The organism is Streptomyces sp. NPDC002784 (assembly GCF_053592135.1).
In genome coordinates this window covers 1-52,634 of the sequence record NZ_JBSFVD010000002.1, presented here as the reverse complement: position 1 = coordinate 52,634, position 52,634 = coordinate 1, and the positions used below count along the sequence as shown (strand labels likewise).

At 72.0% G+C, this 52,634-nt stretch carries 56 protein-coding genes and 2 tRNA genes (1 of these 58 running past the window's edge); 42 read left to right on the top strand and 16 right to left on the bottom strand.

Annotation, left to right across the window (positions count from 1 at the left end):
- The 3 genes from ACWD1Z_RS04840 to ACWD1Z_RS04830 form a co-directional block, all read left to right on the top strand.
- Nucleotides 1-922: the 3' portion of a thiolase family protein gene (locus ACWD1Z_RS04840; RefSeq protein ID WP_451115564.1), read on the top strand. 266 nt of this gene lie to the left of the window's left edge; only the last 922 of its 1,188 coding nucleotides appear in the window; its start codon lies off the left edge, out of view; the stop codon is at nucleotides 920-922.
- A gap of 110 nt (nucleotides 923-1,032) precedes the next feature.
- Nucleotides 1,033-1,806 (top strand): sulfite exporter TauE/SafE family protein, encoded by a 774-nt coding sequence (locus ACWD1Z_RS04835; RefSeq protein ID WP_451115562.1) that lies wholly within the window; start codon nucleotides 1,033-1,035, stop codon nucleotides 1,804-1,806.
- Nucleotides 1,807-1,860: 54 nt separating this feature from the next.
- Nucleotides 1,861-2,607: a cobalt-precorrin-6A reductase gene (locus tag ACWD1Z_RS04830; RefSeq protein WP_451115561.1), complete on the top strand. Its 747-nt coding sequence runs from the start codon at nucleotides 1,861-1,863 to the stop codon at nucleotides 2,605-2,607.
- Here the strand turns inward: ACWD1Z_RS04830 and ACWD1Z_RS04825 are convergent.
- The 4 genes from ACWD1Z_RS04825 to ACWD1Z_RS04810 all read right to left on the bottom strand — a co-directional run bounded on the left by ACWD1Z_RS04825 (nucleotide 2,594) and on the right by ACWD1Z_RS04810 (nucleotide 6,566).
- Nucleotides 2,594-3,001 (bottom strand): hypothetical protein, encoded by a 408-nt coding sequence (locus tag ACWD1Z_RS04825; RefSeq protein ID WP_451115559.1) that lies wholly within the window; start codon nucleotides 2,999-3,001, stop codon nucleotides 2,594-2,596. The genes ACWD1Z_RS04830 and ACWD1Z_RS04825 overlap by 14 nt on opposite strands.
- Before the next feature lie 43 nt (nucleotides 3,002-3,044).
- Nucleotides 3,045-5,123, bottom strand: coding sequence for an MDR family MFS transporter (locus ACWD1Z_RS04820; protein WP_451115558.1), 2,079 nt, complete (start codon nucleotides 5,121-5,123; stop codon nucleotides 3,045-3,047).
- A gap of 47 nt (nucleotides 5,124-5,170) precedes the next feature.
- Nucleotides 5,171-5,956, bottom strand: a complete 786-nt coding sequence (gene cobF / locus ACWD1Z_RS04815) for a precorrin-6A synthase (deacetylating) (RefSeq protein WP_451115556.1) — start codon at nucleotides 5,954-5,956, stop codon at nucleotides 5,171-5,173.
- A gap of 88 nt (nucleotides 5,957-6,044) precedes the next feature.
- Entirely contained in the window at nucleotides 6,045-6,566 is a 522-nt protein-coding gene (locus ACWD1Z_RS04810) for a DUF309 domain-containing protein (RefSeq protein ID WP_451115554.1), read from the bottom strand.
- 101 nt (nucleotides 6,567-6,667) lie between these two features.
- On the opposite strand from ACWD1Z_RS04810, the gene ACWD1Z_RS04805 reads away from it, so the two are divergent.
- Nucleotides 6,668-6,741 (top strand) — tRNA-Pro (locus tag ACWD1Z_RS04805).
- Nucleotides 6,742-6,819: 78 nt separating this feature from the next.
- Here the strand turns inward: ACWD1Z_RS04805 and ACWD1Z_RS04800 are convergent.
- The 3 genes from ACWD1Z_RS04800 to ACWD1Z_RS04790 form a co-directional block, all read right to left on the bottom strand.
- Nucleotides 6,820-6,984 carry a hypothetical protein gene (locus tag ACWD1Z_RS04800; RefSeq protein WP_451115552.1) on the bottom strand — a complete coding sequence of 55 codons (165 nt, stop codon included), beginning with the start codon at nucleotides 6,982-6,984 and terminating at the stop codon, nucleotides 6,820-6,822.
- The gene (locus ACWD1Z_RS04795; protein WP_451115550.1) at nucleotides 6,981-7,424 is read right to left on the bottom strand and encodes a DUF6003 family protein; all 444 of its coding nucleotides are present in this window, start codon (nucleotides 7,422-7,424) and stop codon (nucleotides 6,981-6,983) included. Before ACWD1Z_RS04795 ends, ACWD1Z_RS04800 begins: the two co-directional genes overlap by 4 nt.
- Before the next feature lie 80 nt (nucleotides 7,425-7,504).
- Nucleotides 7,505-7,888, bottom strand: coding sequence for a thiol-disulfide oxidoreductase DCC family protein (locus tag ACWD1Z_RS04790; RefSeq protein ID WP_451115548.1), 384 nt, complete (start codon nucleotides 7,886-7,888; stop codon nucleotides 7,505-7,507).
- 182 nt (nucleotides 7,889-8,070) lie between these two features.
- Here ACWD1Z_RS04790 and ACWD1Z_RS04785 point away from each other — a divergent pair, with 182 nt between their 5' ends.
- The 11 genes from ACWD1Z_RS04785 (at nucleotide 8,071) to ACWD1Z_RS04735 (ending at nucleotide 18,635) form a co-directional block, all read left to right on the top strand.
- Nucleotides 8,071-9,531: a serine/threonine-protein kinase gene (locus tag ACWD1Z_RS04785; RefSeq protein ID WP_451115547.1), complete on the top strand. Its 1,461-nt coding sequence runs from the start codon at nucleotides 8,071-8,073 to the stop codon at nucleotides 9,529-9,531.
- Nucleotides 9,532-9,649: 118 nt separating this feature from the next.
- The gene (locus ACWD1Z_RS04780) at nucleotides 9,650-10,561 is read left to right on the top strand and encodes a YihY/virulence factor BrkB family protein (protein WP_451115545.1); all 912 of its coding nucleotides are present in this window, start codon (nucleotides 9,650-9,652) and stop codon (nucleotides 10,559-10,561) included.
- A 79-nt stretch (nucleotides 10,562-10,640) separates the two neighbouring features.
- Nucleotides 10,641-11,282 (top strand): phosphoribosyltransferase, encoded by a 642-nt coding sequence (locus tag ACWD1Z_RS04775; protein ID WP_451115543.1) that lies wholly within the window; start codon nucleotides 10,641-10,643, stop codon nucleotides 11,280-11,282.
- 28 nt (nucleotides 11,283-11,310) lie between these two features.
- Nucleotides 11,311-11,985, top strand: coding sequence for an NUDIX domain-containing protein (locus ACWD1Z_RS04770; RefSeq protein ID WP_451115542.1), 675 nt, complete (start codon nucleotides 11,311-11,313; stop codon nucleotides 11,983-11,985).
- A gap of 78 nt (nucleotides 11,986-12,063) precedes the next feature.
- Nucleotides 12,064-13,050, top strand: a complete 987-nt coding sequence (locus ACWD1Z_RS04765; protein ID WP_451115540.1) for an aldo/keto reductase — start codon at nucleotides 12,064-12,066, stop codon at nucleotides 13,048-13,050.
- A 178-nt stretch (nucleotides 13,051-13,228) separates the two neighbouring features.
- The gene (locus ACWD1Z_RS04760) at nucleotides 13,229-14,248 is read left to right on the top strand and encodes a sugar ABC transporter substrate-binding protein (RefSeq protein WP_451115538.1); all 1,020 of its coding nucleotides are present in this window, start codon (nucleotides 13,229-13,231) and stop codon (nucleotides 14,246-14,248) included.
- Nucleotides 14,248-15,324 (top strand): ABC transporter permease, encoded by a 1,077-nt coding sequence (locus ACWD1Z_RS04755; protein WP_451116316.1) that lies wholly within the window; start codon nucleotides 14,248-14,250, stop codon nucleotides 15,322-15,324. The genes ACWD1Z_RS04760 and ACWD1Z_RS04755 overlap by 1 nt, the downstream gene beginning before the upstream one ends.
- Before the next feature lie 5 nt (nucleotides 15,325-15,329).
- Nucleotides 15,330-16,229: an ATP-binding cassette domain-containing protein gene (locus ACWD1Z_RS04750; protein ID WP_451115537.1), complete on the top strand. Its 900-nt coding sequence runs from the start codon at nucleotides 15,330-15,332 to the stop codon at nucleotides 16,227-16,229.
- A 2-nt stretch (nucleotides 16,230-16,231) separates the two neighbouring features.
- Nucleotides 16,232-17,131 (top strand): sugar phosphate isomerase/epimerase family protein, encoded by a 900-nt coding sequence (locus ACWD1Z_RS04745; RefSeq protein ID WP_451115536.1) that lies wholly within the window; start codon nucleotides 16,232-16,234, stop codon nucleotides 17,129-17,131.
- Nucleotides 17,124-18,143, top strand: coding sequence for a Gfo/Idh/MocA family protein (locus ACWD1Z_RS04740; protein ID WP_451115534.1), 1,020 nt, complete (start codon nucleotides 17,124-17,126; stop codon nucleotides 18,141-18,143). The genes ACWD1Z_RS04745 and ACWD1Z_RS04740 overlap by 8 nt, the downstream gene beginning before the upstream one ends.
- A gap of 78 nt (nucleotides 18,144-18,221) precedes the next feature.
- A complete protein-coding gene (locus ACWD1Z_RS04735) occupies nucleotides 18,222-18,635 on the top strand; it encodes a VOC family protein (RefSeq protein WP_451115532.1) in 414 nt (137 codons plus the stop codon).
- Nucleotides 18,636-18,691: 56 nt separating this feature from the next.
- On the opposite strand, the gene ACWD1Z_RS04730 is transcribed toward ACWD1Z_RS04735, so the two are convergent.
- The 3 genes from ACWD1Z_RS04730 to ACWD1Z_RS04720 are packed head-to-tail and all read right to left on the bottom strand — an operon-like array spanning nucleotide 18,692 to nucleotide 21,638.
- A complete protein-coding gene (locus ACWD1Z_RS04730) occupies nucleotides 18,692-19,696 on the bottom strand; it encodes a Gfo/Idh/MocA family protein (RefSeq protein ID WP_451115530.1) in 1,005 nt (334 codons plus the stop codon).
- 27 nt (nucleotides 19,697-19,723) lie between these two features.
- Entirely contained in the window at nucleotides 19,724-20,500 is a 777-nt protein-coding gene (locus ACWD1Z_RS04725; protein ID WP_451115529.1) for an SDR family oxidoreductase, read from the bottom strand.
- 16 nt (nucleotides 20,501-20,516) lie between these two features.
- A complete protein-coding gene (locus ACWD1Z_RS04720) occupies nucleotides 20,517-21,638 on the bottom strand; it encodes a phytanoyl-CoA dioxygenase family protein (protein WP_451115527.1) in 1,122 nt (373 codons plus the stop codon).
- 107 nt (nucleotides 21,639-21,745) lie between these two features.
- On the opposite strand from ACWD1Z_RS04720, the gene ACWD1Z_RS04715 reads away from it, so the two are divergent.
- Nucleotides 21,746-22,768: a LacI family DNA-binding transcriptional regulator gene (locus ACWD1Z_RS04715; RefSeq protein ID WP_451115525.1), complete on the top strand. Its 1,023-nt coding sequence runs from the start codon at nucleotides 21,746-21,748 to the stop codon at nucleotides 22,766-22,768.
- Nucleotides 22,769-22,803: 35 nt separating this feature from the next.
- Here ACWD1Z_RS04715 and ACWD1Z_RS04710 read toward each other — a convergent pair whose 3' ends face one another.
- Nucleotides 22,804-23,964, bottom strand: coding sequence for a Gfo/Idh/MocA family protein (locus ACWD1Z_RS04710; RefSeq protein ID WP_451115523.1), 1,161 nt, complete (start codon nucleotides 23,962-23,964; stop codon nucleotides 22,804-22,806).
- 111 nt (nucleotides 23,965-24,075) lie between these two features.
- Here ACWD1Z_RS04710 and ACWD1Z_RS04705 point away from each other — a divergent pair, with 111 nt between their 5' ends.
- Nucleotides 24,076-25,080, top strand: coding sequence for a LacI family DNA-binding transcriptional regulator (locus ACWD1Z_RS04705; protein WP_451115521.1), 1,005 nt, complete (start codon nucleotides 24,076-24,078; stop codon nucleotides 25,078-25,080).
- Here ACWD1Z_RS04705 and ACWD1Z_RS04700 read toward each other — a convergent pair.
- Nucleotides 25,070-25,414 (bottom strand): cupin domain-containing protein, encoded by a 345-nt coding sequence (locus tag ACWD1Z_RS04700; RefSeq protein WP_451115520.1) that lies wholly within the window; start codon nucleotides 25,412-25,414, stop codon nucleotides 25,070-25,072. The genes ACWD1Z_RS04705 and ACWD1Z_RS04700 overlap by 11 nt on opposite strands.
- Nucleotides 25,415-25,536: 122 nt before the next feature.
- Between ACWD1Z_RS04700 and ACWD1Z_RS04695 the strand changes: the two genes are divergently transcribed.
- The 7 genes from ACWD1Z_RS04695 (at nucleotide 25,537) to ACWD1Z_RS04665 (ending at nucleotide 32,340) form a co-directional block, all read left to right on the top strand.
- Nucleotides 25,537-26,616, top strand: coding sequence for a maleylacetate reductase (locus ACWD1Z_RS04695; protein ID WP_451115518.1), 1,080 nt, complete (start codon nucleotides 25,537-25,539; stop codon nucleotides 26,614-26,616).
- Between the two features lie 103 nt (nucleotides 26,617-26,719).
- Nucleotides 26,720-27,370, top strand: coding sequence for a GntR family transcriptional regulator (locus ACWD1Z_RS04690; RefSeq protein WP_451115516.1), 651 nt, complete (start codon nucleotides 26,720-26,722; stop codon nucleotides 27,368-27,370).
- 48 nt (nucleotides 27,371-27,418) lie between these two features.
- A complete protein-coding gene (locus ACWD1Z_RS04685) occupies nucleotides 27,419-28,168 on the top strand; it encodes a PIG-L deacetylase family protein (RefSeq protein WP_451115514.1) in 750 nt (249 codons plus the stop codon).
- Nucleotides 28,165-28,869, top strand: coding sequence for a 4-carboxy-4-hydroxy-2-oxoadipate aldolase/oxaloacetate decarboxylase (locus tag ACWD1Z_RS04680; protein WP_451115513.1), 705 nt, complete (start codon nucleotides 28,165-28,167; stop codon nucleotides 28,867-28,869). The genes ACWD1Z_RS04685 and ACWD1Z_RS04680 overlap by 4 nt, the downstream gene beginning before the upstream one ends.
- Nucleotides 28,870-28,892: 23 nt before the next feature.
- Entirely contained in the window at nucleotides 28,893-29,951 is a 1,059-nt protein-coding gene (locus tag ACWD1Z_RS04675; RefSeq protein ID WP_451116314.1) for a 4-oxalomesaconate tautomerase, read from the top strand.
- Complete coding sequence (locus tag ACWD1Z_RS04670; RefSeq protein WP_451115511.1) at nucleotides 29,948-30,898, top strand: catechol 2,3-dioxygenase; 951 nt, start codon at nucleotides 29,948-29,950, stop codon at nucleotides 30,896-30,898. The genes ACWD1Z_RS04675 and ACWD1Z_RS04670 overlap by 4 nt, the downstream gene beginning before the upstream one ends.
- 116 nt (nucleotides 30,899-31,014) lie before the next feature.
- Complete coding sequence (locus tag ACWD1Z_RS04665) at nucleotides 31,015-32,340, top strand: MFS transporter (RefSeq protein ID WP_451115509.1); 1,326 nt, start codon at nucleotides 31,015-31,017, stop codon at nucleotides 32,338-32,340.
- Nucleotides 32,341-32,398: 58 nt separating this feature from the next.
- On the opposite strand, the gene ACWD1Z_RS04660 is transcribed toward ACWD1Z_RS04665, so the two are convergent.
- The gene (locus tag ACWD1Z_RS04660; RefSeq protein ID WP_451115508.1) at nucleotides 32,399-32,803 is read right to left on the bottom strand and encodes a cupin domain-containing protein; all 405 of its coding nucleotides are present in this window, start codon (nucleotides 32,801-32,803) and stop codon (nucleotides 32,399-32,401) included.
- A gap of 233 nt (nucleotides 32,804-33,036) precedes the next feature.
- Here ACWD1Z_RS04660 and ACWD1Z_RS04655 point away from each other — a divergent pair, with 233 nt between their 5' ends.
- From ACWD1Z_RS04655 to ACWD1Z_RS04600, 12 genes are all read left to right on the top strand, one after another.
- Nucleotides 33,037-33,591 carry a carboxymuconolactone decarboxylase family protein gene (locus tag ACWD1Z_RS04655; protein ID WP_451115506.1) on the top strand — a complete coding sequence of 185 codons (555 nt, stop codon included), beginning with the start codon at nucleotides 33,037-33,039 and terminating at the stop codon, nucleotides 33,589-33,591.
- A complete protein-coding gene (locus ACWD1Z_RS04650) occupies nucleotides 33,588-35,081 on the top strand; it encodes a sugar ABC transporter ATP-binding protein (protein WP_451115504.1) in 1,494 nt (497 codons plus the stop codon). The genes ACWD1Z_RS04655 and ACWD1Z_RS04650 overlap by 4 nt, the downstream gene beginning before the upstream one ends.
- Nucleotides 35,078-36,094: an ABC transporter permease gene (locus tag ACWD1Z_RS04645; protein WP_451115502.1), complete on the top strand. Its 1,017-nt coding sequence runs from the start codon at nucleotides 35,078-35,080 to the stop codon at nucleotides 36,092-36,094. Before ACWD1Z_RS04650 ends, ACWD1Z_RS04645 begins: the two co-directional genes overlap by 4 nt.
- 30 nt (nucleotides 36,095-36,124) lie before the next feature.
- Nucleotides 36,125-37,087 carry a sugar ABC transporter substrate-binding protein gene (locus tag ACWD1Z_RS04640; protein WP_451115500.1) on the top strand — a complete coding sequence of 321 codons (963 nt, stop codon included), beginning with the start codon at nucleotides 36,125-36,127 and terminating at the stop codon, nucleotides 37,085-37,087.
- A gap of 95 nt (nucleotides 37,088-37,182) precedes the next feature.
- Nucleotides 37,183-38,094: a LysR family transcriptional regulator gene (locus ACWD1Z_RS04635; RefSeq protein ID WP_451115499.1), complete on the top strand. Its 912-nt coding sequence runs from the start codon at nucleotides 37,183-37,185 to the stop codon at nucleotides 38,092-38,094.
- A gap of 103 nt (nucleotides 38,095-38,197) precedes the next feature.
- Entirely contained in the window at nucleotides 38,198-39,100 is a 903-nt protein-coding gene (locus ACWD1Z_RS04630; protein WP_451115497.1) for a VOC family protein, read from the top strand.
- Nucleotides 39,101-39,122: 22 nt separating this feature from the next.
- Nucleotides 39,123-40,571, top strand: a complete 1,449-nt coding sequence (locus tag ACWD1Z_RS04625) for an NAD-dependent succinate-semialdehyde dehydrogenase (RefSeq protein WP_451115495.1) — start codon at nucleotides 39,123-39,125, stop codon at nucleotides 40,569-40,571.
- Complete coding sequence (locus tag ACWD1Z_RS04620; RefSeq protein ID WP_451115493.1) at nucleotides 40,568-41,338, top strand: fumarylacetoacetate hydrolase family protein; 771 nt, start codon at nucleotides 40,568-40,570, stop codon at nucleotides 41,336-41,338. The genes ACWD1Z_RS04625 and ACWD1Z_RS04620 overlap by 4 nt, the downstream gene beginning before the upstream one ends.
- Nucleotides 41,335-41,706 carry a VOC family protein gene (locus ACWD1Z_RS04615; protein ID WP_451115491.1) on the top strand — a complete coding sequence of 124 codons (372 nt, stop codon included), beginning with the start codon at nucleotides 41,335-41,337 and terminating at the stop codon, nucleotides 41,704-41,706. The genes ACWD1Z_RS04620 and ACWD1Z_RS04615 overlap by 4 nt, the downstream gene beginning before the upstream one ends.
- Nucleotides 41,707-41,732: 26 nt before the next feature.
- Complete coding sequence (locus tag ACWD1Z_RS04610; RefSeq protein WP_451115489.1) at nucleotides 41,733-42,512, top strand: alpha/beta fold hydrolase; 780 nt, start codon at nucleotides 41,733-41,735, stop codon at nucleotides 42,510-42,512.
- Nucleotides 42,509-42,970 carry a GlcG/HbpS family heme-binding protein gene (locus ACWD1Z_RS04605; RefSeq protein WP_451115488.1) on the top strand — a complete coding sequence of 154 codons (462 nt, stop codon included), beginning with the start codon at nucleotides 42,509-42,511 and terminating at the stop codon, nucleotides 42,968-42,970. Before ACWD1Z_RS04610 ends, ACWD1Z_RS04605 begins: the two co-directional genes overlap by 4 nt.
- Before the next feature lie 2 nt (nucleotides 42,971-42,972).
- Nucleotides 42,973-43,959: a methionine synthase II (cobalamin-independent)-like protein gene (locus ACWD1Z_RS04600; RefSeq protein WP_451115487.1), complete on the top strand. Its 987-nt coding sequence runs from the start codon at nucleotides 42,973-42,975 to the stop codon at nucleotides 43,957-43,959.
- On the opposite strand, the gene ACWD1Z_RS04595 is transcribed toward ACWD1Z_RS04600, so the two are convergent.
- Entirely contained in the window at nucleotides 43,956-44,243 is a 288-nt protein-coding gene (locus ACWD1Z_RS04595; protein ID WP_451115485.1) for a putative quinol monooxygenase, read from the bottom strand. The genes ACWD1Z_RS04600 and ACWD1Z_RS04595 overlap by 4 nt on opposite strands.
- A gap of 104 nt (nucleotides 44,244-44,347) precedes the next feature.
- On the opposite strand from ACWD1Z_RS04595, the gene ACWD1Z_RS04590 reads away from it, so the two are divergent.
- From ACWD1Z_RS04590 to ACWD1Z_RS04565, 6 genes are all read left to right on the top strand, one after another.
- The gene (locus ACWD1Z_RS04590; RefSeq protein WP_451115483.1) at nucleotides 44,348-45,784 is read left to right on the top strand and encodes an aldehyde dehydrogenase family protein; all 1,437 of its coding nucleotides are present in this window, start codon (nucleotides 44,348-44,350) and stop codon (nucleotides 45,782-45,784) included.
- 30 nt (nucleotides 45,785-45,814) lie between these two features.
- A complete protein-coding gene (gene lhgO, locus ACWD1Z_RS04585) occupies nucleotides 45,815-47,026 on the top strand; it encodes an L-2-hydroxyglutarate oxidase (protein WP_451115481.1) in 1,212 nt (403 codons plus the stop codon).
- Between the two features lie 129 nt (nucleotides 47,027-47,155).
- Nucleotides 47,156-48,016 (top strand): amidohydrolase family protein, encoded by an 861-nt coding sequence (locus ACWD1Z_RS04580; RefSeq protein WP_451115479.1) that lies wholly within the window; start codon nucleotides 47,156-47,158, stop codon nucleotides 48,014-48,016.
- Nucleotide 48,017: 1 nt separating this feature from the next.
- The gene (locus tag ACWD1Z_RS04575) at nucleotides 48,018-49,718 is read left to right on the top strand and encodes a thiamine pyrophosphate-dependent enzyme (protein WP_451115478.1); all 1,701 of its coding nucleotides are present in this window, start codon (nucleotides 48,018-48,020) and stop codon (nucleotides 49,716-49,718) included.
- Nucleotides 49,719-49,736: 18 nt separating this feature from the next.
- Nucleotides 49,737-50,780 carry an Ldh family oxidoreductase gene (locus ACWD1Z_RS04570; protein WP_451115476.1) on the top strand — a complete coding sequence of 348 codons (1,044 nt, stop codon included), beginning with the start codon at nucleotides 49,737-49,739 and terminating at the stop codon, nucleotides 50,778-50,780.
- A 67-nt stretch (nucleotides 50,781-50,847) separates the two neighbouring features.
- Nucleotides 50,848-50,921: transfer RNA gene (locus ACWD1Z_RS04565), tRNA-Pro, on the top strand.
- 99 nt (nucleotides 50,922-51,020) lie between these two features.
- On the opposite strand, the gene ACWD1Z_RS04560 is transcribed toward ACWD1Z_RS04565, so the two are convergent.
- Both ACWD1Z_RS04560 and ACWD1Z_RS04555 read right to left on the bottom strand, forming a co-directional pair.
- Nucleotides 51,021-52,238 (bottom strand): tyrosine-type recombinase/integrase, encoded by a 1,218-nt coding sequence (locus ACWD1Z_RS04560; protein ID WP_451115474.1) that lies wholly within the window; start codon nucleotides 52,236-52,238, stop codon nucleotides 51,021-51,023.
- The gene (locus tag ACWD1Z_RS04555) at nucleotides 52,228-52,437 is read right to left on the bottom strand and encodes a helix-turn-helix transcriptional regulator (RefSeq protein ID WP_451116312.1); all 210 of its coding nucleotides are present in this window, start codon (nucleotides 52,435-52,437) and stop codon (nucleotides 52,228-52,230) included. The genes ACWD1Z_RS04560 and ACWD1Z_RS04555 overlap by 11 nt, the downstream gene beginning before the upstream one ends.
- Nucleotides 52,438-52,634 lie beyond the last annotated feature (197 nt).

The window sequence follows — 52,634 nt, the reverse complement described above, 5'->3', positions numbered from 1 at the left end:
GTGCGCGTCCGGTCTGGAGGCCGTGACCACCGCCGCCCGCACCATCGCCGCGGGTGAGGCCGACATCGTGCTCGCGGGCGGATCCGAGTCGATGAGCCGCGCCCCCTTCGTCCTGGCCCGGCCCGACGAGGCCCTGCCGCACCGCATCGAGACCGTCGACACCCGGCTCGGCTGGCGGCTGGTCAACCCGGCGATGAAGGACCTGCACGGGCTGCTGTCCATGGGGGAGACCGCGGAGGAGGTCGCCTCGCGCCACGGCGTCTCGCGCGAGCGGCAGGACGAGTTCGCGCTGCGCAGCCACCGGCTGGCCGCCGAAGCCCGCAAGAACGGCTACTTCGACGACGAACTGCTGCCGGTCGAGCGGCCCGACGGGGTGGTCGTCGACACCGACGAGTGCGTGCGCGAGGACACCTCGGTGGAGAAGCTCGCGCGGCTCAAGCCCGTCTTCCGGGAGGGCGGCACGGTCACCGCGGGGAACGCCTCGCCGATGAACGACGGTGCCGCGGGGCTGCTCCTCGTCAGCGAGGAGGCCCTGAACGAACTCGGTCTCGAATCGCTCGGACGGTACGCGGGCGGCGCGTCCGCGGGTGTGCATCCGGATGTGATGGGGATCGGGCCGGTTCCGGCCACGCAGAAGGTGCTCGCGCGGGCGCGGTGGAGCGTGGCGGACCTCCAGGAGGCCGAGTTCAACGAGGCGTTCGCGGCGCAGGCGCTGGCCTGCGTCGACCGGCTCGGGATCGATCCGGAGCTGGTCAATCCCACGGGCGGCGCGATCGCACTCGGTCACCCCCTGGGCTGCTCGGGCGCCCGCATCCTGACCACCCTGCTGCACCGGATGCGCCGCACGGGCGCGGAGCGCGGCTTGGCCACGATGTGCGTGGGGGTGGGGCAGGGGAGCGCGGTGCTGGTCGAGCGCCACTAGGTCCTGCCGGCGCCTGCCCGCCTGCCGGGCGATGCCTGGCGCGATGCGTTCGCCGACCGGTGAGGCGCCTGCTGACGTGCTGGTTGAATGTGCATAGCATCGGTCTTCGCATGGACACGATGACGCTGTGGCACCTCACCGGCTGGGAGTTCGCCGCGCTCGCCTTCGCGGCGCTGCTCGTCGGCTTCTCCAAGACCGCCGTGAGCGGCGCCAACACGGTCAGCCTGGCGGTCTTCGCCGCGGTGCTGCCCGCCCGGGCCTCCACGGGCGTCCTGCTTCCGGTGCTGATCGCCGGGGACCTGCTCGCCGTGCTCACCTACCGGCGGCACGCGCACTGGCCCACGCTGTGGCGGCTGTTCCCCGCGGTCGCGGGCGGAGTGGTCGCGGGCACGGTGTTCCTGATGTGGGCCGACGACGGGATCGTCCGGACGTCGATCGGCGCGATCCTGCTGCTGATGGCCGCCGTGACGGTGTGGCGGCGCAGGTTCGCCGACACCGAGCGGGACCCGGACGCGGTGGTGACCCGCGGCGGCCGGATCAAGGCCCGCTCCTACGGCGTCCTCGGCGGGTTCACCACCATGGTCGCCAACGCCGGCGGCCCGGTGATGGCGATGTACCTGCTCTCGGCGGGCTTCCGGAAGCTCGGGTTCCTGGGCACCTCGGCCTTCTTCTTCCTCATCGTCAACGTCTCCAAGGTGCCGTTCAGCGTCGGGCTCGGCCTCATCGACAGCCGCTCGCTGCTGCTCGACGCCGCGCTCGTGGGGTTCGTGGTGCCCGGCGCGCTCCTCGGCAAATGGGCTGTGAACCGGATCGACCAGCGACTCTTCGAGCACCTCGTCATCGCGGCGACCGTGGTGGGCGGCGTCCAGCTCCTGCTGCCCTGAACCGCGCGGCGGCACCGCAGGACCGCGCCGCGCGGACGGCCGTAGGCTCACCCCATGGCCCCGCATGTCCTCATCCTCGGCGGCACCACGGAGGCCCGTGAACTCGCCGCCGTGCTCACCGCGCTGCCCGGCGTCCGGGTGACCACCTCGCTCGCGGGCCGCGTCAAACGGCCCGGCACCGTCACCGGCGAGGTGCGCATCGGAGGGTTCGGCGGTGCGGACGGGCTCGCGAGGTGGCTGCGCGAGGAGCGCGTGGACGCCCTCGTCGACGCCACCCACCCCTTCGCCGCGTCGATCACGGCGAACGCCGCCCGCGCCGCCGCGGCGACCGGTGTACCGGGGGTCGTGCTGCGCCGCCCCGGCTGGCAGCCCGGCCCGCAGGACCGCTGGCATCCGGTCGCCTCGCTGGACGCGGCCGCCGAACTGCTGCCGAGCCTGGGCCGCCGGGTCTTCCTGACCACGGGCCGCCTCAGCCTCGCGGCCTTCGCCCGGCTGACGGACCTGCACTTCGTCGTACGGTCCGTGGAGCCGCCCGAGCCGCCGCTGCCGCCGCGCACCGAAGTCCTGCTGGCCCGCGGCCCGTTCACGGTGGCCGACGAGACGGCCCTGCTGCTGGGCCACTGCGTCGACGTACTGGTGACCAAGGACAGCGGCGGGCAGGCGACGGCGGCGAAACTCACCGCCGCCCGGCACCTCGCGCTCCCCGTGGTGGTCGTACGGCGTCCGCCGCTGCCCGAGGACGTCGTGGCGGTGCCGGACGTGGCGGGCGTACTGCAACGGCTGGGGCTCAGCCCTCGATGACCGAGCGCCGCATCCGGTCGATGACGCGCAGCACCTCGGTGCGGTTCTTGGCGCTCTTGACCCAGGTGGGGAGCCTCGCCACGACGGTCATCTTCCGGCCGTGCTCGTACCAGGGCGCCCGCTCGCGCAGATCCGCCGCGACGAACCGGCGGATCAGGTCCAGGTGTTCGAGGCTGTACGCCCACAGCTCACCGTGCCGGGTCTCCGCCCGGAGCCACAGCGCCGGCCAGGTGCCCTGCGCGACGGGGCCGCACCGGCCGCAGGACCGGCAGATCACCCTGGCCGACCCGAAGTGGGCGACGCGGTCGCAGCCCGGGCAGCGGACCAGCACCGAGTCGCGGTAGCCGTACCCGCCCGTGCCGGGATCGTGGAAGCGGACCGGTGCGGGAGACATGGCCCGATCATGACGGTGACCGGCGCCGCGGGGCAATCGGCTTTCAGCGGGCGGCCTCCGTCGCCGGTTCCCTCAGCCGGGCCGGCATGCCGCTGCTCAGGTCCTCCAGGAGCAGCCGCTTGGCGATCGTGTCGACGGCGGCGCGCAGATCCGCGCCGGAGGGGCGGCCGAGGTCCCGCTCCACCCGTTCCTCCAGCCAGACGGCCCAGGAACGGGTGATCACCTCGGCCTCCCGGGCGCCCGCCCGGGTGTGCGAGAGCAGGGAGCCGTCGCGGGTCAGATAGCCCTCGTCGACCATCCGGTCGAAGACCGGCAGCAGTACCTCGGGCGGCACATGGCGGCGGGCGGCGATCAGCCCCAGGCCGGCGTGGCCGACCATCCGGGTCAGCAGCTCCACCTGCATCACCGCCCAGGCGCCGGCCACGTCGAGACGGGTGTCGGAGGCCCGCACCAGCTCGCGTGCGGTGTCCAGATCGGTACTGCCGATGATCTTCATGACGGAGGCTTCCAGCACCCGCTGCGAGTCGGCGCCGCGCGGCTGCGCGAACCCCTCGCCCATGTCCGTGGACCCCATCCGGGCACTGTCCCGCAGCTCGACCTGCTTGAGGAACAGGGCGACGAGGAAACCGAGCGCCGCGACCGGCACCGTCCACAGGAACACGGTCTGGAGGGTGTTCGCGTAGGCGTCGACGATGGGCGCAGCGACCGCCGGCGGCAGGTCGTGCACGCCCTCGGGACTGGTCGCCGCCCGCGCGACGGTCGCCGGGTCCACCTCCCCGGTCCGGGAGGCGGCCTCGACTCCCTCCCGCAGGTGGGGCGTGAGGCTGTTGGTGTAGATCGTGCCGAAGACGGCCGTACCGAAGGAACTGCCCAGCGTGCGGAAGAAGGTCACGCCCGAGGTCGCGGTGCCGAGATCGGCGTACTCCACGGTGTTCTGCACCGCGATCGTCAGCACCTGCATGCACAGGCCGATGCCGGTGCCGAGCACGAACATGTACAGCGATTCCAGCCAGGCCCCGGTCGACGGCCCCATCAGGGACATCAGATACAGCCCGACGCCCATGACCAGGGAGCCGATGATCGGGAAGATCCGGTATCTGCCGGTCTTGCTGACCACGTTGCCGCTGAAGACAGACGCGATCAGCAGTCCGGCCACCATGGGCAGCGTCCGCACGCCGGAGACGGTGGCGGAGTCGCCGTCCACGTACTGCAGATACGTCGGCAGATAGGTCAGCGCGCCGAGCATGGCGAAGCCGACGATGAAGCTGAGGACCGAGCAGACCGTGAAGACCGGGTTGCCGAACAGCCGCATGGGCAGCATGGGTTCGGCCGCGCGGGTCTCCACCCAGCAGAAGAGCCCGAGGGCGAGCACCCCGCCGACGAACAGGCCGATGATGACGCCCGAACCCCACGCGTACTGGTTGCCGCCCCAACTCGTCGCCAGGATCAGCGCGCTGGCGCCGGTCGCGACGAACGCGATGCCGAGATAGTCGATGACCGGCCGGGCGGCCGACTTCACCACCGGGATGGTGCGGGCGGCGGCGATGACGACGACGATCGCGATGGGGACGTTGACGTAGAACGCCCAGCGCCAGGAGAGATGGTCGGTGAACAGGCCGCCCAGCAGCGGTCCGACGACCGTGGCCACCCCGAACACGGCGCCGATCGCGCCCTGGTACTTGCCGCGCTCGCGCAGCGGGATCACATCGGCGATCAGCGCCATCGAGGTGACCATGAGTCCGCCCGCGCCGACGCCCTGCATCGCCCGCCACACGATCAGCAGCGTCATGTTGTCGGCGAGGCCGCACAGGAACGAGCCCGTGATGAACACGATCGCCGAGACCTGGAAGACCACCTTGCGGCCGAACATGTCGCCGAACTTGCCCACCAGCACGGTCGCGACGGTCTCGGCGAGCAGGTACGACGTCACCACCCACGACATGTGCGCGGCACCGCCGAGGTCCGACACGATCGTGGGCAGCGCGGTGCCGACGATCGTCTGGTCCAGGGCGGCCAGCAGTATGCCCAGCATGATCGTGACGAAGACGACGTTGCGCCGCCGCTTGTCCAGCACAGGAGGCTCCGCGGCGGGCGGACGCGCGATGTCCTCGGCGATGGTCACGAGGACACGATCACACCGGGCGGTGGCCCCCGCACGCGGGACGGGCCCTAGGTGTGGTCCGGGCCGTGCTCCGGGTTGCGGCGCAGCAGATACGTGTCCATGATCCAGCCCTTGCGCTCGCGGGCCTCGGCGCGCAGCCGCTCGATCCGCGGCGCCGCCTCGGCGATCGGGCCGGAGGCGAGGATCTCGTCCGGGGTGCCTATGTAGGCGCCCCAGTAGATGTCGATGTCCTGGTCGGCGTACCGCCGGAAGGTCTGGTGCGCGTCGAGCATCACCACCACGTCGTCCACGCCCTCGGGGAACCCCTCGGCGAGCCGCCGCCCGGTGGTGATCTGCACGGGACGGGCCACCCGGTTGAGGCCGGTCCGGTGGCGGGCGACGAGCGCGGAGACACTGCTGATGCCGGGGATGACGTCGTACGCGAAGGTCACCGCGCCCTTGCGCAGCACCTCCTCCAGGATCCCCAGCGTGCTGTCGTAGAGCGCCGGATCGCCCCAGACCAGGAACGCCCCGGTCTCGTCCGCGCCGAGCTCCTCGGTGATCAGCCGCTCGTAGATACCGGCGCGGGCGCTGCGCCAGTCACCGACGGCGGGGGAGTAGGCGGACCCGCCGGCCGAGCGGTCCCGCTCCGGGTCGCGCGCCTCGACCACGCGGTACGTCCCCCGCGGCACGTGTGCGTCCAGCATGTCCCGGCGCAGCCGGGTCAGGTCCGACTTCACCTCGCCCTTGTCCAGGACGAAGAACACGTCCGTGCTCCGCAGCGCGCGGACCGCCTGGAGGGTCAACTGGTCGGGGTCGCCCGCGCCGATACCGATGACATGAATCTTTCGCACCCCCCGAGTCTGCCGCACCCCACTGACAGCGCCGACACCGCGTCGCCCCTACGGCGTTCGCCGCACGGGCTGGTCCGAGCGGCAGGACCTACCGCGCCCCGCGCAGCGTCGGCGCGCACCGGCCCGCGTCGACCGGCACCGACCGCGCCTCCACGGTCGCCGCCAGCTCCCGCGCCCAGGCGGTCACCCCCGCCAGGTCCATCCCGTACGGCCGCCGCAGCCCGGTGCCGGCCGCCCACTCGTCGACCGCGCCGGCCCCGCGCCGGAGCAGCCGGGCGCCCCCGGTGACGTTCCCGCGGGCCGAGTGCGTCAGGCCCACCGCGAGCTGGGCCAGCCCCCGCCACAGACCGCGCTCCCGGTCCGGTCCCGACTTCCACGCGTCCTCGAAGACCTCGTGCGCGTGGAACGGCCGCCCCGCGTCCAGCAACTCCTGCGCCTCGGCGACGGTCTGCTCGGGGGTGCGCACGACGCCCTCGGGCTGCCGGTCCACTCCGCTCGCGCCGTAGGGCAGGGGCCGCCCGAGCCCGTCCCGGGGCCGCGCGTTGCGTGCCCGCCCCTCGTTGTCCCGGTCCCGTGCCCCGGCTTCCCGACCCGACGATGTGCTGCCCATACGCCGATTGTGCCGCGCCCGGCGCCCCCTTCGAAGCCGCCCCCGGGTGTGCGGTAAAGTGCTGTTCGCGCGATCACACATGTCACCGTGGGTGAGCGCACCGGGACGTGGCGCAGCTTGGTAGCGCACTTGACTGGGGGTCAAGGGGTCGCAGGTTCAAATCCTGTCGTCCCGACTCGTGAGAGTCGCAGGTCGAGGAGCCGTCGCAGAGCGATCTGCGGCGGCTCCTCGATCGTTCGCGGACCGGATCCGGTCATCCCCCGACACCGCCGGTACCCCCGTCCCCCTCGTCCTTGTCGTCCGCCGAGGTGGGCCGGGGGAGGGGGATGCGGGTCTGGCCCTCGATCGGCGCCGGGGTGCGCTCGCCGAGCCGGTCCTCCAGCTCCCGAAGCCTCGTCCGGGTCTCCTCGGGCGTCATGCGGCGCCCCCGCCGTCCCGCCGCGTCGCCGATGCCACGGTCCGGGGGTCCTCGCCGGTGAGTTCGACGATGCGGTGCGGCGGAACCCCGGCGGCCGCGGCCCGCGCCAGCAGGGCGTCCCGCTCGCCCGCGCAGTCGCGATAGGCCAGCAGCTCCTCCTCCACGCGGGCGAGGGCAGCCGGCGCCAGCGCCAGGCGCAGCCGGTCGAGCTCCTCGTCACTCAACGGAACGGGCAGCTTCTCGGCCCCGTCGGGGATGGCGCCCGTCTCCTCCGGCGGCAGCAGCCGGACCCCCGCGGAGGCGGCGGTCACCTCGTGCGCGTCGAGCCAGGCCCGTACGGCGGGCGTCTCCAGGAATGCCAGGTCTCCGACGGCGGCGACGGATGCGCCCAGCGGGGTCGCCGGGTCGTCCACGAGGAACAGGTAGGCGTCGTCGGTCATGCTCGTCTCCTTCGCAGACGCGGTGATCGTGTGCTGTCATCACCTACCCCCTCCGGCGAGGAGCCACCACCCGGCTCCGGTCAGCTTCGACGCGGCGCCGGTGCCGCGCACGCCGCCGTCCCGCCCGGCATCCGGTGCCGGTTGTCCGCCACCAGCCGGTAGACGGCGTGGGTGACCCACCGCACCGGGGGCAGCATGAGCAGGGCTCCGAGCGGCGCCCAGCCCCCGCCCGTGCGCAGCAGGATCTTCGCCACCGCGCGGGCACCGCCGTACACCCGGCCCGTCGGGGTCACCCAGAGCGCTTCGTGCGCGGCGCGCTCCGGCGTCACGCCCAGCGCCGCCAGCTCCGCGAACTGCCAGGGGACGGTGTCGCAGTCGGGGCGGAGGCGGCGTTCGACGAAGGACACGGACGACGTACAGAAGCCGCAGTCACCGTCGAAGACGAGCACCGGTCGTTTCCGCATGACTCCATCATGCCGAAACGCCTCCGAACCCCCCCGTCGGTGAGATCGGGTGCGGCGCGGAGGGGATGCCCGGCAGCTGAGGGGGCACACGTGCACACGGTGCTCGCAACCACACGGCCATCGGCAGCACACGTGGGCGGGCGGACGACGGCAGATGATGACAGGACGCAGGGAGCGCAGTGATGAAAGTCCGCTCGTGGCCGATCCGACCGGACCTCCGGCTCACCGCCCAGGTGGTGGGCGGACGTTACCGGCTCGATGACCTGCTGGGCCGCGGCGGCGCGGCCGACGTGTACGAGGGCATGGACCTGCGCCTGCGGCGGCCGGTCGCGGTGAAGGTCTTCCGCCCGGACGGGGCCGCCGACACGGAGGAACAGTTCGACAGCGAGGGCCGGCTGCTGGCCCAGTTGCAGCACCCCGGCCTGATCACCGTGTACGACTGCGGGCGGGACGACGCGACGCCCTACCTGGTGATGGAACTGGTCAGGGGCGCGACGCTGCGGCGGCGGATCACCGAGGCCCCGCTGGCGCCCGCCGAGGCATGCCGGATCGGAGCCGCGCTGGCCTCGGCGCTGGCCCATGTGCACCGGGCCGGAGTCGTCCACCGCGACGTCAAGCCCGCGAACATCCTGCTGGACGAGGAGGGCGCCCCCCACCTCACCGACTTCGGCATCTCCCGGCTGCTCGGCACCACGGCCCACACCGTCACCGGCGCCCTGGTGGGGACCGCCGCCTACATGGCCCCGGAGCAGGTGCTGGGCCGGGGCGCCGGACCGGCGGCGGACATCTACAGCCTGGGACTGGTGCTCATCGAGTGCATCAAGGGGGAACTGGAGTACGACGGGGCGCCGCTGGAGGCCGCGATCGCCCGTCTGCACCGGCCCCCGGTCATCCCGTCGGACATACCGGCGGCGCTCGCCGAACTGCTGGAAGCCATGACCGACGCGGACGAGAGCCGCCGGCCCGACGCCCCGGCCTGTGGGCGCGCGCTGGCCGCCTTCGCGTCCGAGGAGCCCGCGGGAGCGGACGGCGCGCCCGCGGGTCCTTCCGTGCGCGGGGCCGTGCCCGTGAGCGGTGGGGACGACGCCGGCGAGCGGAACCCGGACACGCTGCGGTCGCACGGCTCGGGCGCCGGACTACGCGTCGTCGGGGTCGAGGCCGCCGCCCCCGCATCCGGCGGGACGACGACCGGGCAGCCCCCTTCCGGCCGGCCCGCCTCCCGCCGGGGCGGCCGGATGCTGCTGACCGCCGGAGCGGCCCTGACCGTCCTCGGTGTCGGACTGGCCGGTTCGGTGGGCGGACCGGCCGCCGAGGCGGAGAACGCGGCGGCCGGTCCGCCCCGCCCCGCCACGACCGAGCCGGCCGCACCGGGCGGGGACCGGCCGAGCCCGTCCCCGTCGCCCTCCCCGTCGGCCGCAGCCGCAGCCGCCGCCTCCTCCGCGTCAGCGCCTGCGCGCACCGGGAACCAGCCGGTCACCGGCGCCGAGGACGCGGCGATCGACGACGGCACGCCGTCGGCTCCCGCCGGCCGGGAGGGGCAGCGCGGCCATGCGGTCGGCCCCGGAGCAGGCGGCCCCGCTGCCGAGAAGGCCAAGGCGCGGAAGGGGAAGTCGAAGCCGGCGAAGGGCAAGCACGCGCGGTGACACCGCTGGGGCTCCCTGGCGTGACACCGCCCTGACGGGGCACCTGAGAGGCAATTCGCCGACCCCTCTCGGGGCGGTGGCGGCCAGGGCGGCAGGCTCTGAACGGAGCGGTGGTGTCATGACGATCGGTGTACCCGCGAGCGGCTCGGCGTCCGGTCGGCGCGAGCACGGGACGTACGCCAGGGCCATGGCCCGTACACCGGTCGCCGTCTGGGAGGACGACCTCACCGACTGGGCGGCGGCGCTGACGTACTACGCGGTGCTGGCCGTCTTCCCGGCCCTGCTGGTGGTGGTCTTCTCCATCGCGCTGCTCGGCGCGGACTCCCCCCAGGAGGTCGTCGCGCAACTGGCCGTCTTCGTGCCGGAGGCGGCCCGTCCGATCCTCGAGCAGGCGCTGAGCAGCCCGCCGGGGGGCTCGTCGGGCCGCTGGCTGCTGCTCGTGGTGACCGGCGGGGCCGCGCTGTGGTCCGCCTCCAGTTACCTGGCCGTCTTCCGGCGGGCGCTGCACGCGATGCACGGCGTCGCCGACTGCCGCCCGGTGTGGCGGGCGTTCCCCGCCACCCTCCTCAGGGCGTTGACCGTGCTCGCCCTGCTGGTCAGCGGGGTGCTGACGCTGACGGCCGCCGAGTGGGTCGCCCGGGCCATCGGGCAGGGCACGGGAACGGACCATCAGGCCGCCCTCGTGTGGGCCGGGTTGAAGTGGCCGCTGCTGTTCACGGTGGTCGTCGCCCTGGTCCTGCTCCTCTTCCGGTCCGGGCCGCCGGAGACCCGCGGGCTGCGGCAGACGCTGCCCGGCGGAACGCTGGCGGTGCTGCTCTGGCTGCTGGCCTCGGCGGGCTTCGCCTTCTACGCGTCGCACATCGCGTCGTACAACCGTCTCTACGGCTCCCTGGCGGGCGGAGTGGTGTTCCTGGTGTGGCTGTGGGTCTCCCACGTCGTGCTGCTGGCGGGCGCGCAGTTCAACGCCCAACTGGTGAGTGGCGGGCGACCGGAGCGGCCCGATCCCTGCTCCTCGGGCGAGAGCGCGTGAGGGCCCTTTCCCGCCCCCCTGTCTGACGTCCCTCGTCCTGGGTACGCGGAGCGCGCGGCACGGGAATGGGGTGACGATCATGACGCTGTTCCGTGATCGTGAGCACGCCGGACGGGAGCTGGCCCGGGAACTGCGCGGCCGGCACGAGAAGGATCCCGTCGTCCTCGCGCTTCCCCGGGGCGGTGTGACCGTGGCCCAGGAAGTGGCCCGCGCGCTGGACGCCCCGCTCGACGTGCTGGTCGCGCGCAAGATCGGCGCGCCCTTCCAGGAGGAGCTCGGCGTCGGCGCGCTCTGCGGTGACGATCCCCCCGTCTTCGACGACCGGACCCTGAACCGGCTCGGCCTCACCCGGGCCGCGCTGGGACCGGTGGTGGCCCGTGAGCGCGCGGAACTGCACCGCCGCGAGGAGCTGTACCGGCACGGCCGCCCCGCTCTCGACCTGCGCGGGCGGACCGTGATCGTGGTGGACGACGGACTCGCCACCGGCGCCACCGCCCGGGCCGCGCTGCGCTGGATCCGGGGCCGGTCGCCCGCGCGCGTGCTGCTGGCGGTGCCGGTCGGCTCGCCCGAGGGCGTGGACCTGATGAGCCGGGAGGCCGACGAGGTGATCTGCCCGCACCGGCCGGCCGACTTCATGGCCGTCGGGCTCTGGTACGACGACTTCGCGCAGCTCACCGACGCCGATGTGCTGGCCGCGCTGCGCACGGGCGCCGAGGGCTGAGAGCGCCGCGTGATGATAGAAGCGGACCATGACCTCTTCCTCCGTGCCCGGCATCGACACCCCCGACCGCCGCGGCCGCACCGGCCTCGACCGGACCGGCCTGGACCTGACCGGCAACCCGCGCGTGAAGGTGCGGGACGTGAAGCTGCTCTCCAGTCACTGGTACGTCGAGCGGTCCACCACCTTCGACTTCCGGCACGCCGACGGCACCTGGAGCCTCCAGGAGCGCGAGACCCACGACCGCGGCAACGGCGCCACCATGCTCCTGTACGACGCCGGACGTGAAACGGTGCTGCTCACCCGGCAGTTCCGCTTCCCCGTGTACGTCAACGGCCACCCCGACGGGATGCTCGTGGAGACCCCGGGCGGACTGCTCGACGAGGACGACGAGCATCCCGAGATCGCCGTGCGGCGCGAGGTGGTGGAGGAGACCGGCCACACCATCGGCGCCGTACAGCATGTGTTCGACGTCTACATGAGCCCCGGTTCGGTCACCGAGCGGGTGAGCTTCTACGCGGCCGAGTACGGGCCGTCCACCCGCACCCACGAGGGCGGCGGCCTGGGCGAGGAGGGCGAGGACATCGAGATCCTCGAACTGCCCTTCCGGCAGGCCCTGGAGATGATCCGCACCGGGGAGATCGCCGACGCGAAGACCATCATGCTGCTCCAATGGGCGGCGCTGGAGGGGCCGTTCGCCAAGTAGGCGGCCACGCCCTTGACTTGAAGTGCACTTCAAGCTGAAGACTCCCCCTCGTACACCACCCACGGGAGGGGACCCGGCATGAAGTACCGCACCATCGGCACCGACCCGCTGCACCGACGCGAGGTCAGCGTCCTCGCGCTCGGCGCGATGCTGTTCGGCTCGTACACCGACGAGGAGACGTCCTTCGCCGTACTCGACCGCTATGTCGAGGCCGGCGGGAACTTCATCGACACGTCCGACAACTACGCCTTCTGGGCGGACGGGGGACAGGGCGGCCAGAGCGAGGAACTGCTCGGCCGGTGGCGGCGCAGCCGGGGAATCGGTGACGAGATCGTCGTCGCCACCAAGCTCGGCGCCCGCCCCCTGGCCCCCGGCACCGGCTACGTCGACAACCCGGAGGGCCTGTCCGCGAAGGTCATCCGGGAAGCCGCCGAACGCAGCCGGGAACGGCTCGCGGTGGAGAAGATCGACCTGCTCTACGCCCACATCGAGGACCGGAAGGTGCCGCTCGCCGAGACCGTGGAGGGGTTCGCCGAGCTGGTCGCCGAGGGCACCGTCGGACTGCTGGGCGTCAGCAACCACGCCGTGTGGCGGGTGGAACGGGCCCGCGCGCTGGCCGCCGCGGCCGGACTGCCCGGCTACCAGGTGCTCCAGTACCAGCACAGCCTGCTGCGCCCGCGCTCCGACGTGCCGAGCGACCTCTTCCCCGACGGCAGCCTCGGCCACGCGGGGCCCGAACTCCTGAGCTACCTGCGCGCCGAGCCCGACCTCACCCTGGTCGCCTACTCACCGCTGCTCGCCGGCGCCTACACCCGCGAGGACAAGCCGCTGCCGGCGGACTACGACCACCCCGGCACCCCGGCCCGCCTCACGGTGCTGCGGGAGGTCGCCCGGGAGGCCGGCGCGACCGTGAACCAGGTCGTCCTGGCCTGGCAGATCGGCGGCGACCTGCCGCTGATCCCGCTGGCCGGGGCGTCCTCGGTGGCCCAGCTGGAGGAGAACCTGGCGGCGGTCGACCTGGAGCTGACGGGGGAGCAGCGGGCCCGGCTGGACGCCGCCCACTGACCGCGGCCGAGCGGCCCCGCTGTCAGACATACTTTGTACTTACATTCGGACCTGCTTGTGAAATGATGTCTTAACAAAGTATTGACAGCGGGCCCATCAGGGGATTGGATCCGGGACCAACGCACCAGCCGCGTTTCTTTCCCGTCGTTCCCCCGTCGCACAGTGAGGTGCAGGAAAGATGGACCGCTCTTCGCACTCCCGCTCCCGCAGAACGGCCCCCCTGGTGGCCCTGGCCGCTGCGGCAGCCCTGACCCTCGCAGGCTGCTCCAGCGGCTCCGGCGGCAAGAAGGCCGAGGAAAGCGCGGACGGCGCCTCCGCGGGCAAGGCCGACACCCCGCGCATGACGGTCGCCCTGGTGACCCACCAGTCGCCGGGCGACACCTTCTGGGACATCGTCCGCAAGGGCGCCGAGGCCGCCGCCGCCAAGGACAACATCAAGCTCATCTACTCGGCCGACCCCAGCGCGGGCGTCCAGGCCAACCTCGTGCAGAACGCCATCGACCAGAAGGTCGACGGCATCGCCGTCACCCTCGCCAAGCCGGACGCCCTCAAGGACGTCATAGCCAAGGCGAAGGCCGCGGACATACCCGTCGTCGGCCTCAACTCCGGTGTCAGCGAGTGGCAGCAGCTCGGCCTGATGGAGTTCTTCGGCCAGGACGAGACGGTCGCCGGCGAGGCGCTCGGCAAGCGGCTCAACGAGGCCGGCGCCAAGAAGGCCGTCTGCGTCATCCAGGAACAGGGCAACATCGGTCTCACCCAGCGCTGCGACGGCGTCGAGAAGACCTTCTCCGGCACGGTCGAGACGCTCAACGTCAACGGCACCGACATGCCGTCCGTGAAGTCGACGATCACCGCCAAGCTCGCCGAGGACAAGGCCATCGACCACGTGGTCACCCTCGGCGCCCCCTTCGCGCTCACCGCGGCGCAGTCCGTGGCGGAGTCGGGCAGCTCGGCCAAGGTCGCCACCTTCGACCTCAACAAGGACCTGACCGGGGCCATCAGCAAGGGCACCATCGAGTTCGCCGTCGACCAGCAGCCCTACCTCCAGGGCTACCTGGCCGTCGACTCGCTGTGGCTCTACAAGAACAACGGCAACTACATGGGCGGCGGTGAGCAGCCGGTGCTGACCGGCCCGGCCTTCGTCGACAAGTCCAATGTCGAGGCGGTCGCCGGGTTCGCCGCGAAGGGCACCCGGTGATCGACATGACCCAGCAGGCTGAGCCGGCGGTGACCTCACCGCCGGCCCCCGGCCCCGAGGGCGGCGACGGACGGACCGCCGAGCGCCCGCTCGCGCTGCGGCTCCTCGCCCGTCCCGAAGTGGGCGTCTTCCTGGGCGCCGTGGCGGTGCTGGTCTTCTTCCTGATCACCGCCCCGCCGGTGCGCGACGGCAGCTCGATGGCCAACATCCTGTACCAGTCGTCGACCATCGGGATCATGGCGCTGCCCGTGGCCCTGCTGATGATCGGCGGCGAGTTCGACCTGTCGGCCGGTGTCGCGGTGATCGCGTCGGCGCTGACCGCCAGCATGATCAGCTACCAGCTGACCATGAACGTCTGGGTCGGGGTGATCGTGGCCCTGGCCGTGTCGCTCGCGATCGGGTTCTTCAACGGCTGGATGCTGGTCAGGACCGGCCTGCCGAGCTTCCTGGTGACCCTCGGCACCTTCCTGATCCTCCAGGGCGCGAACCTCGCCGTCACCAAGCTGATCACCGGCAACGTCGCCACCGACGACATCAGCACCATGGACGGATTCGACCAGGCCAAGGCCCTGTTCGCGTCCTCCTTCGACGTCGGCGGCGTCCAGGTGAAGATCACCATCGTGTGGTGGCTGGTCTTCGCCGCGCTCGCCACCTGGGTGCTGCTGCGCACCAAGTACGGCAACTGGGTCTTCGCCGTCGGCGGCAGCAAGGAGTCCGCCCGGGCCGTCGGCGTGCCGGTGACGTTCACCAAGATCTCGCTGTTCATGCTGGTCGGCTTCGGTGCCTGGTTCGTCGGCATGCACCAGCTGTTCTCCTTCAACACCGTGCAGTCCGGCGAGGGCGTCGGCCAGGAGCTCATCTACATCGCCGCGGCGGTCATCGGCGGCTGTCTGCTGACCGGCGGCTACGGCTCGGCGATCGGCCCGGTCTTCGGCGCGTTCATGTTCGGCATGGTCCAGCAGGGCATCGTGTACGCCGGCTGGAACCCCGACTGGTTCAAGGCGTTCCTGGGCGTGATGCTCCTCGCCGCCACGCTCATCAATCTGTGGGTCCGCCGCACGGCGACCCGGAGGTGACCGCAATGACGACCCCGCACGGAGCCATCCGCAAGGACCCGGCACCCCAGGAGGACCGGCCGATCGTCGAACTGCGCGGCGCCGGCAAGTCCTACGGCAACATCCGCGCCCTGCACGGGGTGAGCCTCGCCGTCCACCCCGGCAAGGTGACCTGTGTGCTCGGCGACAACGGCGCCGGCAAGTCCACCCTCATCAAGATCGTCTCGGGTCTGCACCAGCACAGCGAGGGCGAGTTCCTCGTCGACGGCGAACCGGTCCGCTTCAGCACCCCCCGCGAGGCCCTCGACCGCGGGATCGCCACCGTCTACCAGGACCTGGCGACCGTCCCGCTGATGCCGGTCTGGCGCAACTTCTTCCTCGGCTCCGAGCTGACCAAGGGCCCCTGGCCGGTCCGCCGCCTCGACATCGCCGCGATGAAACGGACCGCCGATCACCGACTGCGCGAGATGGGCATCGTCCTCGACGACCTGGAACAGCCCATCGGCACCCTCTCCGGCGGCCAGCGCCAGTGCGTGGCCATCGCCCGCGCCGTCCACTTCGGCGCCCGCGTCCTCATCCTGGACGAGCCGACCGCCGCCCTCGGCGTCAAGCAGTCCGGAGTGGTCCTCAAGTACATCGCCGCCGCCCGCGACCGCGGCCTCGGCGTCATCTTCATCACCCACAATCCCCACCACGCCTACATGGTCGGCGACCACTTCAGCGTGCTGCGGCTCGGCACCCTGGAGCTGTCCGCCGACCGCGGCCGGGTGAGCCTGGAGGAACTCACCCACCACATGGCCGGCGGCGCCGAACTCGCCGCCCTCAAGCACGAGCTGTCCCAGGTGCGGGGCGTCGACGTCGAGGAGCTCCCCGAGGCGGCGGACCTCACCGCACCGGTGGCCGGCACCCCCGAAGGAAAGGCGTGAACATGGCGGCACTCGACCGCATCCGGGTCGGTTCGGCCCCCGACTCCTGGGGCGTGTGGTTCCCCGACGACCCCCGGCAGGTGCCCTGGCAGCGCTTCCTGGACGAGGTCGCCGAGGCCGGATACGAGTGGATCGAGCTCGGCCCGTACGGCTATCTCCCCACCGACCCGGCCCGGCTCACCGACGAGGTCGCCCGCCGGAACCTCACGGTGTCCGCCGGCACGGTCTTCACCGGCCTGCACCGCGGCCCGTCCGTGTGGGAGTCCACCTGGGAACACGTCAGCCAGGTCGCCGCCCTCACCCAGGCCATGGGCGCCCGCCACCTCGTGGTCATCCCCTCCTTCTGGCGCGACGACAAGACCGCCGAGATCCTGGAACCGCCGGAGCTGACCGGCGAGCAGTGGGCCCACCTCACCAAGGGCATGGAACGGCTCGGGCACGAGGTCAAGGAGGCCTACGGCCTCGACATCGTCGTCCACCCGCACGCCGACACCCACCTCGACACCGAGGACCACGTGGAGCGCTTCCTCGACTCCACCGACGCCGAGCTGGTCAACCTCTGCCTGGACACCGGGCACTACGCCTACTGCGGCGGCGACAGCGTCAAGCTGATCGAGACCTACGGCGAACGCATCGGCTATCTGCACCTCAAGCAGGTCGACCCGGAGATCCTCGCGGACGTGGTGCGCGACGAGATCCCGTTCGGGCCCGCCGTGCAGCGCGGCGTGATGTGCGAACCGCCCGCCGGGGTCCCGGACCTCGAACCGGTGCTGGTGGCCGCGCAGCGGCTCGGGGTCGAGCTGTTCGCCATCGTCGAGCAGGACATGTACCCCTGCGAACCGGACCGGCCGCTGCCGATCGCGGTGCGCACCCGGACGTTCCTGAGGTCCTGCGGTGCCTGAGAACGCACCGCTCGGCGTAGCCGTCATCGGTACCGGCCGCATGGGCGCCGACCACGTCCGCCGTATCCAGGAAGTGATCAGCGGGGCCCGCGTCACCGCCGTGGTCGACGTCGACGCGGAGCGCGCCGCGGCCGTGGCCGCCCGCGCCGGCGGCTGCGCCGTGCACACCGACCCCGCCAAGGCGATGGCGTCGGCGGACGTCGACGCCGTCCTCGTCGCCTCGCCCGGCCCGGCCCACGAGGCCGCGCTCATGGCCGCCTTCGCACACGACCTGCCCGTGCTGTGCGAGAAACCCCTCACCCCCGACGCGGCCTCCGCGCTGCGCCTCGTCGAGGCCGAACAGGCCCTCGGCCGGCGCCGCGTCCAGGTCGGGTTCATGCGCCGCTACGACCCCGAGTACGCGCGGCTCAAGGCGCTGCTGGAGACCGGGCGCCTGGGCCGTCCGCTGATGCTGCACAACCGGCACCGCAATGTCGCGAGCCCGGACTTCTTCACCTCCGAGATGCTCATCACCGACTCCGTCGCCCACGAGGTGGACGTCACGCGCTGGCTGCTCGGCCACGAGATCACGGCGGTCACGGTGCTGCGCCCGGCGCCCTCCGCCGACGCCCCCGAAGGGCTGGCCGACCCGCAGTTCGTCGTCCTGGAGACCGCCGGCGGCGCCCTGTCGGACGTGGAGATCTTCGTCAACTGCGGGTTCGGCTACCAGGTGCAGGCCGAGGTGGTCTGCGAACGCGGCACCGCCCGCATCGGGGACGCCCACGACCTGGTCACCGCCACCGCGGGCCGCTGGGGCGGCAGCATCGCCCAGGACTGGACCGAGCGGTTCGCGGACGCCTACGACCGGGAGGTCCAGGCCTGGGTCGACGCCACCCGGCGGGGCGAGGTCACCGGGCCGGGCATCTGGGACGGCTATGCGGCGGCCGCCGTCTGCGAGGCGGGGACCCGGGCCCTGCGCGAGGGCGGCCGGGTGACGGTGGAGCTGGCCGAGCGGCCCGCGCTGTACGGCTGAGCGGCGCTCGGCGGGCCGTTGTCAGTGCCGCGCGCTAGCGTGCACAGCAGTGACCGTTCCCGCTCCGGGAGGCTTGTGATGGCTTCGCGACTCAACCCCTACCTCACCTTCGCCGGCGACGCCCGGCAGGCCATGGAGTTCTACCAGGAGGTCTTCGGCGGCACCCTGGACCTCAACTCGTACGGCGACCTCGGGCAGACGGACGCCCCCATGGCCGACAAGATCATGCACGGCATGCTGGAGACCCCGGGCGGCTTCACCCTGATGGGCGCCGACAACCCGCCCGGGACCGAGAAGCACACCGAGAACAACTTCTCCGTGAGCCTGAGCGGCGACGACGAGGCCGAGCTGCGCGGCTACTGGGAGAAGCTGTCCGAGGGCGGGCAGGTGGCGGTGCCCTTGGAGAAGCAGATGTGGGGCGACGTCTTCGGCATGTGCACCGACCGCTTCGGCGTGCCGTGGATGGTCAACATCAGCGGTACCCAGGGCTGACCGCCGCCGCCCGGCCGGGGATGCGCCCGGCCGGGCGACAGCGGTGCCCGGCCCGCTCACGCCTGCCGTATCTCCGCGACGGTGACGGGGCGGTGCTCGTGCAGCGACCGGGTGCACGCCTCGGCGATCCACCCGGCCTCCAGGGCGTCCGCGACCGTGCACGGGGAGATCCGGGTGCCGGCCACGACCTCGGTGAACGCGGTGAGTTCGGCGCGGTAGGCCGCGGCGAAGCGGTCCATGAAGAAGTCGTGCGGGGTGCCCGCGGGGAAGGCGGCCCCGGGTTCGACCGAGCGCAGCGGCAGCTTGTCCTCCAAGCCGACGGCGATGGAGTCCCGGAAGCCGTGCAGCTCCATCCGGACGTCGTAACCCCGGCCGTTGTGGCGGGAGTTGGAGACCACCGCGAGGGTGCCGTCGTCCAGGGTGAGGATCGCGGCCGTGGTGTCGGCGTCGCCCGCCCGCGCGATGTAGTCGGCGCCCCGGTTGCCGCCCACCGCGTACACCTCGCTGACCTCGCGCCCCGTCACCCAGCGGATGATGTCGAAGTCGTGGACCGAGCAGTCCCGGAAGATGCCCCCGGAGGCGGCGATGTACCCGGCGGGCGCCGGCGCCGGGTCCAGCGTGGTCGACCGTACGGTGTGCAGCGTGCCCAGCTCGCCGCCCTGCACGGCGGCCCGAGCGGCGACGAAACCGGCGTCGAAGCGGCGGTTGTAGCCGATCTGGACCGGCACGCCCGCGCCCTCCACGGCCCGCAGGACCTGTACGCCCTCGGGCATGGTCCGGGCGACGGGCTTCTCGCACAAGACGGGGACACCTGCCTCGACCCCGGCCAGGATGAGCGCGGGATGGGCGTCCGTGGCCGCCGCGACGACGATGCCGTCCACCCCGGCGGACAGCAGGGCCTCGGGCGAGTCCACCACCTCGCCGCCGAACCGCTCGGCGGCGGACTTGGCGGCGTCCGCGAAGGGGTCCGTGAGGACGAGGGAGTCGACGGCGTCGAGTCCGGAGAGGGTCTCGGCGTGGAAGGCGCCGATGCGGCCGAGGCCGAGGATTCCGATGCGCATGGTGGTGCAGCTCCTGGGGTGAGGGGGTCAGTCGAGGCCGCCGAGAACGTTCTGGTCCCACTCGATCACCGATCCGGTGACCACTCCGGAGCGCTCCGAGAGCAGGAACACCACGAGGTCGGCGATCTCGTCGGGCCGGCCGAGCCTGCCCATCGGCAGCCGGGCGGCGGCCCGTTCGCGCCAGTCGTCCCCGGCGCCGTGGAAGGTCCGCTGGATCGCGTCCTCGCCCTCCGTCCCGGTCCAGCCGATGTTCAGGCCGTTGATCCGGATCCGGTCGAAGCGGTGGGCGTGGGCGGCGTTGCGGGTCAGGCCGATCAGCCCGGCCTTGGCGGCGACGTACGGCGCGAGGAAGGGCTGTCCGCCGTGCGCCGAGGAGGTGATGACGTTGACGATCGTGCCCGGCGCCGCGCGGGCCACCATGTCGGCGACCGCGGCCTGCATGGCGAAGAAGGGCGCCCTGAGGTTGACGGCGATGTGCTGGTCGAACAGCTCGGGCGTGGTGTCCAGCAGGGTGCCCCGGGAGGTCAGCCCCGCCGCGTTCACCAGGCAGTCGATCCGGCCCCGGGCCGCCACGACCTCGGCGACGGCGCCCCTGGACCGCTCGGCGTCCGCCAGGTCGGCCCGAAGGAACAGCGCCTCGGCGCCGGCGGCCGTCAGCTCCGCCACCAGTGCCTCGCCCGGTTCGGGGCGCCGGCCGGTGACGGCCACGACCGCCCCCTCGCGGGCCGCGGCCCGTGCGACGGCGGCGCCGACGCCCTGGGTGCCGCCGTTGACGAGGACCACCTTGTCGTCGAGAAGTCCCATGGCGTCACAGGTCCTTTCAGCTCCGGCGCCGCTCGGCGCGGGCCCTCAGCTCGTCCCGCAGTGCCTGCGGAGCCCATGCCTCACGCAGCGCGCGTCGCACCACGTCCGCCTGCGAGGGCGGGGCGAGTCCGCCGACGGGCGGGTCACGGTCGAGGTTCGTGGGGAAGGGATAGCCCTCGGCGCTCGCGGCGATCACGTTCTCCAGCCGTGCCACGTCCGCGCCCTCGCTCCGGCGCCTGAGCAGCACCGGGTACACGGTGTTGACGACCGCCTCCCGGTCGACCGTCTCCATCGGCCGTCCGAACGCGGACGACACCTGAAGGAGATTGGCCGTCCGCCTCACGTCCGTGGTGCGGTTGGTGCCGGCGGCGTGGAAGAGGGCCGGGTTGAAGAAGGCCGCGTCGCCCTTCGCCAGCGGCAGCTGCACGTGGTGGGTGTCGAAGTACCGCTGGAACTCCGGGCGCCGCCAGGCCAGATAGCCGGGTTCGTAGGTCTGTGAGTACGGCAGGTACATCGTCGGGCCCGACTCCACCGGCATGTCGCCGTGCGCGACGGCGCCCTGGAGGGTCAGCACGGGGGAGAGGCGGTGGACGTGCGCCGGGTAGGCGGCCGCTCTCTCGTCCGGCAGGAAACCCAGGTGGTAGTCGCGGTGCGCGGTCTGGGCGGCGCCGCCCGGGTTGACGACGTTGACCTGCGAGGTCACCTGGTAGCCGGGGCCGAGCCAGGCTCGCGACACCAGCGCCAGGATGTCGTTGGCGTAGTAGTCGGCGAAGGACTCCGGGTCGTGCAGGGCGGCCTTCTCCAGCGCGTTCCAGACCCGGTCGTTGGCACCGGGCCGCGCGAAGTGGTCGCCGGCGCTCGTGCCCGAGGCGCGCTGCCCGGCGATCAGCGCCTCGAACACCTCGGTGACCCGGTCGACGGCCTCCCGGTCGAAGGCGCCGCGGAAGACCACCACGCCGGGGCCGTCGGTGAGGACGTGGACCAGCTCGTCCTCGGGCACGGTCCCCTCGTAGACGGGCACCTCGTGCTCGACGGCGGCGGCGTGCGGGTAGTCGGCGGGGTCGGTGGTCCGCTCCACGAGCGTGCGGAACGCGTCGAGGTCGCAGTCCCGCGCGGACAGCCGGGCAGTGAAGGACATCGGTGTCCTCTCGGTGACAGGGGCGACGCAGTCCTGTCATTCTTGTCAGGACAAAGCCGTCGAACAACCGGCAGGCAGCCGTCAAAAACCCCTCAAGGAGCCTCGGCATGGGCCATCCGTTCCCGATCCGGGAGATCGCGCGGCAGGCGGGTCTGAGCGAGGCCACGGTGGACCGGGTGCTCAACGGCAGGGGAGGGGTGCGGGAGAGCACCGCGCACGAGGTACGCCGGGCCGTCGCCGACCTGGACCGGCAGCGCACCCAGGTCCGGCTGGTCGGCCGCACCTTCATGGTGGACATCGTGATGCAGGCTCCGGAGCGGTTCTCCACCGCCGTGCGGGGCGCCCTGGAGGCGGAACTGCCGTCCCTGCACCCGGCGGTGGTCCGTTCGCGTTTCCACTTCCGTCAGACGGGGCCCGCCTCCGAACTGACCCGGACGCTCGACCGGATCGCCCGGCGCGGCTCGCAGGGCGTCATCCTCAAGGCGCCGGACGTCCCCGAGGTCACCGCCGCGGTCGGCCGGCTGGCGGCGGCCGGGATCCCGGTGGTGACGCTGGTGACCGACCTGCCCGCCACGCCCCGCCTGGCCTACGTCGGCATCGACAACCGGGCCGCCGGGGCGACCGCCGCGTACCTCATGGGCCAGTGGCTCGGGGACCGCCCCGGCAATGTGCTCACCAGCCTCTCCAGCGGCTTCTTCCGCAACGAGGAGGAGCGCGAGATGGGGTTCCGCAGCGCGATGCGCGCCCGGCACCCCGAGCGCGCGCTGGTGGAGATCGCCGAGGGCCAGGGCCTGGACGCCACCCAGTACGACCTGGTGCGGGCGGCCCTGGAACGCGACCCGGACATCCGCGCCGTCTACTCCATCGGCGGCGGCAACATCGCCACCCTGCGGGCCTTCGAGGAACTCGGCCGCGGGTGCGCGGTGTTCGTGGCGCACGACCTCGACCACGACAACACCCGCCTGCTGCGCGAGCACCGGCTCTCCGCCGTCCTCCACCACGACCTCCGCCAAGACCTGCGCGAGGCCTGCCACCACGTGATGCGGGCCCACGGCGCCCTGCCGCCCGCGGGCCCCACACTGCCGTCCCCGATCCAGGTGGTGACGCCGTACAACATGCCTGCGGTGTAGGCGGTCGATCCAGGTGGTGTCGCCGTGCAGCACACCTACGGTGCAGGCAGGTCGACCCACGTGCCGGTCGTGGCGGAGCGGGTCATCGCGTCGAGCGCGTCGGCGCTGCGCACGGCGTCCGTGAGGGTGGCGCCGTAGGGCCTGTGCTCGGCGATGGAGCGCAGGAAGCGGTAGGCCTCCACCACCTTCAGGTCGTCGTAGCCCATGGCGTTGGCCGCGCCGGGCTGGAAGGCGCCGAACTCGCCGTCGCCCGGGCCGACGTACACCGTGCTGACGGGCTGGTCCTGGTAGGCCGTACCGCGGCTGATGCCCAGCTCGTTCATCCGGCGGAAGTCCCACAGCAGCGCGCCCCGGGTGCCGTGGATCTCGAAGCCGTAGGTGTTCTGTTCGCCGACCGCGACCCGGCTCGCCTCCAGGACGCCGCGGGCGCCGGAGGCGAAGCGGAGCAGGCAGTTGACGTAGTCCTCGTTCTCGACCGGGCCGAGTTCGCCGCCCCGGGCCCGGGTGTGGCCCGCGGTGGCGCCGGCCGGGCGGGCCCGCTCCGGTACGAAGACCGCGGTGTCGGCGGTGAGGGAGGTGAGCTCGCCGAGCAGGTACCGGGCCAGGTCCACGCCGTGCGAGGCGAGGTCCCCGAGGACTCCGCTGCCGCCGCGCTCGCGCTCGTAGCGCCAGGTCAGCGCGGACTCGGGATGGGCGGCGTAGTCGCTGAACAGCCGCACGCGCACATGCGTGACCGTGCCGATCCCCCCGGCGGCGATCAGGTCGCGGGCCTTCTCCACCGCGGGCGCGTTGCGGTAGTTGAAGCCGACCGCCCCGCACACCCCGGCCCGCGCCACCGCGGCGGCGACCGCGCGGGCGTCCTCGGCGGTCAGGCCGACCGGCTTCTCGATCCAGATGTGCTTGCCCGCCTCCGCCATCGCGACGCCGATCTCGCGGTGCAGGAAGTTCGGGGCGGTGATACTGACCGCCCGCACCCGCGGGTCGGCGGCCACCTCGCGCCAGTGGCGGGTCGTGGCGGCGAAGCCGAACTGCGCCGCGGCCTCCTCGGCCCGCCCCGGCACCTCCTCGGCGACGGTGACCAGCTCCGGACGCAGGGGCAGCCACGGATAGTGGTGGCGCACGCGTGCGTAGGCCTGGGTGTGCACCCGCCCCATCCAGCCGAACCCGACGACGGCGACCCCGAGCGCATCCACCATGACAGCCCTTCTTTGGACCGGTCCAGAAGCCTTTCCGCCCACACTGAGCGCGGTCTACGCCGGGTGTCAACTCTTTGACAAGCCCGGACGGCCCGTGGAACGGTCCATGTCATGCGACCGCCGACCATCCGCGACGTGGCCGAACGGGCCGGGGTCTCCAAGTCCCTGGTCTCGCTGGTGCTGCGCGGCTCCGAGCAGGTGCGCCCCGAGAAGCGGGAGGCCGTGCTGCGGGCCGTGCGGGAGCTCGGCTACCGGCCCAACACCGCCGCCCGCAGCCTCAGCGAGCGGCGCACCCGGACCGTCGGCGTCCTCCTCAACGACCTGCGCAACCCCTGGTTCGTTGAGCTGCTCGACGGGCTGAACCCGCTGCTGCACGACCACGGTCTGCACATGCTGCTCGCCGACGCCCGGCTCAACCGCCGCACCGGCCAGGACCCCGCCGCCCCCTTCCTCGACCTGCGCGTCGACGGCCTGGTCGTGGTCGGCACCCTGCCCGGCCCGGCCGGGCTCGGGGCGGTCGCCGAGCGGATGCCGGTGGTCGTGGCGGGCGCCCGCGAGGCGGTGCCGCCGCGGGTGGACGTCGTCGCCGGTGACGACGAGCAGGGCGCCCGCCTGGTCACCGAGCACCTCATCGGCCTCGGCCACCGCCGGATCGCGCACCTCGCGGGCTACGGCGCGGTCGGCGAGCTGCGCAGACGGAGCTTCGAGGCGACGATGCGCGCGCACGGCCTGGCGGACGGCGCGCGCGTCGAAGCCTGCGACATGACCGAGGAGGGCGGCTACCGCGCCACGGTCCGCCTGCTCGGCCGCCCCGACCGGCCGACCGCCGTCTTCGCCGTCAACGACATCGCCTGCGTCGGCGCGCTCTCGGCGGCCGGGGAACTCGGCCTCGACGTGCCGCGCGACCTGTCCGTGGCCGGCTACGACAACACGAGCGTCTCCCGGCTGCGGCACCTGTGGCTGACCACCGTGGACGGCGGCGGCCACGATGTCGGCCGGCGCGCCGCCCGCTGTCTCCTGGACCGCTTCGAGCGGCCCGGGGCACCGGGCCGCCTCCGCCTTGCCGCGCCCGCGCTGGAGATCCGGGGCACCACGGCCCCGCCGCTCACAGATTGATCGCGTACGCCTTGCGCAGCGTCTCGTGCACCGTCCAGGTCGTACGGTCGCCCGCGCGCAGCACCGCCATGTCGCCGGGGCCCACCGTCAGCGTCGGCCCGTCCTCGACCTCGATGGTGGCCGAGCCGCTGATCACCACGAACAGTTCGTCCGCCTCGGTGTCGGTGACCACGCCCGGGGTGATCTGCCAGATCCCCCGGATCTGCCGGCCGTCCGCGGACTCCCAGAGCACCTTCCCGGTCACCTCGGGCCTGCCGGAGACGATCTGCTCGTGCGCGAGCGGCTCGGGTTCGAGTGCGGCGTCGGGGATGTGGACGACGAAACTGTGGCTCATGCCAGGACCCTAACCGGCCGCGGTGGATCAGCGCCGTCGGCACAGTGTGCGGTATCCACCCGCTCGGGAGGACACTTCGTCGCGACCGACGGCGGCCAACGACGACCGGAACCGGAGTGATCGTGAACGACCAGGATCCCCTCGCCTTCACCCACGAGTCCGTGCCCGTGCGGATCGTGCTGCGGGCGGGCGCCGCCGTCACGGCGACCGCCGAGGAGGCCCGGCGGCTCGGCCTGCGACGGCTCATGGTGCTCTCGGGCCCGCGCGGCGCCGACACCGCGCGGGCCGTCGCCGACTCCCTCGGCCCGCTCTGCGTCGCGGTGCACCCCGAGGCGCGGATGCATGTGCCCGTGGAGGTGGCCGGCCGGGCCGTCTCGGCGGCGCGCGCGGCGGGCGCCGACGGGTGTGTCGCCGTCGGCGGCGGCTCCTCGATCGGCCTCGGCAAAGCCGTCGCCCTGCGCACCGGCCTGCCGCTGATCGCGGTGCCGTCCACCTACTCCGGCTCGGAGATGACCCCCGTGTGGGGCCTGACCGAGCACGGCGTCAAACGCACCGGCCGCGACCCCGTCGTACAGCCGCGCGGTGTCGTCTACGACCCCGAACTGACCCTCTCCCTGCCGGTCCCGCTCTCCGTGGCCAGCGGCGTCAACGCCCTCGCGCACGCCGTCGAGGCCCTGTACGCGCCGGACGCCTCGCCGCTGACCCAACTGACGGCCGAGGAGGGCGTCCGGGTGATGGCCGCCGCCCTGCCCGCGGTTGCCGCCGAACCCGCGTCGGTCGAAGCCCGCGGGCGCGCCCTGCACGGGGCCTGGCTGTGCGGGACGAGCCTGGGCGCCGCCACCATGGGCCTGCATCACAAGCTGTGCCATGTCCTCGGCGGCTCCTTCGGCCTGCCGCACGCCGAGACGCACGCGCTGGTGCTGCCGCACGTGCTGGCCCACAACGCGCCCGCCGCCCCCGAGGCCGCCGCCGTCGTGGCCCGCGCCCTGGACACGGACGACGCCCCGCGCGCCCTGTGGGACCTGCCCCGGCGCCTCGGCGTCCCGCGCTCCCTCGCCGAACTCGACCTGGCCGAGGCCGACTTGGCAGAGGCCGCCGCCCGGGCCGCGGCCGAGGTGACGGTCAACCCCCGCCCGGTGACGACGGACGGGGTGCTCCGGGTGCTGCGCCGGGCGTACGAGGGGGCGCCGCCGGGGGAGTGAGCCAGACTCCCGCATCACGCTCGCAATACGCCGGACAAAATTGTTGACAATTCTGTTGGACTAGATTTAGGTTCGACACGCACTCACTCAGGGAGGGCACACGATGCCGAACGAAGCCCGTCCGAGCACCGGGGAGCAGGCCAGACAGCACGCGCTCGCGCGGCTGCGGCAGGCGATCCTGCACGGCGAGATGGCACCGGCACAGCGGCTGGTGGAGAACGAACTCGCCGAGCAGTTCGGTGTGACACGGGCGAGCATCCGCGCGGCGCTCATCGATCTGGAGGCCCAGGGCCTCGTCGAGCGGATCCGCAACCGCGGCTCGCGGGTGCGGGTGGTGACGGTGGAGGAAGCCGTCGCCATCACCGAGTGCCGCATGGTCCTCGAAGGACTGTGCGCGGCGAAGGCGGCCGTCGCGGCGAGCGACGAGCAGCTGGCCGAACTCACCGAGCTGGGCACGGCGATGACCAAGGCCGTGGCCGCCGGGGAGCCGGTCACCTACTCCGACCTCAACCACGAACTGCACACCAGGATCCGGGAGTTCTCCGGCCAGCAGACCGCGCTGGAGCTGCTGGAGCGGCTCAACGCCCAACTGGTGCGCCACCGCTTCCAGCTGGCACTGCGGCCGGGGCGGCCGCAGCAGTCCCTGAGTGAGCATCTGGCGATGATCGAGGCGATCAGGGCCAGGGACCCCGAGGCGGCCGAGGCGGCCGTCCGCGCCCACCTCAGCAGCGTGATCGAGGCGCTGCGCGACTGAACCTCGCGCGAGGCGGGCGCCCACCTGTCCAGCAAGGAGTTCTCCACCATGACTCAGGCCAACGCGCCCGCCCCAGCACGTTCGACGCTCGTCGTCACCGCGCACGCCGGTGACTTCGTGTGGCGCGCCGGCGGTGCCATCGCCCTCGCCGCGTCCCGCGGCGAGAAGGTCACCATCGCCTGTCTGACCTTCGGCGAGCGCGGCGAGTCCGCCAAGGCGTGGCGCGAGGGGAAGAACCTGGCGGAGATCAAGGCGATACGGCGGGACGAGGCCGAGCGGGCCGCCGCCGCCCTGGGCGCCGAGGTCCGCTTCTTCGACGCCGGCGACTACCCGCTGATCGCCACCGCCGAGCTGACCGACCAGCTCGTCGAGGTCTACCGCGCGACCCAGCCGGACGTCGTGCTGACCCACCCCACCGAGGACCCGTACAACGGCGACCACCCCGCCGCCAACCGCATGGCGCTGGAGGCCCGGGTGCTCGCCCAGGCCATCGGCTACCCGGGCAAGGGCGAGATCATCGGCGCCCCGCCGGTCTTCTTCTTCGAGCCCCACCAGCCCGAGATGAGCGGCTTCAAGCCCGAGGTGCTGCTCGACATCACCGAGGTCTGGGAGACCAAGCGCAAGGCCATGGAGTGCCTCGGCGCCCAGCAGCACCTGTGGGACTACTACACCGACCTCGCCGTCCGGCGCGGAGTCCAGCTCAAGCGCAACGCGGGCCCCAACCTGGGGCTCGCCCACAAGACCATGGCCGAGGCGTACATGCGCCCCTACCCGCAGATCGCGAAGGAGCTGGCATGAGCGGCGTCATCGTCACCGGCCCCCCGAAGGCGGCCATCGAGGACATCGACGCGCTGGCCGGGTACGGCGTGGCCACCGTGAGCGAGGCCATGGGCCGCACCGGCCTGCTGGGCCCGGGGATCCGGCCCGTGCAGCAGGGCGTCCGGGTCGCCGGCACCGCGGTCACCGTACTGAGCTGGCCCGGCGACAACCTCATGATCCACGCCGCCGTCGAGCAGTGCGGCGAGGGCGACATCCTGGTCGTCACCACCACCTCGCCGTGCACCGACGGCCTGTTCGGCGAGCTGTTCGCGACCGCCCTCCAGCAGCGCGGGGTACGCGGCGTGGTGCTGAACACCGGGATCCGCGACACCCAGGAGCTGCGGGACATGGGCTTCGCCGCCTGGTCCCGGGCGGTCTCCTCGCAGGGCACGGTCAAGGCGACGGGCGGTTCGGTCAATGTGCCGATCGCCATCGACGGCCAGATCGTCCGCCCCGGCGACGCGATCCTCGCCGACGACGACGGAGTCGTGGTCGTCCCCCGGGAGCGCGTCCGCGAGACGGTGCGGAAGTCCCGGGCCCGTGAGGACAAGGAGACCGCCACCCGGGCCGCCTTCCTCGACGGACAGCTCGGCCTGGACCGCTACGGGCTGCGGGACAGGCTGAAGGAACTCGGCGTCGAGTACCGGACGTACGAGCAGTACGAGGGAGAGCGGCCGTGACCGAGGAGGTGCCCTGTCTGCTGATGCGCGGCGGCACGTCCAAGGGCGCCTACTTCCTCGCCGGTGACCTGCCCGCGGAACCGGACGCCCGGGACGAGCTGCTGCTGCGGATCATGGGCAGCCCGGACCCGCGCCAGATCGACGGACTCGGCGGGGCGCACCCGCTCACCAGCAAGGTGGCCGTGGTGTCGACGTCGGCCGACCCGCGGGCCGACGTCGACTACCTCTTCCTCCAAGTGGGCGTCGACCGGCCCGAGGTGACCGACCGTCAGAACTGCGGGAACATCCTCGCCGGGGTCGGCCCGTTCGCCGTGGAGCGCGGGCTCGTCCCGGCGGGCGAACGGGAGACCGCGGTCCGGATCCGCATGGTCAACTCCGGTGACCACGCCACGGCGACCTTCCCGAGCCCGGGCGGACGCGTCGACTACACGGGCGGCGCCGCGATCTCGGGCGTGCCCGGCACGGCCGCCCCCGTGGTGATCGAGTTCCCGCCGGGCGCCTCCGCCCTGCTGCCCACCGGACACGTCCGGGACGAGATCGACGGGGTGCCGGTGACCTGTGTGGACAACGGCATGCCGACGGTTCTCATGGCGGCCACCGCGCTCAAGGTCACCGGCTACGAGTCGCCGAGGGACCTGGAGGAGGACACCGAACTCGCCGGCCGGCTCCGGCGGATCCGGCTGCGGGCCGGCCGCCTCATGGGCCTCGGTGACGTGTCCGAGGCGACCGTGCCCAAGCTGACGCTGCTCGCCCCGCCCCGTCACGGCGGTGCCGTCACCACCCGCACCTTCATCCCCGTGCGCTGCCACACCTCGATCGGGGTGCTGGGCGCGGCCGGCGTGGCCGCGGGCCTGCGGATCGACGGAGGCGTGGCCGCCGGCCTGGCGCGGCTCGACCCCGGCAGCGACCGGGTCCGGATCGAACACCCCACCGGCTTCCTGGACATCGAGAGCAGTCTCGGCACCGATGCCGACGGCCTGCCCACCGCCCGCCGCACCGCCGTGGTCCGCACGGCCCGCAAGATCTTCGACGGCACCGTCTTCGCCAGGGCCGCCGTACAACCCCTTGGAGGTCCCCGATGACTCCGCCGCTCGGCGACATCGCGCACATCGGCCACGCCCAGCTGTTCACGCCCGACCTGGACGCGAGCGTCGCCTTCTTCACCGACTATCTCGGCCTGACGGTCCATCACCAGCAGGGCGGCACCGTCTACTTGCGGACCTTCGACGACTACGAGCACCACAGCCTGGTCCTCACCGCCCGGGAACACCCCGGCCTCGGCCGGCTCGCGCTGCGCACCTCCAGCGAGGAGGCACTGCACCGCCGGCTCAGGGCGGTCGAGGAGTCGGGCGGATCGGGACACTGGGCGGAGGACGAGCCCGGCCTCGGCAAGCTCTACGTCACCACCGACCCCGACGGCCATGAGCACGCCCTGTACTGGGAGAGCGAACACTACGCGGCCCCCGAGGAGTTGCGGCCCGCGCTGAAGAACCAGCCGCAGGCCAAGCCCAACCGGGGCGTGGGGGTACGCCGGCTCGACCACGTCAACTTCCTCGCCGCGGACGTCCTCGCCAACGCCGAGTTCCAGCAGGACGTGCTCGGCGCCCGGCCGACGGAACAGATCCGCCTCGACAGCGGGAAGATCGCGGCGCGCTGGCTGACATACACGAACAAGTCGTACGACGTCGTCTACTCCTCGGACTGGACCGGCAGCACCGGGCGGCTGCACCACATCGCCTTCGCCACCGACACCCGCGAGGACGTGCTGCGCGCCGCCGATCTCGCCATCGACAGCGGGGTGTTCATCGAGACGGGACCGCACAAGCACGCCATCCAGCAGACGTTCTTCCTGTACGTCTACGAGCCGGGCGGCAACCGGATCGAGCTGTGCAATCCGCTCACCCGGCTGGTGCTGGCGCCCGACTGGCCGCTGATCACCTGGACCGAGGAGGAGCGCAGGAAGGGGCAGGCCTGGGGCCTGAAGACCATCGAGTCCTTCCACACGCACGGGACGCCACCGGTCGCGTAGCGCGACCGCCGCGGGAGTCGTACCGAATCGTCGATGAGATTGTTGACAAAAACGTTGACTCTTTCGGGTGCGGCTCCTTAGCGTCTAGCGCACCCCGCACGAGAGGAAGAACAACGATGTCCCCCCTCGCTCCATCCGCCCGCGGCAGCAGACTGGCCTTCCTGGTCATCGGGCTGTGCTGGCTGGCCGTGCTCTTCGACGGCCTCGACATGTTCATCTACGGCTCGGTCCTGCCGCACCTGCTGGAGACCGGGACCTTCGGCCTCACCCCCGGCCAGGCCGGCGACCTCGGCTCCTACGCCACCTTCGGCATGCTGGTCGGCGCCCTGACCGCCGGTACGGTCGCGGACCGGATCGGGCGCAAGAAGCTGATGGTTTCCTGCGTGGTCCTGTTCTCGCTGGCCTCGGGCGTGTGCGCGATCGCCGACTCCGTCGCCGTCTTCGGCCTCGGCCGGACCCTCGCCGGGGTGGGCCTCGGCGGGCTGCTCCCCACCGCGATCAGCATGGTCTCCGACTACGCCCCGCGCGGCCGCGCCGCGATCGTCATCGGCCTGCTGATGACCGCCCACCACGCGGGCGGCATCCTCTCCGCCTACGTCGCCAAGTGGCTGATCGAGCCGGCCGGGTGGCGCGCCGCCTTCTGGGTCTGCGTGCTCCCGCTGCTCTTCGCCCCCGTCCTCGCCAGGTTCCTGCCCGAGTCGCTGAGCTTCCTGATGGCCAAGGGCCGCGCCGAGGAGGCCCGCGCGCTGGCCGCCCGCTACGACGTCGAACTCCCCGCCGCCAAGACCGACAAGCCGGCCGCCGGCGACCGCTGGGCCAACCTGAAGGGCCTGTTCCGCGGCGGCGAGTGGACCCAGACCCTGCTGTACTGGCTCGCCTCCTTCGGCGGACTGCTGCTGGTCTACGGCGTCGCCACCTGGCTGCCCACCCTGATGCGCGCCGAGGGCTACGAACTGGGCTCCGCGCTCACCTTCGTCGTCGTCTTCAACCTCGGCGGCATCGTGGGCATGCTGGTGGCCGGACGCGCCGCCGACCGCTTCGGCGCCCCGCGCATCTCGGCGATCTGGTTCGCGCTCACCGCGGCCGGGGTGTTCCTGCTCAGCGTCCACATGCCGCTCGCGGTGACCATGACGGTCGTCTTCCTCACCGGTGTGTTCCTCAACAGCGCCCAGACGATGATCTACGCGACGGTCTCGATCCGCTCCACCCCCGGCAACCGCGCCACCGCCGTCGGCTGGACCTCCGGCATGGGCCGCTTCGGCGCCGTCTTCGGACCGTGGCTCGGCGGGCAGCTGCTCGCCGCGAACAACGGCGACTGGGGCTTCACCGCCTTCGCCCTCGCCGGAGTGTCGTCCATGGTCTTCATCGGCATCGCCGCGCTGCGCGGCGGGCGCCGGACCCCGGCCGAGGGCGCCCCGCGAGAGCTGGTCACCACGCACTGACCCCAGGGGGGACGGACGCCGGTCGGGACGAGCGGCGTCCGCCGTCGTCCCCGGTGCCTCAGCCCATCTGGTCCTCGGCCGACAGATGCTCCACCGTTCTTCCGGTCTCGGTGAAGGTGCGGGTCACATGCCCCGAGGAATACACCCACAGGATCCGCAACGGCCGGTCGCCGGTGTTCCGGAACAGATGCGGGACCGGCGACGGCACATAGGTGGTGTCGAACTGCTCCAGCTTCGTCACCACACCGTCCACCACTACCTCCGCCTCGCCCTCCAGCACCGTCACGTGCTCGTCGCAGTTGTGCGAGTGCAGCGGCGCCCCGGAGCCGACCGGATACACGCTCATCCCGCTGGTGATCCGGTTCTCGCCGCCCGCCGAGGACGTGGTGATCAGCGGTGTCGTCACGACGGATCCGCCGCGGTCCAGCAGCGGTACCGACGCGACCTTGATGATCGTGGTCATCCGGGGGTTCCTCTCCAGTACGTGCTTGCAGGCGACCGACGGTAGGACGCGCCCCGGCGAATGGGTGCCCTCCGGCGTGCAGGTTTACCTTGCGCTCCGAGAAGGGTGAGCTTTCCGGACCCGGCTGTACCGTCGGCTGGCGTCGCACGGCGATCCGTTCCGTGCCCGCAACGTGCCGGAAAGAAAAGGCAGGTATCGGCCACATGAGGCTCCCCGTTCTCAGCCAAGAGGAAATGGATCCGCGGCAGCAGGAGCTGGCCGCCCGGATCGCCGGCCGCCGCGGCGCCGTCCGCGGCCCGTTCCGGGTCTGGCTGCACAGCCCGGAGATGTGCGAACGGGCGGAGTCCCTCGGGGCGTTCGCCCGCTTCGACTGCTCGCTGCCGAAGCACCTGCGCGAGCTGAGCCTGCTGATGGCCGCCCGCAACTGGGACGCGCAGTACTCCTGGAACGCCCATGTGCAGCAGGCGATCGAGGCCGGCCTGCCCGAGGCCGCCGTCCAGGCCGTCGCCGAGCGGCGCGAGGCCGTCTTCGACAGCGAGGCGGACCAGGCCTTCTACCAGTTCTGCCGGGAGGTCCTGGAGGACCACTTCGTCGGCGACGAGACCTTCGCCCGCGCCCTCGCCCACTTCGGCCCCAAGGGCCTGGTCGACACCATCGGCGCGCTCGGCAACTTCACCATGCTCGGCATGTGCCTGAACGCCTTCCAGGTGGACCTCCAGGCCGACCGGGAACCCCCCTTCCCGGACGTCCGCGGCTACGCCCGGGTCGTGCCGGAGGCGACCCCGTGAAGGCGGCGGCCGTGGTCCGCGTCCGCGGCGTCACCAAGAGCTTCGGCGGCGCCGCCGCGCTGCGGGACGTGGGACTCGACCTGCTCCCCGGCGAGGTGCACGCCCTGATGGGCATGAACGGCGCCGGAAAGTCGACGCTCGTGCACGTCCTCGCCGGCGTCCACCAGCCCGACCGGGGCACCGTCGACATCGACGGCCACGCCCACCGGTGCCTGACCATGCGGCAGGCCCGGCGGCTCGGCATCTCCTTCGTGCCGCAGCGACGCGAACTCGTCATGGGCCTCACCGTCGCCGAGAACGTCCTGCTGGGCGTGTTGCCGGTCAAAGGCGGCCGGGTCAGCTGGTCCACGGTACGGGCCGAGGCCCGCGAGGCGCTCGGCGACCTCGGCATCCACCTCGACGTGGAGCAGCCGGCCGGGGCGCTGACCGTCGCCGAGCAGACCATGGTCGAGGTCGCCCGCGAAGTGCGCCGCGGCGGCCGGGTCCTCATCCTCGACGAGCCCACCGCCTGCCTCGGCGCCCACGCCGCCGAGCAGGTCAAGGCACTGGTGCGCAGGCTCCGCGACGAGGGCATCGCCATCGTCTACATCTCGCACTACATCGACGAGGTGCTGGACGTCGCCGACCGCGTCACCGTGATGCGCGACGGACGGGTCGTGCACACCGGCACCGTCGGCGACCTCGACGCACCCGGCCTGGTCCGGCACATGGTCGGCCGGGACGTCGTCTCCCACCGGCCCACCCGGCCGGCCCCCAAGGACGAGATCGGCATCGAGGTCCGGGGCCTGGGCCGCGGCCGCTTCATCCGCGACTTCGGCGTCGAGGTGCGCCGGGGCGAGGTGGTCGGCGTGCTCGGAGCCGCCGGCGACGCCCAGTCCTACCTCTTCGACCTGCTCTCCGGACGGACCCGCCCGGACACCGGCCAACTCCTCGTCGACGGCCGCCCGGTACCGCTCGGCAAGGTGCGGCACTCGCTGCGCAGCGGACTGCGCTGCGTCACCGGCGACCGCCGCAACCTCGGCATCATCCCGGGCCTGTCCGTCGACGAGAACCTGATGCTGGCCAGCGACCGCTTCGACCGGCGCCGGCTGCACCGCGAGGCCGAGCAGACCCGCCGCGCGGCCCCGCGCCGCGACACCTACGGCGTGGTCACCCTCGCCCGCAACCCGGCGGTCGGCGCGCTGTCCGGCGGCAACCAGCAGAAGGTGCTGCTCGCCAAATGGCTGGAGACCGCACCCACCGCCGTCTTCCTGGAGGACCCCACCAACGGGGTCGACGTCGCCGCCAAGGCCGACATCCACACGATCATCGACGACCTCGCGAGCCGGGGCGTGGCGGTCCTGCTCGCCTCCTCCTCCGCCGAGGAGGTCATGCGCCTGGCCGACCGCGCGGTGGTCGTGCGCTCCGGCCGGATCGTCGCCGAGCACGAGATCGCCCGCATCACCCGCGACGAGCTGGTCGCGACCGCCCTGGGAGGGAACAACGCATGAGCCTCAAGACACCGGCCCCCGAGGTGGAGCAGCCGGCTCCGCGCCGGGACGGCGAGCAGGGCGGCCTCCTCGCGGCCGTGCAGCGGATCCCGCATCTCGGCCTGATCGCCGTGCTGATCCTGGTCGCGGGCTTCACCGCCACCCAGAGCGACGCCTTCCTGACCCAGGACAACCTCGTCAACGTGCTGCGCCAGGTCAGCGTCACCGCGGTGATCGCCGCCGCCCTGACCCTGGTGATGACCGCGGGCGGCATGGACTTCTCCATGGGCAGCAACGTCTACGTCGTCGCCGCCTTCGCCGCCCAGCTCCTGCACAACGGCACCTCGGTCACCGTCACCGTCCTCGCCTCCGTCGCCCTCGCCATGGCGATCGGCCTGGTCAACGGCCTGGTGATCACGTACACCAACGTCGCGCCGTTCGTGGTGACCCTGGCGACCGCCACCATCCTGGACGGCGTCCAGCTCGTCGTCCTCGACGGCAAGACCGTCTCCGGCGGCGACGCCCTGTCCGGCCTCGGCGCCGGCTACTTCATCGGACTGCCCAACCTCACCTGGCTGGCGCTGATCGTCCTCGCGCTGACCGCCCTGGTCATGAAGTACACGACGTACGGCCGCGACCTCTTCGCCATCGGCGGCAACGAACACGTCGCCCGGCTCAGCGGCATCAGTGTCCACCGCAACAAGCTGCTGCTGTACGCGGGCGCCGGCGCCCTGTCCGGCCTCGCCGGAATCATGCTGCTGTCCCGGCTCGTGGCGAGCAGCCCCAGCCCCGGCGGCGGACTGATGCTCCAGCTCAGCGCCGTGGCGGCGGTCGTCATCGGCGGTACGGCGCTGGAGGGCGGCCGGGGCACGGTCGTCGGCACGATCCTCGGCGTCGTCCTGCTCGGCGTGGTCGCCAACTCCCTGAACCTGCTGCAGATCTCCTCCTTCTACCAGCCGGTGTCGGTCGGCACGGTCCTGGTGATCGCCGCGATAGCCAACCAGTTGCAGAAGTCCCGCCACTCCGCCCACTGACCGCACGTCCGACCCGAAAGGCACCGCACCATGAGACTCACCTCCCGGTACCGCACCGCCGTCGTCGTCACCGCAGTCGGCGCGGGCCTGCTGCTCAGCGGCTGCAGCAAGGACGACGACACCGTGAGCACCGCCGCCGGCGACGGCGACTACACGATCGGCTTCGTCAACGGCAACAACACCGAGTTCCACACCTGTCTCCAGGCGGCGATCGAGGCCAAGGCCAAGGAACTGGGCGTGGAGCTCTACACCGCCAACTCCACCCAGGACGCCGGCAAGGAGCTGTCCAACATCGAGGACATGATCTCCCGCGGAGTCGACGCGGTCATCGTCCAGACGGTCAACGTGGACGCCCTGGAGGCCGACATAGCCAAGGCCAAGGCGGCGAACGTGCCCATCTTCCTGACCTCGGTCCTGCTGGAGGACATGAAGGACGTCCTCGGCGCCTCCATCGTGCCGCTCGCCGAAGTCGGCAAGATGGACGCCGAGCTGGTCACCGAGGACGCGGGCGGCAAGGCCGTTCAGGTCGGCGTCATCGCGGGCGCTCCCGGCGCCGCCTCCGACGTCCTGGTCGGCGGCTTCACCGACAACCTCCCGGACACCGCGAAGGTCGTCGCCGACCAGCCCGGCATGTTCAGCCCCGCCAAGGCGCAGGAGGTGGCGGAGAACATGATCCAGTCGCACCCGGACCTGGACTACGTCTTCGTCGCCAACGAGGAGATGGCCTTCGGCGCCCTCAACGCCTTCCAGGCGGCCAAGGCCGACGTCAAGATCGTGACGAACAACGGCACCGAGCGCGGCGTCGAGGCCGTCAAGAACGGCACCTTCCTCGGCACCGTCTCCAACCCCGCCCAACTCACCGGCGCCAACGCCCTGGACAGCACCGTGAAGCTGCTCGACAAGGAGCAGGGCGCCGAGAAGATCACCCGCACCCCGCTCACCCTGGTGACCAAGGAGACCGCCGCCGAGGCCCCGGCCTACTGCGCCGAGTAGGCGCAGGAAAAGGGCAGGTCAGACCCCTTATGAAACGGATGCGTCTCGCATAGGCTGCCCCCGCTCCACCCGCCTCCGGAGAGAACCGAGGAACCATGGACCGTCTGCTTCTGATGCACAGCTTCGTCACCGTCGCGCAGGTCGGCAGCTTCAGCGGCGCCGCCAAGAAGCTGGGCAGTTCGGGCTCCCTGGTCTCCCGGCACGTGGCGGAGCTGGAGCGGCAGGTCGGCGTCCGGCTCGTCAACCGCACGGCCCGCTCGGTGAGCCTCACCGAACCGGGCCAGCGGTACGCCGAATTCGCCGCCCGCATCCTCCAGGAGATCGAGGCGGAGGACGCCGGAATCGCCCAGCTCCACGACCGGCCCGAGGGAACGCTCAGCATCATCTGCCCGAAATGGATAGGCAGCCTGGATCTCGGGGACGCCATCGCCGCCTTTTCCGCGGCCCACCCCAAAATCCAGGTCCGCTTCGAACTCGGCGGCATGTCGGACCGTACCTACGATTTCCTGGACAGCGGATTCGATGTCGCCTTCCATACCCGGGACCTCCGCGACTCGAGCGTCCGCCTGAAGAAGATCGCCTCGCTGCCGTTCGTGCTGTGCGCGTCCGAGGGGTACCTGGACCGCAACGGCCCGCTCACCGAACCGAACGCCATCGCCCACCACGACTGCCTGGTGCACGTCAACGACCCGGTGTGGCGCATCGGCCACGGCCACGCCTCCACCCTGCACAAGATCCGCAACGTGGCGTTCTCCTCCAACTCCTACCTCGCCCTCCAGAAGGCCGCCGTGCACGGCCGCGGCATCGCCCTGCTCCCGCAGCGGCCGGCCTACGACGACCTCGTCTCCGGCGCCCTGCGCGTGCTGCTCCCGGAACTCGCCGTGCCCGACCGCCCGTTGTACGCCATCTACGGGCCCGGGCAGGCCGCCCCGCGCAAGATCAGCGTGTTCCTGGAATTCCTCACCCAGTGGTTCTCGCGCAATCCCATCCCGGTGATCCAGCCGTAGCCGATCGCGCAAGAAACGATTGCACATTCCGTAGAGCACGGGCCGTTGAGCCCTTGCGATCACTGAACCTAGGCTCACTGGCGACCCGCGAAACGAGGAATCCATGGGAATCCAGAGAATCGAATCGGTCACCTACAGCGTCGACGACCTCGACGAATGCGTCCGCTTCTACGACGACTTCGGCCTGTTCCTGGTCGAGCGGACCGACGAACACGCCGTGTTCGAGACGCTGACCGGCCAGACCCTCCACCTCGACACCGACCCCGGCCCGCTGCTCCCGCCTGCCGTGGAGCACGGCCCCACCCTGCGCGAGATGGTGTGGGGCGTGGACACCGAGGACGAGCTGGCCCGGCTGGTGGCCGCCGTCGGCGGGGCCCGCGAGAGCGCCGACGGGGTGCACCACTGCGTGGACCGGACCGGCTTCGGCGTGGGCCTCACCCTGGCCCGCCCCAGGCCCGCCCCCGTCACCCCCCGCCCGGCCAACGCGCCGGGCCACGTGCACCGCTGGAACACCGCCCTGGAGGCGATCACCCGGGTCCGCCCGCTGCGCATGTGCCATGTGGCGCTCAACATCCCCGCCGCGGGCAAGGAGGAAGCGGTCGCCTTCTACACCGGTCGCCTGGGCTTCCGGCCCACCGACGTCGTGGAGCCGATGGGCGTCTTCCTGCAGGCGCCCGGCGACGACGACCAGCACACCATGCTGCTGTGCCACCGCCCCGACCGGGCGGGCGTCAACCACATCGCCTACGAGGTGCCCGGCTTCGACGACGTCATCGAGGGCGGCAACCACATGATCGAGCACGGCTGGCGCGAGGCCCGCCGGCTCGGCCGGCACACCGTCGGCTCCAACGTCTTCCGCTTCCTGCACGCCCCGAGCGGCGGCCGCGTCGAGTACGCCGCCGACATGGACCGGGTCGACGACTCCTACGAGACCCGCGTCCACGCGACCACCCCGCCCCACCACATCTGGGCGTTGCGCACCAACCGCGACGGCGAAGCCTCCTGAATCCCTGAGAGGGCACCCACCCATGACCACCGACCACGGCTACCCCGCCGTCCGCATGCACATCGCGGGCGAGTGGTGCCAGGGCGGCACCGGACGTACCGCCCCGATCGTCGACCCGGCCACCGAGCGGGCGATCGGCGAGGTGCCGCTGGCCACCGCCGCCGACCTGGACCGCGCCCTCGCCGCCGCCGAGGAGGGCTTCCGCGTCTGGCGCGACACCCCGGTAGGGCGGCGCACCGCGATCCTGCACACCGCCGCCGGCCTGCTCACCGAACGCGCCGCAGCCATCGGCCGGATCATGACCCTGGAACAGGGCAAGCCCCTCGCGGAGGCCACCGGGGAGGCCCGCCGGGTCGCGGACACCCTGCGCTGGCACGCCGACGACGCCCGCCGCGCCTACGGCCGGATCATCCCGTCCGCCCCCGGCACCCTGCTGACCGTACGGCGGGAACCGATCGGACCCGTCGCCGCGTTCGTGCCGTGGAACTTCCCCGCCGGCGGTCCCATGCGCAAGATCTCCTCGGCGCTGTCGGCGGGCTGCTCGATCGTCATCAAGGCGTCCGAGGAGACCCCAGCCACGGCGATGGAGCTCGTCCGCTGCTTCGTGGACGCGGGCCTGCCGGCGGGCGTGCTCAACCTCGTTCTCGGTGAACCCGCCGAGGTCTCCGCCCACCTCATCGCCTCCCCGGTCACCCGGCTGATCGCGTTCACCGGCTCGGTCCCCGTCGGCAAGCTCCTCGCCGCCGAGGCCGGGAAGGTCATGAAGCCGTCCCTGATGGAACTCGGCGGCCACGCCCCGGTGATCGTCTGTGAAGACGCCGATCCCGTGGGCGCCGCCCGCAAGGCCGCGCAGGCCAAGTTCGCCAACGCCGGTCAGGTCTGCACCTCCCCGAGCCGCTTCCTCGTCCACGAGAGCCTGGTCGCGGACTTCACCGCCGAGTTCGTGAAGGCCGCGGAGGCGGTGGTCGTCGGGGACGGGCTCGCCGACGGCACGACGATGGGCCCGCTCGCCAACGAGCGCCGGCTGCAGGCCATGGAGCGCCTCACCGCCGACGCGGTCGCCCGCGGCGCCAAGACACTCACCGGGGGCGAACGGCCGGACCGGGCCGGGTACTTCTTCGCGCCGACCGTCCTGACCGACGTACCGCCGGACGCGCAGCTGATGCGCGAGGAGCCGTTCGGGCCGCTCGCCCCCATCGTGCCCTTCACCGGCCTCGACGAGGCACTGGCCACGGCGAACGCCCTGCCGTACGGCCTGGCCGCCTACGGCTTCACCCGGTCCGCCGCCACCGCCGAGCGGCTCTGCGCCGAGCTGGAGGCGGGCATCCTGTCGCTCAACCACTGCGGCGGCTCCGTGCACGAGGCGCCCTCGGGCGGCGTGAAGGACAGCGGGTACGGCCGTGAGGGCGGGCCCGAGGCGCTCGACGCCTACCTGATCACCAAGCGCGTCTCCCACCTGCTGGCGCCATGAGGTACGCGCGCGTGTCGGTCGGCGGCCGGGCCGTGTGGGGCCGGGTGGGGGAGGGGGACGTGGAGCTGCTGTCCGGCTCCCCGATCGAGGGCGCACCCGAGGTGATCGGCCGGGTGGAGCGGGCCACGGCCCGCTGGCTGCCGCCGGTCGTGCCGCCGGTGTTCTACGCCGTCGGCCACAACTACCCGCGGCACATCGCGCACGCCGGAGCCGCCACGCCCGAGCGTCCCGAGGTCGGCTACCGGGCCAACAACGCGCTCACCGGGCACCTTTCGCCGATCGTCAAGCCGGCCGAGGTCGAGGGCCGCTTCGAGGCCGAGCCCGAACTCGTCGCCGTCATCGGCCGTACGGTCCGGCACGCCACCCCCGAGGAGGCCCGCGCCTGCGTCTTCGGCTGGACCATCGGCAACGACGTCAGCGCCCGCACCTGGCAGCACCAGGACCGCACCTTCTGGCGCAGCAAGAACAGCGACACCTTCAAACCGATGGGGCCGTGGATCGAGACGGAGGTGGACGCGCCGGCGCAGACCACCACCCTGCGCGTCAACGGTGCGGTGCGGGCGCGCTTCCCGACCGGCGACATGGTCTTCGACCCCTTCGACTACATCGTCGAGATCACCCGCCACATCACCCTGCACCCCGGCGACGTGCTGTGGATGGGCGCCGAGACGGCCTGCCGGATCGAGCCGGGCGACACCGTGGACATCGAGATCAGCGGCATCGGTGTGCTGTCCAACCCCGTACAGAGCGAAGGGAATCGAGCATGAGCAAGGAACCCCGCTACATCCACCACGTCAACTTCCCCACCACCGACCCCGACCGGACCGCCGAGTGGTACGCCAAGGTCTTCGGGATGAAGCGGATCATGCCCAAGTCCAACACCCGGGTGGTGCTGATGACCCGCGGCAACTTCGACCTGCACTTCACCCCGGTCGAGGAGATGGAGCGCATGGCGCCCTATCACTTCGCCGTCGAGGTCGACGACTGGGACGACTTCCTCGCGCACCTCCAGGAGCTGGGCATCCGGCACACCCGGCCCATCCAGCGCCCCGAGAACCAGTCCAAGTTCTGCTACATCCACGACCCCGACCACACCATGATCGAGCTGGTCCACCACGCCAAGCGCCCCAACTGAGCGTGCTCTGACAGGAGTTCATCCCCATGCCCATCGCCGACTCCGACGGCACCGCCATCTACTACGAGCGCCACGGCAGCGGCCCCGCGATCCTGTTCGTGCACGGCAGCGGCGGTCACCACGCCGCTTGGTGGCAGCAAGTGGCCGCACTGCGCGAGGAGTTCACGGTCGTCACACTGGACCTGCGGGGCTTCGGCAAGTCCGGCCCGTCCGACTTCGACGGCCAGGACTTCCCCGGCGACGTGGTCGCCGTCCTCGACGCCGAGGATCTCACCGACGTGATGCTGGTCGGCCAGTCCATCGGCTCGGTCGCCGCCCTGCGGGCCGGGCTGCTGCGCCCCGAGCGGGTCTCCTGCGTCGTCCTCGGCCACTCCCTGGGCGGCATCACCCACCCCGAACTGAGGGAACTGGCCGCCGCCGACCGGGCCGAGGCCGTCAAGCTCCCGGTGATCGACCGCCTGCTGACGAAGCCCTTCCAGCGGGAGCGCGCCGACCTCACCTTCCTCTTCCAGCAGATGGGCACCTTCAACCTCGCCCGCATGCAGGACCTGCGCAACCTCGACACCGAGGGCCCGTCCCTGGACGACATCCGGCGGTCCGGCGTCAAGGTCGCCTTCCTCGCGGGGGAGAAGGACGCGGTGCTCGGCGTGAAGACGGTGACACGTGCCCACGAGCTGCTGCCCGGCTCGCACCTGGAGATCGTCGAAGGCGCCCCGCACTCCATGTACTGGGAGACCCCGGACCGGTACAACGCGGCCGTCGCCCGGCTGCGCCGCACCCTCACCGCACCGAAGGAAGCCGTATGACCACCCTCACCCTGGCCGCCGCCGAGGAGATCCTGGCCGCCGCCCAAGAGCGCGCCCGGGAGATCGGGAAGGCGGTGAGCGTCGCCGTGGTGGACGCCGGCGGCTTCCCGGTCGCCATCCGCCGCCCCGACGGAGCCCGACCGCTCACCCCGGACATCGCCCGCGCCAAGGCCTACACCGCCGCGATCATGCAGCGCCCCGGCCCCATGCTGAAGAAGTGGCAGGAGAGCCAGCCCGTCTTCTTCGCCCAGCTCTCCCAACTCCCCGGGGCCGCCCTGCCGATCATGGCCACCGAGGGCAGCGTCACCATCAAGAAGGACGGCGAGATCATCGGCGGCCTCGGGATCGCGGGCGGCACCGCGGCCGAGGACCAGGAGATCGCCGAAGACGTACTGCGATCCCTCGGCTACGAGCTGGAGTTCGCCGCCTGGGGCGTCGCGGCGCCCGGAAAGGACTGACCATGGCGGACACGTTCAACTACCGCATCGACCACCACGGAAGCCTGGTGCGGCCGGCCGGCCTCGACCTGCGGGACCCCGAGTCCGTGACGGCGGCGGTCCAGGAGGCGGTGACCTACCAGCGCAAGCTCCGCTCCACCGTGGTCACCGACGGCGACTTCCCCCGCGAGGACTTCCGCGGCGCGGTCCTCGACGGGGTCTCCGGCTTCCGCCGTACGGACGAGACGGCGGACGGGCTGACCCGGTGGGTGGCCGAATCCCTGCCCAAGCCGGGCGGTCCGCTGCTGGCGGACTGGGCCGCGCGCCTCACCGAATGGACGGTCATCGCCCCCAAGGCGTCCCTCCCGTCCCCGGCCTACCTGGCCGCCACCACCTTCGCACCGGGCCTGGGCCCGGCCTCGGCCCGGGAACTCGCCGACGCCCTCGCGGAGATCATCCACGCGGAGATCGAACTCCTGGTCTCCCGAGGAGTCCGGCTGATCCAGCTGAACAACCCGCTCCTGCTCGACTGGCCCGCGCACGCCCCGCTCACCTTCGCCGAAGCGCTGGCCGTCGAGGCGCAGACGGTACGGCTGGACGAGCGCCCCGAGGGCGTCCGCATCGGTGTCTGCCCCGGCTGGACGGCACCGGCCGAGCCGGACCGCGCCCGCCTGGAGCGGATGTACGCGGACATCCCGGCCGACCGCTGGGTCCTGCCGTACGACCAGGGCACCCCCGCGGAACTGGACCTCCTGCGCGCCCTGCCGGAGGACCGTGACGTGTGCCTGGGGGTGGTGGACGCCACGGTGGCCGCCCTGGAGGACCTCGACACCGTGATGGCGCGGATCGACGCGGCGGCCGAGGTCAAGGACATCGAGGACATGGCCGTGGCGCCGTCGAGGGGCTTCGCCGACACGGCCGGCAAGCCCCTGCTGACAGCGGAACAGCAGCGCCGAAAGCTGGTGCTGGTGGAGACGGTCGCCCGCTACTGCTGGGGCAACGAGTTCTAGAGCACCTCGGCGAACGTGACCGTGCGCTCGGTCAGCAGCGGCCGGACCGTCCGGACGATCAGTTCGTCGAAGTGGCCGGCCGCCGTGTGAGCGTCGAACCCCGCCCGGTCCGCGTACACCTCGTACAACACGAACCCGCCGGCCCGCTCCGCCTCCGCATGGACCTCGTAGACGAGGTTCGCGGGCTCGGCGCGGGTGAACTCCCGCATCCGCACCAGCGCCTGCCGCACCACGGACTCATCGGCGGGTGCGCAGCGGTAGTGGGCGAAGACGGCGTACGGCATGGCATTCCCCTGAAGCTCGACGGTGCGGCGGTGCCGCCGATTCCAGCACGGAAACCCCGCACACCGGGCGCAACCAATGTCTGAACGAGAAGAAGTGAACCTGCATGCGCACCCTGGAAACACTCGTCGGCGGAGAGTGGGTGACGTCCGGTGCATGGATCGACGTCCACGACCCGGCCGACGTCCGAGAACCCCTCGCCCGCGTCCCCGCCCTCCCCGCCGAGGACGTCACCCGCGCCTACGACCACGCCGAGCGCGGCTTCGCCGGATGGAAGCGCACCAGCCCCTTCGAGCGCGCCCGGATCATGACCGGGGCGGCCCGGCTGATCCGGGAGCGCCTCGACGAGATCGCCGCCGATGTCACTGCCGAGAACGGCAAGACACTGGCCGAGGCCCGCGGCGAGACCGGCAAGGCCGCCGACTTCCTCGACTACTACGCCGGTCTCGCCCGCCAGGGCTACGGCACCCTGCTGCACGACGTCCGCCCCGACACCCGTACCCACACCCAGCGCGAGCCGATCGGCGTCATCCTGGTGATCAGCCCCTGGAACGACCCGCTGATCACCCCGGCCCGCAAGCTGGCCCCGCTGCTGGCCACCGGCAACGCGGCCGTCTTCAAGCCGGCCACCGAAACCCCGCTGTCCGGGCTGCACTTCGCCCGCGCCCTGCACGACGCGGGCCTGCCGGCCGGCGTGCTGAACGTGATCACGGGCCGCACCGGCGAGATCGAGGAGGCCCTCCTCGACGACCCGCGGATCGCCGGCGTCACCTTCACCGGCTCCAACGCCGTCGGCAACCGCATCCGCCGCCGCCTCGCCGACCGCAACGTCCGCTTCCAGGGCGAACTCGGCGGCAAGAACGCCTCGGTCGTCCTCGCCGACGCCGACCTCCCGGCCGCCGCGAAGGCCGTCGTCGCCGCCTCCTTCGGACAGGCGGGCCAGCGCTGCACCGCCACCAGCCGGGTCGTCGTCGAACGCCCCGTCCGGGAGGAGTTCGTCACGCTGCTGCTCGCCGAGGTCGCGGCGCTGACCGTCGGACCCGGCAGCGACCCGGCGACCACGCTGTGCCCGCTGTCCAGCCCCCGGCAGCGCGACGCGGTGCTCGCCGACATCGGCCGCGCCATCGACGCGGGCGCCACCGTGCTGACCGGGGGAGCGGCCGACGCGGAGCGCGCCCACGGCTGCTACGTCCTGCCGACCGTGCTCGGGGACGTCACGCCCGACATGGCGATCTGGCGCGAGGAGGTCTTCGGGCCGGTGCTCGCCGTCCGTGCCGTGGACGACTTCGCGCAGGCCGTCGAGGCCGTGAACGACTCCGCCTTCGGGCTCGCCGCCGCCCTGTTCACCCGGGATCTGTCCCGGGCGTACCGGTTCGCCGACGAGGCCGAGTGCGGTCAGGTCGCCGTCAACACCACGACCACCGGCTGGGACGTCCACCTGCCCTTCGGCGGGTTCCACGACTCCGGCACCGCCTACAAGGAGCAGGGCGAGGAAGTCCTGCGGTTCTCCACCCGCGTCAAGACCGTCGCCATCCACTTCTGACCTTGCTGACCCTGGAGAAGGAGGACGCCGATGGCTGACGAGACGATCGGCATCGTCGGCGCGGGCATCGTGGGCCTGGCCACCGGCCGCGAGATCGCCCTGCGCCGGCCCGGCACGCGGGTCGTGGTGCTGGAGAAGGAACCCGCGGTCGCCGTCCATCAGACCGGCCACAACTCCGGTGTGGTGCACGCCGGGATCTACTACGCCCCGGGCAGCCTCAAGGCACGGCTGACCGTGCGCGGGGTCGGCCTGCTGCGCGAGTACTGCCAGGAGCGGGGGCTGCCGTACGAGGAGGTCGGCAAGCTGGTGACGGCCGTCCGCGCGGACGAACTGGGCCGGATGGAGAGCCTGTACGAACGGGCCCGCTCCAACCATGTGCCCGAGCTGAGGAGGCTCGCCAAGGAGGAGATCAAGGAGATCGAGCCCGAGGCCGGGGGGATCGCGGCCCTGCATTCGCCGCGCACCGCGATCACCGACTACCCGGCCGTCGCCCGGGAGTACGCCAAGGACATCGAGACCTCCGGCGGCGAGGTGCGGCTCGGCTTCCCGGTCACCGCGATCACCGAGGTGCCCGGCGGGATCGAGGTGGCGTCCGCCCGGGACCGGGTGCGCGTGGACCGGCTGATCCTGTGCGCGGGACTGCACTCGGACACCGTGGCCCGGCTCGCCCGGGACCGGCGCGAGCCGCGGATCGTCCCCTTCCGGGGCGAGTACATGCTGCTCAAGCCGGAGAAGGCGGGTCTGGTGCGCGGCCTGGTCTACCCGGTGCCCGATCCCCGGTACCCCTTCCTCGGCGTCCACTTCACCCCGCGTGTCGACGGCACCGTGGAGGTCGGCCCGAACGCCGTCCTGGCCCTGTCCCGGGAGGGCTACCGGCTGAGCGAGATCTCGCTGAAGGACCTCGCCGGCCTCGCCGCCTACCCGGGGACCTGGCGGATGGCGGCCCAGCACTGGCGTACCGGCATCAAGGAGTACCGCGGCTCGCTGTCGATGCGGGCCTTCATGCGGGACGCGAGCCGGTACGTGCCCGCCGTCGGCGTCGCCGACGTGGTGCGCGGCGGCGCCGGGGTGCGCGCCCAGGCGCTGGACCGCGACGGCACGCTCGCGGACGACTTCCGCATCCACCGGGCGGGCCGGGTCACCGCGGTGCGCAACGCGCCCTCCCCGGCCGCCACGGCGTCCCTCGCGATCGCCGAGCACATCGTCGACGCGGTCTTCGACGACGAGCCGCGCATGCGGTGAATGCCCTGCGCACAGCGGCATTTCGCGCAACAACAGCTTGCGCTCCCAGGGCTCGGCAAGGCCCCGCACCCCGCCTAGCGTTCCCTCCGCACCACCCCACCGCCCCGCACGACAGAAAGAGCTGACGCCATGTTCGTCGTCGACACGCAGATCCACATCTGGAAGGAAGAGAGCCCGGACCGCCCCTGGGTGCCCGGAGCGCGCGAGCGGATCCGCCTCAACGGCCACCGCGAGGACCCCTTCTCCTACGAGGAGGCGCTGGAGCTGATGGACGAGGCCGGCGTCAACCGGGCGCTGATCCTGCCGCCGTCCTGGGAGGGCGACCGCATCGACTACGCCCTGGAGGCATGCGAGGCGCACCCGGACCGGTTCGGCATCATGGCCCGCATCCCGCAGAACAAGCCCGAGGAGGGCGCGGCGATGCTCAAGGACTTCGCCCGGAACCCGCATGTGAAGGGCACCCGGCTCACCTTCCACCGGCCGATCGACCGGAACTGGATGATCGACGGCACCAACGACTGGTACTGGCCGCTCGCCGAGGAACTCGGCATCCCCACCATGGTGCACGCGCCGATCTGGAAGCGGGAGCTCGGTGAGATCGCCGGGAAGCACCCCGAGCTGAAGATCATCATCGACCACATGGGCATCATGGCCCGCTGCGTCGACGACGCCATCGGCTACTGGGTCCAGGAGACCGCCGACCTCGCCGCCCACCCGAACATCTACGTCAAGGTCTCGGCGCTGCCCGGCTACTCGACGCACCCCTTCCCGAACAACAACATCCAGAAGTACGTGCGCGAGATGGTCGACCGGATGGGCCCGCAGCGCTGCTTCTACGGCACCGACATCACCCGGCTGCTCGGCCACGGCATCACCTACACCGACACCATCGAGCAGTTCACCAAGCACTGGGACTTCACCCCGGAGGAACTCGAATGGATCATGGGCCGGGGTATCTCCGAGGTCCTGAACTGGCCGATCGAGGGCTGACATGACCGACACCGAGCACCTGGACGGCGGTGACGCCACCGTCTCCGCCTTCACCGCCGCCGGCGCCGACTACGTCTTCTGCGCATCGGGGTCCGAATGGGCCCCGGTGTGGGAGTCGCTGGCCCGGCACTACCGGGACGGACGTGCCTGCCCCGGCTACCTCGACCTGACCCATGAGACGGTCGCCGTGGGCATGGCCACCGGCTACGGCCTGATCACCCGCCGCCCGCAGGGCGTCCTGCTGCACGCGGCCCCCGGCCTGCTCCAGGGCTCGATGGCCGTGCACGGCGCGCTGCTGGCGGGCGTGCCGATGGTGGTCACCTCCTCGGAGTCGGCCACCTACGGCGACGGCCCCGGCAAGGACCCGGGCGGCCAGTGGTACCGCAACCTGTCCATCGTGGGCGGCCCGCACGGCGTCGCCCAGCCCTTCGTCAAGTGGTCCAACGAGGCGGCGAGTGTCCACACGCTCCCCACGATGATCACGCGGGCGGCGGAGCTGGCCCGGCGGGCTCCGGCGGGACCGGCGTATCTGAACATCCCGCTGGAGATCCTGCTGGAGGAATGGGACGGCCGCGAGGCCAAGGCCATCGTCCCGCCGGGCTCCACGCACAGCTCGCCCGACGAGGCCGACGCGGTCGCGCGGATGATCCGCGAGGCCGTCAACCCGGTGATCGTCACCGAGACCGCGGGCCGGGAGGCGGGCGGCTGGGAAGCCCTCGTAGCCTTCGCCGAGGCATGGGACATCCCGGTGGTGGAGCCGGACTCGGCGGTGTGCGGCAACTTCCCGCGCAGCCATCCGCTGCACGCCGGCAGCGACATCGGTCCCTGGATGGACGAGGCCGACCTGATCCTGCTGGTGAACTGCCGCGCCCCCTTCTACCCGCCCTCGCGCCGCCCCGCCACGGCACGGATCGTCGTCCTCGACGAGGTGCCGCAGCGTCCGCACGTCGTCTACCAAGTCCTCTTCGCGGACCGGTACTTGGAGGGAAACGTCACCAACACGCTGCGGCAGCTCGCCAAGCGGGCGGGGGACCTCGACACCGTGACGGTCACCGCCCGGCGCGCGGCGCAGGAGGAACGGCACACCGACGAACAGGCGTCGATCGCGGCGGCCGAGGCCAAGGCGGCGGGGGCCGAGGGCATCGACCCGGTGCTGGTCGCGGCGACCCTGCGGCGGCTGCTGGACGGGCGGGACGCGATCGTCGTCGACGAGACCATCACCCACAGCCGCGTGGTCAAGCGCCATCTGCGCACCGACGCCCCCGACTCGTACTTCTACGTGCAGGGCGGTCTCGGCCAGGGCATGGCGGTCGCGCTCGGCGTCAAACTCGCCGCCCGCGAGCGGCCGGTGGTGCTCACCATCGGCGACGGCGCCTTCACCTACAACCCGGTCATCCCGTCGTACGACGCCTCACGGGCGTACGAACTCCCGGTGCTGATCTTGGTCTTCAACAACCGTGTCTACAAGTCGATGAACCTCAACCACCGCCGCTTCTACCCCGAGGGCGCCGCCGCCGCGACGGGGGAGTGGCTCGGCACCGACCTGCGCCGGCTGCCCCGGCTCGCGGGATTCGCCGAGCCGTTCGGGATGCACACCGAGACCGTCGACGCGCCCGACGCGCTCGGGCCCGCCCTGGAACGTGCCCTCAAGGCCGTGGCCGACGGCACCACGGCCGTCGTCGACGTCCTGGTCACCCGCTGAAACCAACCGAGGAGAACCATGTCCGACCGGAAGCTCGTGCCCGCGCAGGAGTTGCGGGAGTTCTCCGCGGCCCTGCTGGAGAAGGGCGGCCTCAGCGCCGAGCACGCCCGTACCACCGCCGACGTCTTCGTCTGGGCCGCGCTGCGCGGCGTCGACTCCCACGGCATCGCCCGCGTCCCGGCCTACCTGGAGCTGCTGGCCAAGGGGGTGGCGAACGCGCGGGCCGACCTGCGCGTGGAGTCGGCCACCGCGGCCGCCGCCGTCCTGGACGCCGACCGCGCCCCCGGCCCGGTCGCGCTGAGCGCCGCCGCGGACGAGGCGGTACGGCGGGCCAGGGCGGCCGGCATCGCCTCCGTCGGCGTCCGTCGGACCGTGCACACGGGCGCCATCGGCTACTACGTGTCCCGGATCGCCGAACAGGGCCTGCTCGGGCTCGGGTTCGTGTCCGGCATGCCCAACATGGGCTACACCGGCGTCAAGGGCGCCGCCGTCGCCACCAGCCCGCTCGCCGTCGCCGTTCCGGCGAAGGGACACGCCCCGCTGCTGCTCGACATGGCCACCGCCACCATCGCGCTCGGCAGGATCCGCCAGGCCAGGGCGAACGGCACGCCGCTCCCCGAGGGCGCGGCCGCCACCGCGGACGGCACCCCCACCACCGATCCCGAGGAGGCGGTCATGCCGCTGCCGCTGGGCGGCGCCAAGGGCTCGGGCATGTCGCTCGCCTTCGAACTGCTCACCAGCGTCCTCGTCGGGGCGCCGATCTTCTCCGCCTTCCACTCCGACGACCCGCAGGGCCGCAAGCACCGCCAGAACGCCCTGCTCATCGCCGTGGACCCGGCGGCCTTCGGTGACCCCGAGGCGTTCACGGCGGCGGTGGACGACACCCTGGCCACGCTCAAGGGCCTGCCGGTCGCCGAGGGCGCGGACGGCGTGTACTACCCCGGCGAGCGCAGCGCCGCCGTCGCCGCCGAGCGCTCCGCGCGGGGGATCCCGGTCACCCCGAAGGTGTGGCGCGAACTGACGGAGGCGGCGGACAGGCTCGGCGTCGCCCTTCCCGCCTGAGACACCCGCCCGCGTACGGTAAGGTTTACCTGCGCGTTCTCGCGGCACCACCGCGAGAGGGACGCACCGGGACGTGGCGCAGCTTGGTAGCGCACTTGACTGGGGGTCAAGGGGTCGCAGGTTCAAATCCTGTCGTCCCGACTCGAACGAGTCGCAGGTCAGGGCCGGTTTCGGAGGCATCCGAAACCGGCCCTTGATCATTCTTGGGGACCAACTGGGGACCGGCGTCCTTGACCGAGGTCAGCGGGTCATGACGATCGGGCTCGGCAGCGAGCGCGGTGCGCGCAGCACGCTGAGGTGTGCGGAGAGCGCCGCCCCGGCGGCCGTGATCTTGTGTACGTCCGGGTGCAGGTAGCGCTGGGTGGTGGTCAGTGACCCGTGGCCGGCGATCCTGCGGAGGACGTGCACTTGGACTCCGGCGTCGGCGAACCAGGTCAGTCCGGTGTGCCGGAGGTCATGGCGGCGCAGGTGCTCGTAGCCGAGCTTGGTGACCACGTCGTCCCAGTGTGTGGCGTCGCGCAGGACGGCGGTGGAGATGCGTCCGCCGCGCGGGCCGGTGAACAGGCGGGCGTCGGGATCGGGGCCGGCGGACAGGATGCGCTGTGCGACGAGGGGGCGGATCTCCTCGACGATGGGAACCTTGCGGGCCCGCTTGCCCTTGGTGCCCTTGTCGGTCAGCCCGCCGGGCGCGGGTGTGGTCTGACGCCGCACGGTCCAGATCCAGTGGTTGGTGTCGATGTCTCCGACGCGGCAGCCTGAGACCTCGCCGATCCGTGCAGCGGTGCACGCGGCGAAGATGACCACGTCTCCCCAGCCGCGGTACTGGTCGTGAGAGGCGGCCACGAGCGCGTCGGCCAGAGCGACGAGGGTCTCCCAGTCGGGCAGGGCCAGCGCGCGTGGGTCGAGGAGTTCGTCCTCGGCCTGCTTGTAGAGTTTCTGCCAGCCGGTCACCCGGGCGGGGTTGACCTTGATGATGCCGTCACGGACGGCCTGCTCCATGACGCGGACCAGGACGGCGATGGTGTTCTTCACCGTTGAGCGGCTGTGCTCGTCGGCGATCCAGTTCTGCACGGTGCGGTCGACGACACCATTGGTGATCATCCGCACCGCGAGGTGGCCCAGGGCGGGGACGACACGCATCCGCCACCCCGACAGGTAGGGGTCCAGCGTTTTCAACTCCAGGCCGCGCAGGGCGAGGTCCATGTTCGCTTCGCCGTATTCGGCGAGCTTCATGGTGGCCAGCGACGGGCTCAGGCCAGCCTCTGCGGCCTCGATGATGGCCTGGAGCCATTCCTGGGCCTCTTCTTCGCTGTCCTTTCCCTCGGACAGTGACTGGCGGCGCTTGCTGGTCGGATCGGTCCACCGGACACGCGCCCGATACGGAGTGGGGCGGTCAGGACGGTACTCGATATCGGTGGAGAGCCGGACACCGACAGGAACGTTGGTCTTATCGGCCATTGAGCTCCTTGGCCGGGACGGTACGTCGGCGGCGCAGCCATTCCTCGACGTCAAGGGCGCTGTACATGACGACGCGTTCCGAGATTGCGACGAAAGGCGGCCCCTGAGGTGGCTGAGCAGTGCGCCAGCGGCGCAGGGTTGAGGCATCCACTCTCAGACAAGCGGCGAGGTCACTGGTTGAATACCAGGTGCTGGTCAGGAGAGGCGATTGGTTGTCAGGTGAGACGACATGACGGCGAGGAGCTGCAGGGTACGCTGCGGCCTCCTTCTCTTGATGCGGTTCGGCGTTGGCGATAGTTGCTATTGATCAGAAACTCAAAGGGTTCTCTTCGAGGGTGTAGCGGACGTGGGGGCCGCCGAAGTAGCCGCGGACGATGTGGGGCTGGCGCTGGCGGC

What these genes read in the sequence shown, in the direction of transcription:
- ACWD1Z_RS04835 (WP_451115562.1), top strand. Translation starts at nt 1,033, where the DNA reads ATGGACACGATGACGCTGTGGCACCTCACCGGCTGGGAGTTCGCCGCG.
- ACWD1Z_RS04830 (WP_451115561.1), top strand. Translation starts at nt 1,861, where the DNA reads ATGGCCCCGCATGTCCTCATCCTCGGCGGCACCACGGAGGCCCGTGAA.
- ACWD1Z_RS04825 (WP_451115559.1), bottom strand. Translation starts at nt 3,001, where the DNA reads ATGTCTCCCGCACCGGTCCGCTTCCACGATCCCGGCACGGGCGGGTAC.
- ACWD1Z_RS04810 (WP_451115554.1), bottom strand. Translation starts at nt 6,566, where the DNA reads ATGGGCAGCACATCGTCGGGTCGGGAAGCCGGGGCACGGGACCGGGAC.
- ACWD1Z_RS04800 (WP_451115552.1), bottom strand. Translation starts at nt 6,984, where the DNA reads ATGACGCCCGAGGAGACCCGGACGAGGCTTCGGGAGCTGGAGGACCGG.
- ACWD1Z_RS04795 (WP_451115550.1), bottom strand. Translation starts at nt 7,424, where the DNA reads ATGACCGACGACGCCTACCTGTTCCTCGTGGACGACCCGGCGACCCCG.
- ACWD1Z_RS04790 (WP_451115548.1), bottom strand. Translation starts at nt 7,888, where the DNA reads ATGCGGAAACGACCGGTGCTCGTCTTCGACGGTGACTGCGGCTTCTGT.
- ACWD1Z_RS04785 (WP_451115547.1), top strand. Translation starts at nt 8,071, where the DNA reads ATGAAAGTCCGCTCGTGGCCGATCCGACCGGACCTCCGGCTCACCGCC.
- ACWD1Z_RS04780 (WP_451115545.1), top strand. Translation starts at nt 9,650, where the DNA reads ATGACGATCGGTGTACCCGCGAGCGGCTCGGCGTCCGGTCGGCGCGAG.
- ACWD1Z_RS04775 (WP_451115543.1), top strand. Translation starts at nt 10,641, where the DNA reads ATGACGCTGTTCCGTGATCGTGAGCACGCCGGACGGGAGCTGGCCCGG.
- ACWD1Z_RS04770 (WP_451115542.1), top strand. Translation starts at nt 11,311, where the DNA reads ATGACCTCTTCCTCCGTGCCCGGCATCGACACCCCCGACCGCCGCGGC.
- ACWD1Z_RS04765 (WP_451115540.1), top strand. Translation starts at nt 12,064, where the DNA reads ATGAAGTACCGCACCATCGGCACCGACCCGCTGCACCGACGCGAGGTC.
- ACWD1Z_RS04760 (WP_451115538.1), top strand. Translation starts at nt 13,229, where the DNA reads ATGGACCGCTCTTCGCACTCCCGCTCCCGCAGAACGGCCCCCCTGGTG.
- ACWD1Z_RS04750 (WP_451115537.1), top strand. Translation starts at nt 15,330, where the DNA reads ATGACGACCCCGCACGGAGCCATCCGCAAGGACCCGGCACCCCAGGAG.
- ACWD1Z_RS04745 (WP_451115536.1), top strand. Translation starts at nt 16,232, where the DNA reads ATGGCGGCACTCGACCGCATCCGGGTCGGTTCGGCCCCCGACTCCTGG.
- ACWD1Z_RS04735 (WP_451115532.1), top strand. Translation starts at nt 18,222, where the DNA reads ATGGCTTCGCGACTCAACCCCTACCTCACCTTCGCCGGCGACGCCCGG.
- ACWD1Z_RS04730 (WP_451115530.1), bottom strand. Translation starts at nt 19,696, where the DNA reads ATGCGCATCGGAATCCTCGGCCTCGGCCGCATCGGCGCCTTCCACGCC.
- ACWD1Z_RS04725 (WP_451115529.1), bottom strand. Translation starts at nt 20,500, where the DNA reads ATGGGACTTCTCGACGACAAGGTGGTCCTCGTCAACGGCGGCACCCAG.
- ACWD1Z_RS04720 (WP_451115527.1), bottom strand. Translation starts at nt 21,638, where the DNA reads ATGTCCTTCACTGCCCGGCTGTCCGCGCGGGACTGCGACCTCGACGCG.
- ACWD1Z_RS04715 (WP_451115525.1), top strand. Translation starts at nt 21,746, where the DNA reads ATGGGCCATCCGTTCCCGATCCGGGAGATCGCGCGGCAGGCGGGTCTG.
- ACWD1Z_RS04710 (WP_451115523.1), bottom strand. Translation starts at nt 23,964, where the DNA reads ATGGTGGATGCGCTCGGGGTCGCCGTCGTCGGGTTCGGCTGGATGGGG.
- ACWD1Z_RS04705 (WP_451115521.1), top strand. Translation starts at nt 24,076, where the DNA reads ATGCGACCGCCGACCATCCGCGACGTGGCCGAACGGGCCGGGGTCTCC.
- ACWD1Z_RS04700 (WP_451115520.1), bottom strand. Translation starts at nt 25,414, where the DNA reads ATGAGCCACAGTTTCGTCGTCCACATCCCCGACGCCGCACTCGAACCC.
- ACWD1Z_RS04690 (WP_451115516.1), top strand. Translation starts at nt 26,720, where the DNA reads ATGCCGAACGAAGCCCGTCCGAGCACCGGGGAGCAGGCCAGACAGCAC.
- ACWD1Z_RS04685 (WP_451115514.1), top strand. Translation starts at nt 27,419, where the DNA reads ATGACTCAGGCCAACGCGCCCGCCCCAGCACGTTCGACGCTCGTCGTC.
- ACWD1Z_RS04680 (WP_451115513.1), top strand. Translation starts at nt 28,165, where the DNA reads ATGAGCGGCGTCATCGTCACCGGCCCCCCGAAGGCGGCCATCGAGGAC.
- ACWD1Z_RS04675 (WP_451116314.1), top strand. Translation starts at nt 28,893, where the DNA reads ATGCGCGGCGGCACGTCCAAGGGCGCCTACTTCCTCGCCGGTGACCTG.
- ACWD1Z_RS04670 (WP_451115511.1), top strand. Translation starts at nt 29,948, where the DNA reads ATGACTCCGCCGCTCGGCGACATCGCGCACATCGGCCACGCCCAGCTG.
- ACWD1Z_RS04665 (WP_451115509.1), top strand. Translation starts at nt 31,015, where the DNA reads ATGTCCCCCCTCGCTCCATCCGCCCGCGGCAGCAGACTGGCCTTCCTG.
- ACWD1Z_RS04660 (WP_451115508.1), bottom strand. Translation starts at nt 32,803, where the DNA reads ATGACCACGATCATCAAGGTCGCGTCGGTACCGCTGCTGGACCGCGGC.
- ACWD1Z_RS04655 (WP_451115506.1), top strand. Translation starts at nt 33,037, where the DNA reads ATGGATCCGCGGCAGCAGGAGCTGGCCGCCCGGATCGCCGGCCGCCGC.
- ACWD1Z_RS04645 (WP_451115502.1), top strand. Translation starts at nt 35,078, where the DNA reads ATGAGCCTCAAGACACCGGCCCCCGAGGTGGAGCAGCCGGCTCCGCGC.
- ACWD1Z_RS04640 (WP_451115500.1), top strand. Translation starts at nt 36,125, where the DNA reads ATGAGACTCACCTCCCGGTACCGCACCGCCGTCGTCGTCACCGCAGTC.
- ACWD1Z_RS04635 (WP_451115499.1), top strand. Translation starts at nt 37,183, where the DNA reads ATGGACCGTCTGCTTCTGATGCACAGCTTCGTCACCGTCGCGCAGGTC.
- ACWD1Z_RS04630 (WP_451115497.1), top strand. Translation starts at nt 38,198, where the DNA reads ATGGGAATCCAGAGAATCGAATCGGTCACCTACAGCGTCGACGACCTC.
- ACWD1Z_RS04625 (WP_451115495.1), top strand. Translation starts at nt 39,123, where the DNA reads ATGACCACCGACCACGGCTACCCCGCCGTCCGCATGCACATCGCGGGC.
- ACWD1Z_RS04620 (WP_451115493.1), top strand. Translation starts at nt 40,568, where the DNA reads ATGAGGTACGCGCGCGTGTCGGTCGGCGGCCGGGCCGTGTGGGGCCGG.
- ACWD1Z_RS04615 (WP_451115491.1), top strand. Translation starts at nt 41,335, where the DNA reads ATGAGCAAGGAACCCCGCTACATCCACCACGTCAACTTCCCCACCACC.
- ACWD1Z_RS04610 (WP_451115489.1), top strand. Translation starts at nt 41,733, where the DNA reads ATGCCCATCGCCGACTCCGACGGCACCGCCATCTACTACGAGCGCCAC.
- ACWD1Z_RS04605 (WP_451115488.1), top strand. Translation starts at nt 42,509, where the DNA reads ATGACCACCCTCACCCTGGCCGCCGCCGAGGAGATCCTGGCCGCCGCC.
- ACWD1Z_RS04600 (WP_451115487.1), top strand. Translation starts at nt 42,973, where the DNA reads ATGGCGGACACGTTCAACTACCGCATCGACCACCACGGAAGCCTGGTG.
- ACWD1Z_RS04595 (WP_451115485.1), bottom strand. Translation starts at nt 44,243, where the DNA reads ATGCCGTACGCCGTCTTCGCCCACTACCGCTGCGCACCCGCCGATGAG.
- ACWD1Z_RS04590 (WP_451115483.1), top strand. Translation starts at nt 44,348, where the DNA reads ATGCGCACCCTGGAAACACTCGTCGGCGGAGAGTGGGTGACGTCCGGT.
- lhgO (WP_451115481.1), top strand. Translation starts at nt 45,815, where the DNA reads ATGGCTGACGAGACGATCGGCATCGTCGGCGCGGGCATCGTGGGCCTG.
- ACWD1Z_RS04580 (WP_451115479.1), top strand. Translation starts at nt 47,156, where the DNA reads ATGTTCGTCGTCGACACGCAGATCCACATCTGGAAGGAAGAGAGCCCG.
- ACWD1Z_RS04575 (WP_451115478.1), top strand. Translation starts at nt 48,018, where the DNA reads ATGACCGACACCGAGCACCTGGACGGCGGTGACGCCACCGTCTCCGCC.
- ACWD1Z_RS04570 (WP_451115476.1), top strand. Translation starts at nt 49,737, where the DNA reads ATGTCCGACCGGAAGCTCGTGCCCGCGCAGGAGTTGCGGGAGTTCTCC.
- ACWD1Z_RS04560 (WP_451115474.1), bottom strand. Translation starts at nt 52,238, where the DNA reads ATGGCCGATAAGACCAACGTTCCTGTCGGTGTCCGGCTCTCCACCGAT.